Below are 47826 nucleotides of genomic sequence, written 5' to 3' on the forward strand. Positions count from 1 at the left end.
AGCAAGTTGTGCGCCCTTACGTTCGGGCTACGCCCTCTCTACAGGGCGCACAACTCTATCTGCTTGCAAAGGTAATCATTTTCCATCAGTTTTCCACCTTTCTGTGTCTACTTTTTGAGGGGCAGCAGATCAGCTGAAATCTTGTTACTTGAAATGATGTGTCAAGTTTTTTTGTGTGGGAGAACTTGCGCAAATTCAGGAGTAAATGCTCCAGGTACCCATGCGCCCTGTTTTAGGGCGTCATGTGGGTTAACTAACGGATAATCAACGTGTTGGTTGTTTTTTTGGAAAGAATAAATTCTTCGGTACCCATGTACCGTGTTTTACGGTTTTATGTGGGTTAACTATCAGATAATCAGGTGGTTGGTTGCTTTCTGGGAAGGGTAAATGCTTCGGGGTACCCATACATCGTGTTTCGCGATGTATGGGTAGTCATCTGATAATCAAAATATTGATGTTTGTGTATCCCTGTTTCTGCGAACTTGATGATGGATGATAGGCGATAGAAATCGCATAATAGTTTGACGTTGTGTTTTACAACGTCAAGTGGGTTAACTATCCGATAATCAGTATGTTAGTTGTTTGTAGAAGATGAGTGAATGCTTCGGGTACCCATACGCTGTGTTTTACAGCGTCAAGTGGATTAATCTTCTGATAATCAAGATATTGATATTTTTGAATATCCCGGTTTTTACTAGTTTGTCAATGGATGAGAAGTGAGGGGAAAAACAATAAAAGTTTGTTACGGCGTTTCACCGTAACAAACTTTTATGTGTGTATATATTATTTTTTCCGTCTGTTCAATTTCTCATCATCGGATCATTCTTTTTAAAAGAGCTCGAAGGCTTTCTTGAGCTTCAGGTTATCGGCTGCATTACCAACAAGAGCCTCAAACTTTCCGGCTTCAGCCTTCCAGGATGAAGATGCCTCATCGTAGAAACTGAGGGCCTCTTTGCTGATGGTGATGCTGATATCCTTGCTCTCGCCTGGCTGGAGATAAACCTTCTGGAATCCCTTCAGCTCCTTCTGAGGGCGGTCTACTGATGACTTGACGTCGTGGATATAGAGCTGAACCGTCTCTGATCCGGCACGCTTTCCGGTATTCTTTACGTTTACGGTAAAGGTGATTGTACCATCCTGCTTCATCTGCGCCTTGTCGCTGCGGAGATTAGAGATGACAAACTGGGTGTAGCTCAAGCCGTGACCGAATGCGAAGGTTGGCTTGATGCGCTCCTTATCGGTCCAGCGGTAACCTACATAGATGCCTTCCTTATATTCCTCATCAATGATGTTGCCCTTCGTGCTGGCTCCACCTTCCTGACGCCAGGTTCCCGGATAGGTATTGAGAGCATGAGCACCAACTTCCTTCAGCGAATTGACCCATGTAAACGGCAACTTGCCGCTAGGGTTGGCATCGCCTGTAAGAATGCTTGCCAGGGCTTCGCCGCTCTCCGAACCGATGAACCAGCCCTGTACGATGCCGGCAACCTTAGCCTTCCAAGGCATCGCTACCGCATTGCCCGAGATGTTGACATAAACGAAGTTTCTGTTTGCCTTAGCCAAAGCCTCGATCAGCTTATCCTGATTGTATGGCAATTCATATTGCTTGCGGTCGTGACCCTCGCAGTCCTGGAAATCGCTCTTGTTCAAGCCGCCAAACATGATGACATAGTCGGCTGTCTTGGCTTTCTCTACGGCTTCGGCTATCAGTTCAGCCTCGCTGCGCTTATCTTCCAGGTTCTGACCGGTTGTAACACCATTATAGTTGCCCGTTACATCGCCCACATAGCCGCGGGCATAATCTACCTCGATGCCGTCCTTGCCCAGGCGCGTCTTCAAACCTTCGAGAGGCGAAATCTCGCGCTGTACCTTGAGCGAAGAAGAGCCTCCGCCTACGGTCATCATCTTGATGGCATTCTCGCCTACTACCAGCACGCGCTTAGCCTTCTGGGTGTTGATAGGGAGCACATTGTTCCTGTTCTGGAGCAATACGATGCCTTCCTCAGCAATCTGTCTGGCAGCTGCATAATGGCTCTCTGAGCAGAGGAAACCATGAGGGCGGTTCGGATTCATCGTGGTGCGATAGAAGAGGCGCAATACGCGGCGCACCTTATCGTCCAGCTCCTTCTGGGTGAACTTGCCTTCCTGTATGGTCTTCATGTAAGGCATGGAGAGATAATAGTTGTCGTAGGCGTTGGTAGCGCCCATCGTAAGACCGTCTGTCCAGGTGCCGAACTCCATGTCGAGTCCGTTCTTTACAGACTGCTCCAGGTCGTGAGCACCGCCCCAGTCGCTTACCACGACACCATCATACTTCCAGTCGCCCTTCAGAATCTTGTTCAGGGTCCACTGGTTGTGGCAGTTGTGCTCATTCTTATATAGGTTGTAGGCTCCCATGATGCCCCATGTCTTACCCTTCTCAACAGCCGCCTTGAAGGCAGGGAGATAGATTTCGTGGAGGGCACGGTCGCTTACGATTACGTTGACCTGATGGCGGTATTCCTCGTCGTTGTTCAGGCAATAATGCTTTACGCAGGCTGATACGCCCTTAGACTGCAATCCCTGGATATACGGCACTACCATGATGCTCGCCAGGAACGGATCTTCGCCCATATACTCGAAGTTACGGCCGTTGAGAGGCGTGCGGTAGATGTTGACGCCAGGACCCAGAATCATGTCCTTGCCGCGATACAGGGCTTCTTCGCCCAATGCTTCGCCATAGATGCGGCTCATCTGCGGATTCCATGATGCGGCAAGACAGGTGAGGGCAGGGAAGGCTACGCAGGAGTCGTTGGTCTGACCTGCCTGTTCCCATTCATCCCACAATACGTCAGGACGCACTCCGTGAGGTCCGTCATCCGTCCAGAAGTCAGGAAATCCCAAGCGTGGTACACCGGCTGATGAAAACTTGCTCTGAGCATGGATAATGCGTATCTTCTCTGCCAGCGTCATACGGGAGATGGCATCATCGATGCGCTGCTCTACCGGCTTGGTCTGGTCGAGATAGACTGGCAATTGTCTGGTAGTCTGCTGTGCCTGCGATGGAGCGATGGCTGCCACAGACAAGACACATGATAAAATGAACTGTTTCATAAGTTATGAATATTTATTATGGTTTGTTTATTCTTGCAGTTGTTGTTGTTGTTGTTATGCACAACGCCTCTCACGTTTTTTTGTGCGTTTAGGCGTATATGCTCATTCATCTGCAAAATTACTAAATAAATAATGAAAAAATGATGGGTGATAAGTGAAAAGTGGATGGGTGTAGAAATGGGACTTTCGTAAGGTGATGATAATTAGCAAGATAAACGATATATGGAGAAATTGAAAAGTGGCAGAGTGTGAACACTGAAAAATACTGAAATGGCGTATTGAAGGGTAATTGATGGTAAGAGTGGGATTCCAATTTCGCTTTTTTTATTGTCTTTTTCTGCATTTCTTGCTTACAATTTGCTCATTTCGAATAAAAGTTATAATTTTGCAGTTGAATTTCAAAAAACAGAAAAATTGAATGAGACAGAATAATAATTTATTATATCATCTTGTGGCTTTTATCACCGTAGCCATCTGGGGAACCACCTTTGTTTCTACCAAGGTGCTGATGCTGAACGGACTTTCGCCAGCACAGATCTTTACGCTCCGCTTCAGTATCGCATATATCATGATGCTGCTGGTAAATCATAAGAGGATGTTTGCTGATAGCTGGAAGGATGAGTTTAAAATGGCGATGCTGGGCATTACGGGCGGTTCGCTCTATTTCCTGAGCGAGAACGAGGCGATGAATTATACCACGACAACCAATACTTCGCTCATCGTATGTTCCTGTCCGCTTTTTGCTACCTTGCTGGTTCGTCTGGTTTATCGCCATTCTTCGCGCATCAACATGGTACAGCTGTTGGGCTCTCTGCTTGCTTTTGTAGGTATGATTATCGTGGTGCTGAATGGCAGATTCGTGCTGCATCTGTCGCCTGTAGGTGATGCTTTGGCTTTTACGGCATGTATGTGTTGGGCAGTCTATTCGCTCCTGATGAAATCGGTATCGGGCGATTATGGCGCAGCTTTTATTACGCGCAAGGTCTTCTTCTATGGTGTGCTTACCATCTTGCCTTATTATCTTATCATCCCTGGCTGGCCGGCATGGGATGTGTTTACGAAGCCTCAGGTGGTGGGTAATCTCTTGTTTCTGGGCTGTTTGGCATCCATGATATGTTTCCTTACCTGGAACTGGTGTATCTCTAAGCTGGGTGCCGTGAAAGCTACCAACTGGGTTTATTTCAATCCTATCACCACTATGATTTTCGCCTCTCTGGTATTGGATGAAAAGATAACTCCTTACTTTCTGGCAGGTGCCTGCTGCATCCTGGCAGGTATGTATATTGCGGATAGAATGACGAAGTCGGAATAAAAAATGACGAAGTCGGAATAAAAAAAGTTTCCTCTATTTCGAGGAAACTTTAAGTGGGTTTCTTAGTGCACCGAGGTAGTCTTTGATGCGAATCTGCCATTCTGCATAGCTTCTCACGTCATATTTACTCCAGGCTGCACCAAAATAGTAGCTGTATTTTTCGCCGTTTTTCAAGCCTCTCTTCAAACCGAGCGCATGACCGGTAGCACCATCGTGCTTCTCATCGAAGAGCTGGTAGTAGGTATTGTCAACACCATAAGGGAAGAGAACGCCTACGTAAACCTGCGAATTGTTTACTTCGATATTGTCTGTTGGGTCAGCATAACTTACATAATCCTTGGCGAAAGTCTTGGTTTCGGTATCCTCTTCATGGATAGGGAAACCGGTAGCAAAATCGGTAGGGGTAGTCAGTCCGTCATACCATACAGTCATCTTGTTGAAATTGCTGCCCTTGTCGAGCGAGATGATACGGTGTTCTACCACATTCTTCATATCGCCTACGGTAGATGGATTGTAAGTCAATTCTACGGTAAAGCGGAGAGGACCATTGTTCAGAATCTTATAATCCTTAAAGCAGTAAGGCAATACCTGATTCTTGCCAACCATCAGACTAGGAGCGCCCAAACCGAGTGTGGCACCTACACGATACGGATCCAGTCCGTTTCCATGATCCAGATGGAAGGAGGTGGTGATATCCAGTTCACGAGATTCTGCCCACAGAGCCTTAGCCTGTTCTGCAAGTTTGGCAGCTTTCGCCTTATTCTTTTCGTTTTTAGCCAGTTTCTCAAGTGCTCTTGCCTTTGCGTCTATCTTGTCGCCCTTGGCATTTCCGTCTACCACATCCTTGATGTATCGGTCGTAAACCACGGTATCCGGTGTATTCTTAACCCAGATATCGGTACCGAAAGAACGTTCTCCACTGCGCTGGAGAGCCGGGCCGTAAACGCGATATGCACAACGGTCATTTTCCCAGGCAAGATCGTCTTTGCGTATCTTGTAGAGCGCACCTGTAGCCCAAACTTTCTGTGGATAAGGCTTGCCGATGCTTACATAATAGGTGGCAGAGCCATGCGGACGTACGCTGGCATCAATCAGGAGATTACCGTCATAAGTAATCTGTGAACCAATTTGCTGCCCTTTCTTGTTCTTTACGATGTAAGCTTCGCCTTTTTTAGGTGTAGCATTACCCAATTTTGCCTTTATCTCACTCATGCTGAGGGAGATGAGCTCAGTGCGCTGTGCTGCTGTAGGATTGCTTACTGTGATGGTAGCTTGTTGTGCATAGCTGTAGTTAGAACTTGCCAATGCTAAGAGCATTATGAGGCTCTTTACCATTTTGCTTTTCATTTTTTCCATATTGATTTGTCTTTTTGTGTAATACGAATGAATAGTTGTTATTACTTATATAATTTTTATTTAGGTTTTTATTAGGCGTTCCGCCGGCTTTATTGTCCGGCGGAGCGTTATATGAATTTCTTATTCTTCGATGACTGAAATCTGCATAGAAACATCCTCTTTTGGGCGATCGCCACGCAATGTTTCGCAGTTCTGAATCTTTTCTACGATGTCAAGTCCTTCCTCCACTTCACCGAAAACGGTGTATTGGTTATCGAGGAAAGGTGTTCCGCCTACTTCGGTGTAAGCCTTCTGCTGCTCTTCTGTAAACTTAGGATAGCCCTGCTCCTTGCAGCGCTTCTTGGTTTCATCCACCAGTTCGTCCTGGAGTTTCATCAGGCCTTCACGGTCGCGGTTGCGACGGAAGTTCATGATTTCTTCATGATGTTCTTTGGCAAGCTGGTTGAAGATGTTCTGCTCCATCTGCATGCCCATCTGCTTCTCCATCTGCTTCAGTTCATTCTGCTTGTAGGTCTTTCCCCATACAATATAGAACTGGCTACCGCTGCTCTCGCGTTCTGGGTTTACCTCATCTCCCAGACGGGCTGCGCTCAAGGCACCACGCTTGTGGAAGAGTTGTGGATAAACGAACTCGGCAGGGATGGTATAGTCAGGACCACCTGTGCCCAGCATCTTTCCTTTAGGAGCGCCCTTGCTGTCAGGATCGCCGCCTTGAATCATAAAATCCTTGATGACACGATGGAAGAGAGTGCCGTCAAAATATCCCTCCTTCGCCAACTTGATGAAGTTGTCGCGATGTTGAGGTGTCTCGTCGTAGAGGCGCACCTTGATATCGCCCTCTGATGTCTTAATCAATACTTTAGCCATAATAATTTAATTAAATGTTAAGTGTTAAATGTTGAGTGTTGAGTGTTGAATGTTGAATTAGGCTAGCGCCATTGAGTCCGTTAGGCAATTCAACATTCAACATTCAACACTTATATTCAGCATTCAACATTATTTATAATACTCATTCCACTCCTTCATAGCCTCCTGCCAGTCGGTCTGTTCACCGCTGGCTACGGCTTCTTTCTGTCTCTCTGCCTCGTCGCGAGCCTTGTCTCGGGCACGTTTTGCCTTCATTGCTTCGATGGTGGCATCGTCGAGAATCTGGATGGCGCCACGCTTGATGGCAGCCTGCAGTTCTTCTTCGCCGAAAGCCTTGCCAGGCTCATTGAAGTCTGAGATATTAAATTCATAATCCACACGAAGGTCGTGGCGTATCATTTTCTGTTGTAAACGGTTGCCTGCGTTCTTGAGGCGCAGCAACTTGCCGATTTCCTTGATTTCTCCTGCTGAGTATTTGTTTCTTCCCATTAATATGATTTGATATTATTATTTCTGCGTGCAAAATTAAGCATAATCCTCGACAAAACCAAGAAAAGTTTCAAGGAATTCACAAAAGAATCCTTTTACCCCTTTCCTTTTTTGCTCTTTTTGTCCTTTTTTCTTTTTACCCTTTTGCTCTTTTTACTTTTTTACCCTTTTACCTTTTTTACCTTTAAATCACTTCCATGCCTTCTTCTGGTTCAGCTCTATCAGACGGTCGAATTCAAAGTCGGCTTTGATTTTATCCAATATTCTCTTTACAATGATATTCATCACGCTTCCTTTGCTGTAGTTGGCAGAGCACATGAAGTTTACCCGTCCCTCCTTGACAAGCTGGCAGGCTGTTTTCTGTTTATCTTCGTTATCATATACCGCAATCGAGTGGCCGCCATGTTCCTTAACCATCTTCATGCAAGGCACATCGGTTTCTCCATCTCCGAAGTATATCATTCGGGGAAAAGGGATAGGGCGCTTTTCGTCGGGGATATACTGGTTCACTCTTCTGTTGTCGCTCACCTGTTTGATGCCCTTGTTGATTTTGAAGAGGAATTGCGTCTTGGTGGTATAGTCTACGGCTACGGCAGGCCAATAGGCGATTCCCTCCTTGTCGTAGAGAAAGGAGCAGGCATAGATGTTCTCAAATTCGTGGGCGATAGGTGTGCCCTCTATCATCTCCTTCAATCCCGAGGAGTTGATGTAGTGCTTTACGTCCAGTCCGATGCTGTTGCCATATTCATTCACGAGCGAAAACCATTGTCTTACGCCGCGGAACAGTTCTACATCCTTTCCGAATTTCTGAAAAGATTCCCGGGTGAGCGAGATATTGTTCTTCTTGGCTTCGTCGAGCATCAGATACATATAGGTTAAAATGCCATTGGCATCCTTACCTTCTGCAAACTTTCTGTTTTTCTCCCAGAACTCGTCTTTTGTCTTACCGGTTGCCTGTATGAATCCAAACTCCTGCATATTGCCCGGCGACAGTGTGCCGTCGAAATCATAAACCAGCGCTACCTGTGGTCTCTTCTTTGCCATATCTCGTTCTCCTTTCTTTTATATTTACCCTAAACTATCTATCTCTTTTCGGGCGATGTTCTTTCTCCCTTAATTTGCAAATATACATAATTTTCAGCGAATTAGCAAACTATTGGGATATAAAAAATCATAATGAAACAAAAAAGGCGTACAAAACTCATTTCTGAGCATTGTACGCCTTTATTATTATGTTAGTTAAAATTATTTAACTTCCTCGAAATCAGCGTCTTGTACGTCCTGAGTGCCATCATTGCCGCCCTGTGCCTGCTGACCGCCCTGTGCACCCTGAGGACCTGCCTGCTGGCCGCCCTGATACATCTGCTGAGAAGCAGCCTGCATTACGGTGTTCAAGTTGTTCATAGCTGAATCGATAGCTGCAGCATCACCTGCCTTGTGAGCATCCTTCAACTGCTGCAAAGCCTGCTCGATACCTGGCTTCTTGTCAGCTGGAATCTTGTCACCGTTATCCTTCAGGAAGTTCTCGGTGGTGAAGATCATGCTGTCAGCCTGGTTCATCTTGTCAATCTTCTCGCGCTCAGCCTTATCAGCAGCAGCGTTCTGCTCTGCCTCAGCCTTCATGCGGTTGATCTCATCCTCGCTCAAGCCAGATGAAGCCTCGATGCGGATGCTCTGCTCCTTACCGGTAGCCTTATCCTTAGCTGATACGTTCAAGATACCGTTGGCATCGATATCGAAGGTAACCTCAATCTGAGGAACACCACGGCGAGCTGGAGCGATACCTGTCAGGTTGAACTGACCGATACTCTTGTTCTGAGCTGCCATTGGACGCTCACCCTGCAATACGTGGATGGTAACCTCTGTCTGGTTATCAGCTGCTGTAGAGAATACCTCGCTCTTCTTGCAAGGGATAGTTGTATTGGCATCGATGAGCTTAGTCATCACACCACCCATTGTCTCGATACCGAGAGTCAATGGAGTAACGTCGAGCAATACGATGTCACCAACACCCTCTTCCTTGTTCAGAATGGCACCCTGGATAGCTGCACCTACTGCAACAACCTCATCAGGGTTAACGCCCTTAGAAGGCTCCTTGCCGAAGTAGTTCTTAACGAGTGTCTGAACGGCTGGGATACGGCTTGAACCACCAACCAGGATAACCTCGTCGATATCTGATGTGGAGAGCTTAGCGTCACGAACGGCATTCTGGCAAGGTACCAAGCAAGCCTGAATCAGGTTGTGAGCCAACTGCTCGAACTGTGCACGAGTCAAAGTCTTAACCAAGTGCTTTGGCATACCGTCAACGGCTGTGATGTAAGGCAAGTTGATTTCTGTAGATGTAGAGCTAGACAACTCAATCTTAGCCTTCTCAGCTGCCTCCTTCAAACGCTGCATAGCCATAGGATCCTTGCGGAGATCTACGCCTTCCTCAGCCTTGAAACCATCAGCCAACCAGTTGATGATTACCTGGTCGAAGTCATCACCACCGAGGTGAGTATCACCATTGGTAGAAAGAACCTCGAATACACCGCCACCGAACTCAAGGATAGAGATATCGAATGTACCACCACCAAGGTCGAATACGGCAATCTTCATATCCTTGTTAGCCTTGTCAACACCGTAAGCCAAAGCTGCGGCTGTAGGCTCATTTACGATACGCTGAACGTTCAAACCTGCAATCTGACCAGCCTCCTTAGTAGCCTGACGCTGTGAGTCAGAGAAGTAAGCAGGAACTGTGATGACAGCATCTGTAACCTCCTGTCCGAGATAATCCTCTGCAGTCTTCTTCATCTTCTGGAGAACCATTGCAGAAATCTCCTGTGGAGTATATTTACGACCCTCGATTTCAACACGTGGATAACCACCCTCGTTTACTACTGTGTAAGGCATTGCCTCAGCCTCTTTCTGGCTCTGAGCGTATGTCTCACCCATGAAACGCTTGATAGAATATACGGTGTTCTTAGGGTTTGTGATGGCCTGACGCTTAGCAGGATCACCTACCTTGCGGTCACCATCCTTAACGAAACCTACTACTGATGGAGTAGTACGCTTACCTTCACTATTAGCGATTACAACTGGTTCGCTACCTTCGAAAACGGCAACACAACTGTTTGTGGTACCCAAGTCAATTCCAATTACTTTTCCCATAATTATATCTTTTTTTATTTTTATCGTTATTAATATGTTATTTATCTCATGAACTGCTGACTGTTGGAAGTCTGCCGAAGATATGCATCTGTCGGGAACCTCTGTATTCAGCGTTCACGCTTTCCACCATAACAAAGCATGTGCCAAGGGATTGTAAGACTGAAAGTGGCTGACAAGGTGTCAGATAATGCTGACAAAATAAAAGGAATCAAGATAGAGGAGGCGATAAAATGTCGCATTCTCCCTATCTTGATTCCTTTAGTTTATTGAGAATTTATTCTTCCTGATAAAGTCCCTATATATAATAAGGTGTAAAACCTTATCTTACTTTATTTCTGCTCTTTGGCAGCGAGTGCTTCGCGAACCTTAGCCTCCAATTCATCGAGAAGTTCAGGGTTATCCTTGAGCAATGCCTTGCAGGCATCGGCACCCTGTCCGAGTTTAGAACCGCCATAGCTATACCAGCTGCCGCTCTTTTCGATGATATCGTTGGCTACAGCCAGACCGAATACTTCGCCGGCACGGCTGATGCCTTCGCCAAACATGATATCGAATTCAGCCTTGCGGAAAGGAGGAGCTACCTTGTTCTTTACTACCTTTACGCGAACCAGGTTACCTACCACCTCATCGCCATCCTTGATGGCTGTTGCCTTGCGGATATCCAAACGCACTGATGCATAGAACTTCAAGGCATTACCGCCGGTGGTTGTCTCTGGGTTACCGAACATAACACCTATCTTCTCGCGCAACTGGTTGATGAAGATGCAGGTAGTGTTGGTCTTGCTGATGGTAGAAGTGAGCTTGCGGAGAGCCTGACTCATCAATCGGGCCTGAAGACCAACCACATTGTCACCCATATCGCCTTCGATTTCCTTCTTAGGAGTCAAGGCGGCAACAGAGTCAACAACTACGATGTCTACAGCAGCAGAACTGATCAGCTGGTCTGCAATCTGCAACGCCTGCTCACCATTATCTGGTTGTGAAATCCACAAGTTATCAACATCAACGCCCAATTTAGCCGCATAGAAACGGTCGAAAGCGTGCTCAGCATCAATGAAAGCAGCGATACCGCCAGCCTTCTGAGCCTCTGCGATGGCATGGATAGCCAATGTTGTCTTACCGGAAGATTCCGGACCGTAAATCTCGATGATACGTCCCTTAGGATAACCGCCTACGCCCAGTGCATTGTCGAGAGCGATACTACCTGTAGGGATAACTTCGATATTCTCAACGTGCTCATCGCCGAGTTTCATGATAGAGCCCTTACCGAAGTCCTTTTCTATCTTTGCCATGGCTGCCTGAAGGGCTTTCAGTTTGCCTTCATTGGGATTCAATTTTCCCTCTTGCATTTCTTTTGCCATATCTTATTTAGTTTAAAATTAATCAATTTCCAAATCGCCATCAAACATCTCGTGCCATGGCAGTCCCTGCTTGTTCAACTGCTCCATGAATGGATCTGGGTCGAACTCCTCAACGTTCCATACGCCTGGTTTCTTCCAGATGCCTTTGAGGAACATCATGGCACCAATCATGGCTGGCACACCAGTGGTGTAGCTAACGCCCTGCATACCGGTTTCGTTGTAAGCCTCCTGGTGCTTGCAGTTGTTGTATACGTAGTAGGTACGCTCCTTGCCATCTTTCTTGCCACGGATGCGGCAACCGATAGATGTCTCGCCATCGTAGTTCTCGCCGAGATCCTGTGGGTTCGGCAATACGGCCTTGAGGAACTGCAATGGAACAATCTTCACCTTGGCTGTCTTGCCGGAGCCGTCTGCCAATGGAGCCTCGTATTCGATTTCGTCGATGCGGCTCATGCCGAGGTTCTGGATGCAGTCGAGGTAGGTGAGATACTGCTGACCGAAGGTCATCCAGAAGCGTGCCTCCTTGATGGTAGGGTAGTTCTTTACCAGACTCTCCAACTCCTCGTGGTGCATCAGATAGCTCTCGCGAGGACCGATGTTAGGGTAGGTGAGTGGCTTGTGGATAGAGAGAGGGTCGGTTTCAATCCATTCGCCATCCTTGTACCAGAGTCCTTTCTGGGTAATCTCGCGGATATTGATTTCTGGGTTGAAGTTGGTTGCGAAAGCCTTGTGGTGGTTACCGGCGTTGCAATCCACGATGTCGAGCACCTCAATCTCATCGAAGTGATGCTTGGCTGCATAGGCGGTGAAGATACCGGATACACCTGGGTCGAAACCGCAACCGAGGATAGCGCAGAGACCAGCCTGCTCGAACTTATCCTTGTATGCCCACTGACATGAATATTCGAAGTGAGCCTCGTCCTTAGGCTCATAATTAGCTGTATCCATGTAGTTGCAACCACAAGCCAGACAGGCATCCATGATGGTGAGGTCCTGGTAAGGCAAAGCGAGGTTGATGACGAGCTCAGGCTTATAGCTATTGAAGAGAGCCTTCAACTGCTCAACGTCGTCGGCATCCACCTCAGCTGTCTGAATATCCATCTTGTAGCCCTTGGCGTGGATATCCTTAACCAGCTTGTCGCATTTTTCCTTGCGACGGCTAGCAATCATAAACTCGGTGAAAACGTCCTGGTTCTGGACGATCTTGAAGGCAGCCACGGTAGCCACGCCACCTGCGCCAATCATAAGTACTCTACTCATTTTTTATCTTTAATGTTAAGTGTTTAATGTTTACTTTATCTCATTTGCCGAAATCCCCAGGGCATTCATGAGCGAATAACCGAGAATCTCCTGTCGGAAGTTTCCGCCTGGCATAGGTTGCATGGCAAAGAGGGTGATGCGCTTGTCATCGTCATCTACCTTGCGAAGTATCTCGCGGAGCCGGTCGTAAGCATCTCCTGCCTCAGAATTTGGGATGATCATCACTCGTTTCACTTCCTTGGCGTTGCATACGGTGCGTGCCACATCTACAAGGAAATCATCCTTGCCAACCATCTTTTCCTCTGTAGGATATGAAGAGATGATGAATTCTCCGAGCTTATCATCCTTGAAAGCCTGAGCGTTCAGATCCTTCTCATAGTTGGCTGGGCGGAAGTTTTTCATCGCCATCGACTGTTTGTCGTGGATAAGCACAACCTGTGTTTCGTGCGCGCCCTCTCTCAGACCTCCGTCAAGGGCAATGCAGACTGCCCATTGTGCCATATCGGCTGGTTGAATGCGACGGTTAATCATTCGTTCGAAGTTGACTATCAGGTCGAAAGCCACTCGGTCGATATAATCGGCGTCAGCGATGATTACATTCTCGCTCCATTTTATATTGTTTGTATCTAATGAATTCATTGGTGCAAAAATTAGGCAAACGAGCATGATGAAAGTTTGCTTTCAAATTGTCGAATGCAGATTATTTCTGCAAATTTACGAATAAATTTCGTAATTAAGGCATTTTGAAAATATAAAATAATAAAAAAGATAGTATTTTCATCATTTCTTCATCTGATGGAATACTATCTTCTGTATTTTATGCGATAATCCTGGGCTTCTTCCTTCTATCCTCCGAAGTTTCTCATGCAATCATTTTCGCCAGATAGTGTCCGGCGAGAACGGCGATAAGTCCCAGTGCCAGACTTCCGAAGAGATAGAGCATCATATAGAGATAATTCTCTTCCTTCATCAGTCCTGCCCCCTCGTTCATAAAGGTAGAGAAGGTTGTGAATCCTCCGCAGAACCCCGTGGTGAGCAGCAGTTTGGCAGATGGTGACATCCATCCCCCTTCCCGCCAGTTCAATCCCGATAGGAACCCGATGATGAGGCATCCCAACACATTCACCGCCATTGTTCCGAAAGGAAAGGCTATCACCGCGCAGGATTGCACCATCTTTGAAATCCAATATCTCATGCCGCCTCCGAAGAAACTGCCGATGCTTACTATTAATATTTCTTTCATCTCCTTATATAATATATGTATAATAATTTGTTGCAAAAGTACGGGTTTTATTTCTACTGGCAAAAATATTTTTGGAAAAAAGATAATCCTCTGCTTAATTTTCTACTCTATTCTTTCTTTTAAGGGATAAATAGAAGCAGGGAATAGTTCTTCTTGCTTATAAAATTATGTTGAACAATTAAAATAAATAGGAGAAACAAGTTATGAAACGAGTATTCAATCTTTTGGTAGTAGATGAGAGTGGCAGCATGAGTATTATCGAGCGCCAGGCACTAGTGGGTATCAACGAGACCCTGACCACGATTCAGAAAATGCAGAAGACGCATAAGGACATGGAACAGCGGGTTACGCTCATCATCTTCGACAGCACCCACAAGAATCTGTTCTATGATAATGTGTCTGCTCATCATGCTAAACCTTTGAAGTCAAGGGATTACACCCCATGTGGCGGCACCCCTCTTTATGATGCCATCGGTATGGGCATCGCCAAGATTAACGCTCTGACCACCGAGGATGACAGCGTATTGGTAACCATCATTACGGATGGTGAGGAGAATTGCAGCGAGGAGTATAATCTGAAGATGATCAAGAATCTCATCGAGAAGTTGAAGAAGCAGAACTGGACCTTTACCTTCATCGGCACCGATGATCTTAATGTGGAGAATATAGCTCTGGATATGGGCATCGACAATCACCTCCAGTTCTCAGAAGATGAGGCTGGCACCAAGGCGATGTTTGCAAGAGAAAACAGAGCCCGAGAGCGCTATAACAAGTGCCGTGCGATGGATTGCGTGATGGAAGCCGGTAGCTATTTTGAGGAGAAATAAGAGAAACCTCAGTATGAGCAGAGAATTACCTGCAAGCGAGTAAACTAAATTATAATATGAAGGGGTGTCATAAGGCTATGGCGCACTCTTTTTTTTGCAACAGATGGAATATTGAAAAGGATTAGTGCTTTCCTATCTGCTGTATTATAATTGTTTTTCTTTCACAGAATTGCCATATTGCCATACTGCTCTGTAACTATCTGATTATAAGAATATATTGGCATGGTAATAGCTTTTTGAATTGCCATAATCTGCCATATATTGCCATGAAATCAGCGAAATATAGGTGTTTTAGAGGAATTTTGGGGCTAAAAATAAGAAAGCATTGAACAAAAAGACCTTTTCCCCGGTTCAATGCTGGGCGTTTTCAATCGCTTTTTTGCAATTTTGACTGACGACGTAGAAGAAATTATGTCCCGACGTAGCATCTGATACGTCCCGACGTAATAATGGATACGTCCCGACGTACAGTCTGCTACATCCCGACGCAGTTTCCAAGACGTTCTGCCTATTCTCAAGTAAGGCTTTTACGTAAGGTTCAAGTGAAGTCTCATTTAAACGTTGTGTAAGTTCTAATCAGACATAACGTGATTTAAGTTGTATATGTATGTTTTGTGATGATGATTTTGGGTTTGTTAGCGGATAGATAGGGTTAATTTAGCAGAATGAGTTGGTTCTACTGGATGACGGAGTCGGCTCAATGGAGTGAAGGAGTCAACTCTATAGGTTGATGCAAGCGTCTTTGCGAGTTGAAAGACATTACTCCTCGGGTTCCAGGAGATACCTTCTCAGAAGTTGCCACTAGGCTCAGCAGGTCTGCCGAGCCTAGTCGGCAGGTCTGCTGACTGCAGTCAGCAGCTTTGCTGAGCCTAGTGGCAACACTTTTTTTCTTATCGATATCAATCCTCTTTTCTTGAATTCTTCAATCATTGCCTATATAGCTGTTCTACCCATGTCTTTATTCTTTTATAAATTCAACTTCTGTTGTTAAAGTTCGTGTGCCACCAGCCTTTAGTTCTGGTGTGTTTATTCGGATGTCGCAATCTATGACATAAACCACTCCATCAATGCCACGAAAAACATTCTCGTTGTGCATATCACTTAGGTATATAGCAGGTGTGGAGTATGTCCAATTTCTAGGATTCACCAGTTTAAATCCAATACGTTCCGTATACTCTTCAATATCTTCTTCGGTCATTTGGCTACCTTGAAAGAAAGTTTGGGTAACAATAATCATAAAGTCGCCCATAGAGTTTCTACCGAATCCCAATACAAACATCTTGGTTTGTTCAAAGTAAGCATTGTGTAACGAAATTCTGTCTAAAGCAAAAATTGGCTGTATGAAATAATCAAGGCCGATTACTTTTAGTACAGAATTACCGTTATCATATACAATAGCTTCACCGCCTTGCGCTAATTTATCGCCCAAGGTTTGGTTGTAGACGCTAGTGTCATCTACCCAGCATCCTGCTTTTTTAGCCCAACTTTCTATGCGTTTTTCTTGGATCTTTCCAAGTTGCTGCTCTCTTTTGAAACTGTGTTCTGGCGCAGTGAGTTGATCTGTGCCAACTTCTGCTCCCGCGAGTAAGGATGCAATAACATGTATTGTTCCCCCTTTAACGCAGCCAAGCTGCTCTGACGGTGAAAATCGTTTATATAAGATTTTTCCAGTACTGAATTGCTCTGCATAATCATCTAATTTTGCTAGACCTTCAGATGTAAATCCTTCATTGATTATGTCGCTGATGGACATCCAAAAATCATGATTCGTCATAAATTATATTGTTTGATAAATTCTATTGGTGGCAAAGTTATAGTTTTTCTTCGATAACACCAAATTATTTGGGCTTTATTTCGTATTTACCAGCAAATTGTTTCAATACATCTTGCATCTCATCCGGCAGATAAGTGATAACCTTGTCTTTCATTTCTTGCGGAATACCGAATCGGGCCTCGGCGATGGAGCCGACGATGGCTCCGATAGTATCGCTATCGCCGCCATGAGATATGGCTAGGCGGATGGCATCCTCGAAGGATGAGGCCTGCGAGAGGAGATAGAAAGATAATGGCACGGCATCCATGCAGGTTTCATTGAACTTGCCTTTCGGATAATCCCGTGTATCGAAATCATCGTAATAGCTGCGAGCGATATCCTTGAAGGCTTTCATTGCCTCATCATTAGATTCTTTAGATTTCATTGCCTCATCATCAGATTCTTTAGATTTCTCATCCTTGCGCTCCGTAGATTCCTCTGGGAATCTGCTCTTGCGGAAATGCCAGATGGCATGAGCCACGGCTTTGGCTCCCTTGATTCCTTCGGGATGGTTATGAGTAGGAAGAGCCGTTTTCTCTGCCTCTTCCAAAACCTGTGACAGGTCATCGAATAGCCAAGCCACTGGTGATACTCGTATCGCCGAACCATTGCCAAAGCTATTATATGGCTGCGGATTAAGAGAACGAATCCACCCCGCGAATCTGCCGCCATACGCTCCTTTTGGAGAAGGATAGCGGCGGCACCAGTCCAGTAGGCTTTCCTGATAGCTTCGCCCATTCAGTATTGCATCGACTATCGCCACCGTGCAAATCGTGTCGTCGGTGAAGTCGCTGCCTTCACCGAACATCTCGAAATCATAATCAAACGTATTGTTGAACTCGTATTTCGAGCCAGCAATATCTCCTATAATTGCTCCTAACATAAGCTACTAATTCTCTATAACATTTACTCTATCACCTCCCAGAAGCTCTCCGGCAGGCTGATGTTCTTCAGCTCCTTTGCACTCTCAAACAATGGGGCAATGTCTTCGGCCTCGAAACCGGCGATGCCGCAACCTATTGGAGTTACCAGAAAATGAAGTTCTTGATGATGCTTGGCGTAGGCGATGAAATCATCCACGTATGGACGGATGGTTTCCACGCCGCCCTGCATCGTAGGGATGGCGTAACTCTGGCCTTGCAAGCCTACACCCTTCCCCATGATGGCACCGAAATGGAGGCGGGCAATACGGGCAGCTCCACCACCATGCATGCCAGCCAGATTGCTGCCAAACACAAAAATCTCGTTCTCCTTTAATGAATCAATCCAGCGCGGAGTGATTCTTCCCTTCTTCTTATCTTCCATATTGCTATTATTAAATATGTTATTATCTGCAGCCGCTTTCTCGCAGTACATTCTCGAAGACATCATTCTCGGCATCGGCATCCTTGAACCCCTGCAGAATCTCATCATCCGATAAGCTTTCCAATGCCTTCTTTGAAAAATCAGTTTCTGAAAAATCTTTTTCTTTCTTCATATCGATATATCTTTTTGATAACCGCAATTCGTTTGCAAATATATACTTTTTCTTTGAGAAACAGGAGATTTTGCTCCTTTTTTCTCCTCTCTATATATTAAAAGAAGAAAGAAGGGGAGAAATTAAGCTGGCATCGAAAAAAATATGCGAAAACTTTTAAAAAGGCTGGCGTGCGAGGGCATACTAGCCTTTTTTTTCTTCCCAAGCCAGAATCAGACCGATGACGCCGGCATAGCTCTTTCTGCCGCCTTCTACATGGTTGCCTCTCAGATAGAGTTCGAAGAAGAAATCCTGGGCGGCATCCAGTGCCTTGCATCTTTTGCCCTGCCAGTATTGGCGGTCGCTTTTCAGCAGTCTGATTATCTCAGGACGGATATGTTTCAGAAATTTCTCACCTTCCTTTTCGCCGAGAATATCGAATACATTATATAATACATGGGGCAGAATATGGTAATATCCGCTGAATCTTACCTGCTTATCTGCCGATGCCGTACAAACGAGATAACTGTAGAAATTAGCCTCTCCTTCGTTGGCAACACCCAGGAAATGAGCGAATTCATGGGCGTAGGTAGCCGGATAATCATGAGCCAGGATATCGCCGTTCAGCGTAAATTCACAGAAGAACGGACCCATGCTGCCGGTTACACCCGACATCGAACTGAGGGGCGTAAACACCATCGTCTTGGCATGAGGATGCTGGTTGAAAGGTGGATTAATGCCCTCATGATATCCTATCTTGTTATATTCTTTCAGAACCGCATCCCGCACCCGATTCTTCAATTTATCATCCACGATACTGTCAGTTTTTTCACTCTTCCCTCTTCGTTCTTCACTTAAATAGTTGAGGCTGTCGGCATACTGGTAGGCAAATTTCCTGAACTTCTCTTTCGAAACCTCAGCTGGCTGCATACTTACTCTGTAATAGATAACGGGCTGCGAATAGTTCAGTCCCCAAGCTGCATAAAACCATACGTATACCCACAGCAGATATTCTATCACCCTTCCGAAAACCGCCTTTTTCTTCGGATAGCCGCCGCTCTTAGCAGCAAGAAAGATGAACCGTCTGGCGAGTTTCTTCCGTAATCCAATCTCGTAGATAGGATAGAGGATGACCCAGGCGATGCTGAGAGCGATGAAAATATCGCCCACGGCAAAAGGGAAGATGCCCGAGATTGGCGAGAGAAGGCTGCCGATAACCGGATAAACACGGTAGGTGTAGATGACTCCCCAGAGAGGTATCATCTTGGTAAGGGTGACGAGGATGAGCAACAGCAGCAGTATCCCATGGCGCCACTTCATTCTGTCGAGTCGTAAAGTATCTAATATCTTCATCTTGTTTCTTGTTTTTTATCTTGTATTGTCTCTTGAACAGCGCTATTTTTGCACTTTTTGCCCCTGATGTGCAGAGATGGTGCAAAAATACAAAAGTTTTCTGAATTATTGACAGGCTATGTTTGTTTTTTTAGTAATTTTGCCATATTAAAAGTTGAACTTAATAAATAGAGGAGGAATTATCATGAAACAGACCCTGGAATCATTCGAGGCTATGAACCTTGAATATGAGAACCTCTATAATGAGGACGATGAACGTAGAGAATATAATTCTGTTTGGTACAGCTAATAACAATGTATTTTAAAAAGGCTGTAGCAGGATTGTTAAATTTGTATTACATATAAAAAAAAGATCATTCGGATAATGAAAGACTATGCCATAGTTACTAAAGAAATGATGTAACATAGGCATAGTCTTTTTTCATGTCCTTTCCTTGCAGGCTGTCCGTTCCTTGCAGGCTGTCCTTTCCTTCAAACAGTCTTTTCCTGCAGAACTATTTTTCGAAGTGCTGGTAATCTTTGCTGTGTTTCCAGTCGCCTCCCCATCTGAATCCCTTCGCCTTGAAAAGCCGGTAGCAGAGGTCGCCTTTCTTAATCATATAAACATGGTTCTTGTTGCGGTCCAGATAAGGGCGGGCGGTGGCTGGCTCTACCACTTCCTTGCCGTTCTTCAGCCGTTTGTGGTAAGGATTGTAGAGGGTGTTGATGTCTACGGCAAGTCCCCTTCCGTGCTTCGATACCGTATGGGTATGCGAGATGAAGCGGAAGTTGAAGCTGGAGGAGTTGTTGGCTCTCATCGCCCTTTCGTCGTCGGCATCCCAATAGTCGATGAGTCTCATCCGCTCTATCGGATATTTTGCCTCGTAGAGCTTCTTCAGAATGTCGAGCACATCTACCGCTATCGCCCTGTTCACCACCATTTCTCCTACGATGTTCCTGCCGTCCTTGTCTACGTGCAGGCATCTCAGATATCGCAGCTCACTTCTTGCCACGGTACAGTTCTTCTTGTATGTCTTGCCCTGCATCAGACGGAAGATGTCATCAGGAATAGTGGAGATGGAGAAGAAATGCTTCTCTCCCAGTTTTCTGATGGTTTGTTCGCTGACGGTTTCTCCCGGCTTCTGTGCCTTGGATGGAAGGCAGAAAAGCATGGAGATAAACAGGCATATTATTAAAATCCTTTTTGCTGTCATCATGCACCTCCTTATTTTGCTACGGGAATATAATGCGAATCCTTGATTTCACCTATCACGATGATGCTGTGCAGACTTCCTATGCAGTCGATGTTTCCCAGCGTGTTGAGCATGAAGTCCTGATAGGCTTTCATATCGCGGGCATATACCTTAATCTGGAAATCGTAATCGCCGGTGGTGTTGTAGCACTCCGTTATCTGGTCGATGGTCTGCACGGTATCCATGAATTGCTGAATCAGGTCGTGGGTATGCTGTTTCAGACGGATATTGCAGAGTACGATGACGTTGTGGCCCATCTTGTGATGGTCTACGATGGCTCCGTATCGCTGGATGTATCCCTCACGCTCCAGCCGTTTCTGCCGTTCGAAGGTGGGAGAAGGGGAGAGGTTGACTCTTGCGGCAAGTTCCTTCACGGTGAGTCGGGAGTTCTGCTGCAGTAACCTGAGTATCTTGATGTCTGTTTCATCGAGTTTTTCTTCTGTTGCCATAGTTTCTTTGTTTCTGTTTTTACTGATTCTTACAGAATAATATTCTGCTGATTTACTTAATTCGCTGCAAAGATAGCATATTTTTCTGAATTACGGAGAATATTTGGCAAATAAAATTCTTCTTCTTACCTTTGCACTCGCAATTCCGGATGCAGAGAGCCGTTTATCATCAGATAATGGAACAATAAGAGTCATTCATCATTTAAAAATATAGGAGATAAAAATAATGAGCAACGTAAGAAATATACATTTTGAGGCAGTGGGCAGCTATTTGCGCCCTGCAGAGTTGAAGGAAGCTAGAGCGAAGTTTGCTGATGGCAAGATTTCTGCCACCGACCTCCGTGCCGTAGAAGACCGTCTGATTACTGAGGTCGTCAGTCAGCAGAAGGCGCATCGCCTGCCTTATATCACCGATGGCGAGTTCCGCCGCAGCTATTGGCATCTCGACTTTATGTGGGGATTCAATGGCGTGGAGCATATCGAACTGGAGCATGGCTACCAGTTTCATGGCGAGGAGACAACCAAGGGCTCTATCCAACTTACCGGCAAGATTACCGGCGAGAATCATCCTTTTATCAAGGATTTCCTGTTCGTAAAGCAGTTTGAGGAGCAGGATGCCAAGGGCGAGTATATCTTCGAGGCAAAGCAGACGGTTCCGGCTCCTGCACAGTTTCTTGCCGAACTGTTCCGTGGCAAGAATGCCGAGAATACCCGTAAGTTCTATCCTAACACCACCCAACTGATAGAGGATATTGCCCAGGCCTACTGCACTTTCTTCCAGGAGATTTATGCAGCCGGTTGCCGCACCATCCAGTTGGATGACTGCACCTGGGGAATGATTGTAGATAGTGATTATTGGAAGGCTAAGGTGGGCACCGGGTTTACCCTTGAGCAGGAAGCCCTGCAATATCTGAAGGTGAACAATCTTGCCATCGAGGGCAAACCGGAGGGATTGACCATCAATACCCACGTATGCCGTGGCAATTATCATTCCTGTTATGCCACCAAGGGTGCTTATGATGCCGTGGCTCCTTATCTCTTTGCCCATGAGGATGTGGATACCTTCTATCTGGAGTATGACGATGAGCGTTCGGGTGGTTTCGAACCATTGAAGTATGTGGCTGATGGCAAGAAGGTGGTGCTGGGTCTGGTAACCTCCAAATCTCCGGTGCTGGAGGATAAGGCTACGGTTATCGCCCGCATTCACGAGGCTGCCAAGTATATCCCTCTCGATCGCTTGAGCCTCAGTCCTCAATGCGGCTTCGCCTCTTGCGAGATTGGTAATAAGCTGACCGATGCAGAGCAATGGGCAAAAATAGATTTGGTGAGAGAGATTTCTGAGGAAGTTTGGGGATAATGATATAAAAGAGAAGATGTAGCGTCTGTCATGGCAGCACATCTTCTCTTTTTTTATTTACTTTTTTATCAAAAATGTTTGGTGTTTTCATGAATTACTAGTAACTTTGCACCCCGAAAATTAAAAACATCATTCATTAAGATTATCAGAGAAAATGGAATATATGTCTCAGGAAGGCTACGATGAGCTCGTGGCCGAACTTCAACACATGGTTAACGTAGAGTTGCCAGCCGTTCGCGATGCGATAGCTGAAGCCCGCGATAAGGGCGACCTCAGTGAGAACTTTGAGTATCATGCTGCCAAGCGTGAGCAGGGCAAGCTGTTGAGCCGCATCAGCTTCAAGCAGAAGGTTTTGGAGAATGCCCGTGTCATCGACAAGTCTCGATTGAAGAGCGATACCGTTGGCTTGTTGAGTAAGATTAAGATTACCAATCTCGCCAACAAGTGCAGCATGAGCTATGTTATCGTAAATCCTCACGAGGCTGATTTGCATAGTGGCAAGATTTCTATCAAGTCGCCTATCGCCAAGGCCCTTCTGGGTAAGAAGGCTGGTGATGAGGTAATGGTAAAGGTACCAGCCGGCTTGCTCAAATTCCGCCTGGATAGCGTTGAGTTATAATGTATTCTTTTAAAGGAAAACTCCCGATAATTTGAAACTGATCAAATTATCGGGAGTTCCCTTTTTATTCTAATATTTCTCCAGAATCTTATTCAGTAAGAAGGTGGCATTCTGGTTTCTTGCCACACCCTTCTGAATCTTATAAGTATAGGTAACATCCGTGCCCAAATCTATCTCGAAACAATAGTTATGGAATTTTCCTGATGCATCATTCTCCATCTTGGAGAGTTCCAGATCGTGGGTAGCGATGATGCCGCTCACCGGCTGCTTGGAGATGGCTTCGAGGAACTTTCTCGAACCATTCAGCTTATCCAATGAATTCGTTCCCTTCAGAATCTCATCCAGGATAATCAGCGTTCGGAGTGGCTCCTTATTGCCCTCTATACATCCTTTGCAGAACTCTCCCTCTGCACTTTCCCTGCAGAACTTCAGAAGCTCCTCCAATCTTATCAATTCTGCATTGAAATAAGAGATGCCATGCGTCAGGTCATCGGTGGTTCTCATACTAGAGAATAATCTGAAACGGGAAATCTTCAGCTGATCTGCAAACACCGGCATACCTGCCATCGCCAGGATATAGTTCACGCCCAGCGAACGCAGGAAGGTACTCTTTCCCGCCATGTTGGCTCCGGTAATGATATAATAGTTGTCATCCTTGATGTTGAAATCATTCTTCACCGCCTTGGCACCCAGGAAAGGATGATAGAGATTCTTTCCCTCGAATACGATTTCCGGACTTTCCGAAACAAATTCCGCCTCTTCCGCCTCCGGATGATTATATCTGAAATCCGCCATCGAAACCATCGCATCCATCTCGCTGATGATATGCATCCATTCCTCCATCTTCACCATATAGGTATTCTTCCATTTCAGAAAACTGCGAACCAGGAAGAAATCGCTCAGCATGAAGGCATCTGTGAAGAAAAGACCGAGGAAGTTGCCTCTTCTGTCATACCCCTTCAATATCTTTTCCAGTTGGGCAAAGGAAGGCAGGGCATCTGCCAGGGAATTCTGCATCTCCTTGCCCAATTCGCTATGAAAATTGCGCCTGTTGATAAGCTGGAGAATCTGGGCATAGGCGATGAGCTGATAGCGAAGCTTGCCGCCATTGCTGTCTATCTTATCAAGTGTCTGCTTGCAGACGAAGAATACCACCATGTATTGAACCAACACCCACCACAAGGCGAAATCCACCGAAACCATATTGCATATCGACAAAATCACGGAACCGATGACTCCGATAATCAGCAGCCATCCGATAACGAGCGATACCGGCGAACCAAACCATCCCGGCACCTCCATCTTCGAAACCTTCTGCATCGCATCCACCACCGCAGCAGAATCAATCTTCTTCATCTTGCCATCAGCAGTTAGGCTTCTGTTCTTTTCGCCAAGTGCCAGGAATTCCATTCGCCAGTTTTCACCTTCTCCAGCGAGTTCTTCTCCAGCAGGTTCCTTTTCTGCAATTTCTTCTCCAGCGAGTTCCTTCTGCAAATCCCTTCTTCTTTTGATATCCTCCAAGCTCAAAGGCGTTTCCCGGGTAAGATTCCTGGCGAGCACCTCCGAACCGCCCGATGTGATGGTTCGGCAGATGCGGTTGAACAGCGAACTCTTGCCGAAGACATCGAGGTCGAAGGAATAAGAATGCTGCGGATTCTGATAGGAATCGCCCGTTTCGAAAGGCGAGAAATCGCCCTCCAAAGCCTTGATTTCGTCCTGATAAACCTTGAGCAAAGCCGAAAGATGCTCTATCTTCTCCTTGTTCTTATCGTCAAGTCGTCTGATTCCCAGATAGGCAATCAGACACAGCGCCGCCCCCATCAGATAGTTCTGTGTATCCCCATCCAATGCGAAATAGCAGACCAGGAAGGCGAGGATGCCGCCAAAAGCCAGCAGCTCGCCCGTTATAAATCCCGTATTCTTATGCTTCAGGGCAGCTACCTCAGAAGCATATCGGCCTACATGTTGTTGATAATTCTCCTTGATATTCATACTTTTTCTTTATTTATGCCTGTAAAACTTCTCACCGATGTACGGCTCATGATATTTTCAAAAATCTGATTCTTTTCCTTCATTTTGTAGCATTTCTGATTTTTTCTCTTGCGGCATTATTTATCAAAAAACGCCGCATATTTTGCGGCAAAGATACGAAAAAAACGCCGCATCACCAAATTATTTCGTTTTTATCGCCCGATACATCATGTAGTAGGCGTATATATAAGCTGATGTCGTTGTTATCATACTGATGATGTTCACGCAGGTGAAGGCTGCCTGTTGGGTGTTGCCTGCCAGATAAAACACTGCCGCAGGGAGGAGATTCGAGCATAGCAGCCATGCGATGAAAACCAGGACAAGGGCTATGCCCAGTTTGCGCATGTTGCCCCTGTGCTTGCTGCACAGATGGCAGCCGGCTACCAGGGAGGCGATGACGGAAATCAGGCCCATCGTGCTTTCTGTCCAGGTGAGTATGCTCGCCATCAGGGTAATCTGTCCGTTTTGCATCATCGTTACGAGATGAAGATTGAAGCATTGACCCAGGATGAATGAGAGCGCATAGTAAAGCACCATCACCTCGCTGCAGCGTCGTAGCAATTTTACGCCTGCCGGTAGCGTGTAGCGGAATATTCCCCATAAAGCTATAGGGGCGAGCTGCAAGACCAGTTGCTTGATGGTAACCAGAATGGGACTTATTGGAATCAGGATGGGACTTATTCTGAAGGATAAGCCCGCTTGTCCGCAAACAGAAAATGCCAGCGAAAACAAAGCGAAAATGCAATATGCATACATGGCATATTGTGCAATGCGATTTATATTTATAGAATAACTTTTTCTTTCCATAATTCTACGTTTGATGATTTTATAAACAGCTTATCTTGCATAAAGCCATTGCAAAGATACGAAGTTTTTGGGAAATTCTAGCAAAATAGGTGGAAAATGTTTGGTTACGATATATACTTGTTAAAAGAATGGCGGTCTAGAACAATAAAAACTCTTAAAACTTTAATCGTATCTTCTTGAATATCAGTATTTGTTGCTATCTTTGCACGGTATATACTAATAACGCTACGTGGATAAATACTAATAGCGTTACATGGGTATATACTAATAGGAATATAAGTTTAATCATGAATTATATGAAGAAGATTTTCTTAGGATTGGCAGCTGCTTTGATGTTGACTGCCTGCAACGAGAACAGACAGCCGGAGGCAACGGCCAGCGTTGACTCTGCAAGTGTGGTAACCGATTTGATGATGAGTCGCAGAAGCATCCGTGCTTACAAGGACTCCGCTATCAGTCGCGATACCCTGAACGAGATTCTGAAATGCGGCATCAACGCGCCAAACGGACAGAACCTGCAGTCGTATGAAATCAGAGTGATAGATTCTCCTGCCCTCATCGATTCGATCACCCAAGCCGTGGTAAAGGATAATCCGAAGATAGCAGAGCGCAAGGGCTTCAAGAACATCTTCGTGAATGCCCCATGTGTGGTTTGCATCGCCTATGATACTACTTATGATATGGCGCAGATTGATTGCGGTTTGCTGGGCGAGAACATCATTCTTGCAGCATGGTCAAAGGGCATCGGTTCCTGCTGTCTGGGCAGTTCTGCCCGTTTGATACTCGATTCGCCATCAGCCAAGCCTTACCTCGACCGCATGGCATTCTCCAAGAATTACAAGCTGCTCTACTGCATCGCCCTGGGCTATCCTGCTGAATCGCCAGAGGCAAAGCCAAGACGCCAGGACATGATTAAGTTCATGGATTAAGGAGAAATTTTTAAAAGTAAAAAAGGTAAAAGGGTATAAAAGTAAAAAAGTAAAAAGAGCCTTAGCCCCCTTTCCGCCCCCGTTCCCAGCGATTCCATCGCTGGTCCCCCGCAAATAAAAAAGTCCCCAGTGCACCAGGCACCGGGGGGTTAAAATAAGCTATGGCTTTTTATCTTTAAAAAGAGCAGCCTTGCTGGCTTAACATCCCGCTAGGCTTTTTTACCTTTTTACCTTTAAAAAGAGCAGCTGGTAACTCCGAGCGTAGTAGCGATGGCTGTGAGGAAGGAAATTGCAATCTGCAAATCGTTTTCCAAGTATTTGCTTTCATCATGTTTTTAGTGATTATTGATTACTTTGTGGGGGTACGCAAGCCTTTCTTCGAACGACAGTGCAAAGATACGCCAATTTCCCGATACCACCAAATTTCAGCGTGTGATAAGGGACGATTTTCAGCACGCTTTCAATCTGAAACCTGTTAAACAATCTAACTCGCCGTTTTGCGCCCCGCAACTCATACTTTTTCAGAAGAGAAAACATAGAGTTAAAGATAAGAAAACACAGCAGCTTATTCAGTATTCAGTTATTCAGTTTTATTTTGAAGGGGGTACATTTATCCCCTAAAAAGTAAAGTTTATATACTATCTATATATATAAATATATAATATATATAATATAATATAATAATAAAAAATACATTACAAAATAATAAATCCTTTTCTTCCGGGTTTTCAACCCCTTTATCCATGTAAGGGTTTAAAATAAAACTGAATAACTGAATACTGAATACGGATGGTCTTACCTATGCCCCTTAAAACAGGGGGCATGGGTTGTTGCTGGTATATAAAAATAACATCCTTCCAGGAATGGTCGTTGGCAGGCAATAATGTGGGTGATGCTCTTGCAAGAGTTTAATGCCAGGTTGGGCCATGGTTATTTCATGTCAATCAAGAATCAGCGTGATGCCATCCGGCAACATGTTGATGACCCATGTACGGCGAAACACCGTACATGGGTAGTGACTGGTATCAAGAAAGATGGAACAGCAGCAAAGCGCTGGTATAAGTTGACCTTTGTCAACGAGAACGGATTTTCTGTCCTGGTGCTTGGCTCCAAACTTCCTACTGCCGTGAAGTTCAAGAACTGGGTTACTTCTGATGTGCTGCTACAGATTCGAAAAACGGGTGGTTATATTCCGGTTCAGCAGGGCGAGAGCGATGAGGAGACAATTCGCCATGCTGAAGAAATTCTTCGTGCTACGCTCAAGGAGAAGGAGAATCTGCTGAAGAAGTAGTGTCTGCAGATTGAGTAGCAGAAGAAGCTTATCGGCGAACAGGATACGGAAATCCGACGCCTCAATGATGTTGTAGATGAACAGGTGGTTCGCATCACCAAGAACGGTGATAACATCATCCAGTTGGAGAATCAGGTGGGAGATGACTAACTTCCATTATTTTCGTTTCCTTTCCTTCTGAAACTCATATTGCTTCATCAGCTTGTCGAATTCTGCAGTGACTTTCGCCATTCGGTCTTCAAAAAGCTGCGTTACCTCCTTATAGGCTCGCAACTTATCTTGTTGTGCCTCTTCCGTTTCCCCAGCCTTCTGGTTCAAGAATTTAAAAACAGTCATGAATGCTTTCAAATCAGCTTGTTGCTGAAGTTTTTTTTCTTGTATAAACTCTTCCTTTATCATAAATCACTTACCATTAAAATTAATAACTCTACGACTCATGGATTGTGCGCTGTATCATGCGAAGTGTTTCCAGCTGATGCTTATTACTCTGTTTCAAGACATAATTCAGCATCTTGGAATAAGCCAAAGCTAATCTTCCAGCCTCAATATGGGCATCTTTTTCTTCCTCCGTCGGTTCACTTGAACTATACGAAGCATCAAACTGAGCCTTATAATGCTGATATTTCTCTTCCAGAATCGAGGAGACCTCTTCCCATACTTTATCTACCTGATTTCGATACTCTATTGTTTCTTTTGTTAACATTGTTTTCTCTTTATGTAATATTGTATGTTGCAAAGATAACAAGAAAAACTTAAATATAATACAACCTACCGTGTTATTTAACAAACATTTTACGTGGGCGATGCTCTTGCAAGAGTTTAATGCCAGATGGATCCATAGTTATTTCAAGTCTATCAAGAAGCAGCTTTTTAAAAAAAACTTAGCGAAAATTCAAAAATCAGACAAGATAGATATAGAAACTTTGGTCTCTCGTTACTTGACGGAGGAACTTTGCTAGTAATAAAAAAGTCTCTTGCTCATATAATTTGAGTAAGAGACTTTTTGGTTATAACGTTGCTAAATCAAAATATAGAAATTTATTATGATACTTTTATGATTCCAGGGATAGCCTTGCCTTCTTTTCGCATTTGCTCGCCACGATGTAAGGCTGCTAGCATTGCATGATAATGCTCTAGTCTTATCTTTCTTTGTTCAGGAGTTTCCTTCTGAACTTTGTTCATTCTTTCCTCAAATCTTTTAGCATCTTCGCCATAAAGAATTGGGGTTTCTTTAATTGGTCTTGCCATATTTTGAAAGTTTAAATGTTCTTTGCTGCAAATGTACGACTAATATTTCAAGATACCAAACTTTTGGGCGATTATTTTTGTTTTTGTCCTGTTTTTAAAGGTATTAGTTATTCTAGGCGATTGATTTTTCCCTCCATAACACAACAAAAAAAGCATGGCGCAAATCACTGCGCCATGCCCCAATAAAAGAAAACCTTATAGTCAAAATAGAAATTAGCTATTCTTCTTTAGTACTTTGCATTCTGAGGGTCGAAGTTGGTCCAACCGCTCATCCAGTTGTTGCTGCCGTCGAAGGCACCGATGTAGGTTACGGTGTCGAAACCGGTCCAGCCGGTGAAACTTGCGGCTCCGAGCAATGGGCTTCCGGCGATAGGAGTATAGCCATCAGCACCTACCAAAGAGGTCCAACTGTCAAAATATTTATTACTCTGCTCTGAGAAGAAGAAGGTGTTGCTGTATGACTTCTGGTTCTTGTCGATATCCTTCTTCGCTGCTGCATCGTAGAGATAATCCTCATACTTCTTGTTGGCATCTGTACCAACGGCATCCATGCCTGCGAAATACACATTCTGAAGCTTGAACTTGCCATCCTTGGCATCCTTCACGGTTTTACCCTTCTCACCATCTACAATCAAACCGATAGGCCAGCCTAAGGCTACAGAGTTGATGCAGTTGAGGTTAGAAGAACGGCGAATCTGCATGGCTGCCTGGAACTTGCCGAGGGCTGAACCGTTGTTCGGATTGTAGGCTCCGGCTGTGATATAATCGGTGGTGTTCTGGAACTTAGAATCCAACACCTTAGGACCTACGAAGGTGATGTTAGAGAAAGTTGCCTTGGTGCGAGGATCCACGGTTGCACCATCGGCGCAGTTGTCGCTCTCGAAACCGTTGCTCTGAGAGGTGTCGGCTATCTTGCTGTCGCGCAGCGAAAGACCATACTGCACCTTTCCAGAGAAACCGTTATCGGTATCGAAATCATCATCCCAGCCCTTGTAGGCTACGAGATATTTGCAGTTCACGGTACCACCAAACCACTCGAAGGAATCATCGTTAGAATAAGATACCTGAACGTGGTCTATCTGTGTGCCTGAACCTACAGAACCGAAGGTCAGACCGTTGATTTCCTTATCCTTCTGGAATGGATAACCTGCAAACTCGATGCGTACATAGCTCAATGCGCCTGAGTTATCAGCATCGTCTGCGCCACCATGCTTGGTACGAGGACCTCCCTCTATCTGCTGCTCTGTCTGGTTGTTCTTAGCCTTACCGCAGAGGATGATGCCACCCCAGTCGCCAGGCTTTCTGCTGCCTGCAGCCTCTTCTGATGTGAAGACGATAGGTTCTGAAGCTGTACCCTTGGCGATGAGCTTACCGCCACGCTCTGCGATGAGTGCCGCCTTGGTCTGCTTGTCGCCCTTGATGATAGTTCCCGGTTCGATGGTGAGCTCAGCTCCATCTGCAATATATACCCATCCCTTAAGGAGATAAGTGCCTTTCTTCAAAGTCTGCTTGCCTGTAAAGACGAACTCCTGGTCGCCGTTACCGATCTGTGTTCCGTTGGCGTTCTCCTTGTCGTCTGTGCCGAAGAGGATGTGGTCGCAAGCATTCAGACCGCCATCTTTTGTCCACTTGTAAACTACTTCTGATCCTGGATTTGGAGAAGGAGTTGGATCGTCATTGTCACTGCTGCAGCTGCTCAACATGGCAGATGCTGCGAGGATGCCCATGCATCCATAAAAATACATCTTGTTCATCATTGTTTCCTGTTTTGTTAAACAAACATCTAATATATTCTATCTTTAAAATTTATATATCGCCTGCAAACCGATGTTTCTGCCCGGCTTGTAGCATCTTGCTATCTCTTCCACCTGCTTCTTGCTTCCGTCGCTATACGTTACATCAGCAAACTGCTTGTAATATATCTTTTCTGCAAGAAGATCTCTTACGTTGAGCTTCAGTTCCAGATGGTCGCCGAATTTCTTAGCCAGCGAGAAGTCGATGGTGTTGCGAGGCATCTCGTAGCTGTGAGGCACTCGGGAGTTGGAGTCATCGCCCGTGCTTCCTTCGCTTCTGCCCACACCGATGATTCGCTTGCCGATGCGGTTGTATAGCAGGGCGATATCCATCTTCAAAGGCTCATTCTTATAGAAGATGCCGGTGTTGATAAGGTATGGCGACTGACCCTGCATCGGTCTGTCTTCTTCCTTCGCTCCCTTCTCAAACTGCACCTTGCTCTTAATCAGGGCACCGTTAAACGACCAGCTGAAGTCCTTCAATCCTATGAATCCGAGATTCTTTCTGATGTCCAGTTCCACACCGTAATTGTTGGCACTCTTTGCGTTTTTGTAAGAATAAATCAAGTCTGTGCCGCCTGCCACTGTGTAGGTCCACTCGATAGGAGAATCGAAGTGTTTGTAGAAGACTGCCAGCGAAATGAGCTCTCCACGGGATGGATACCACTCATATCGCAGGTCGAGATTATCGACATAACAGTTCTTCAACTCAGTGTTTCCCTGCACATTGCTGGCAAGGTCGAAGTCGTAATACACCGACGACGACACTTCACGGAATTCTGGGCGGTTAATACTGCGGCCATACGACAGGCGCACCTGGTGCTGGTCGCTGATCTTATATGTTGTATTGAGAGATGGAAAAACATCATCGGTCTTGTAATGACGGCTCGATTCGCTCTTCTCGTAGTCACGGGAATTGGAGATGAGTTCCATATCGTTGTGCTCAAAGCGGACACCGGCGTGGATGCCGAGTTTGCCAAAGGGGAGAGACATCGCCAGGTATCCGGCGCCTAAGGTGTTGTGTCCGCGGTAGTTATTGCGCATCTGCTTTTCCTCCAGAAGATACAGCTTGTCGTAACCCATGTTCGCCTCATTGGAGAGCAGGGTTGGGATGTCGCTGTGGCGGAAATCGGATGGCATGTTGTTAGCTGAAACATTCCAATTGTAAATAAAATTACGAGTCTGATATTCTCGGCTGCGATACTCCCCGTAAGCTCCCACTTGCAAGTCTGGCTCAAAGTTGCCAAACTTGAAGTGATGCTTATCATTAATACCAAGAGAGAGAATGTGTTCGTCGAGTTGGGTCCACTCGCGCGATATGTCGTTGCCGGTGCTCAGGGCATAAACGCCCGATTCGAGAGCATCGTCGATGAGGTATCTACGACGGTCAGGCAAATGACGGTTGGCATACGCATACCCGATGCTCCAGTCAAGGGCATCGCTAGTGAAGGTGTGCTTGCCGGTAAGCTGACCGTTATATGTAGTTCGACTGCGGTAGTAATACTCTGCGCTCCGCTCCAGGTTCGACTGAGCACTCACGCCTTCACGCCAGGTATATCGGCTGGTAGCCAACTGGTTGAAGATGTTCTTGAGCTGATACTTGTGGTTGCCGTCCTTGGAAAGGAAGGTGAAGTTGAGCATCGCTCCGAGTCTGACATTATTATTATACTGGTCGTCAACAGAGTGACGAAGATAGTTCGGCTTGTCGTTGGCCGCATCATAGATGCCATAGAGGTTGTTCTCCATGTTCTCGTAGGTGCGGTATTCGTTGGTATAGTTCAGGGCGGCGAGCATGCCGAGTGTTCTTCCGCCGAGCATCCAGCGCTGGTTTAGGCTGGCTGCCAGTTTCAAGTCGCCCAAAGGCTTCTTGTTCTTTACGAACCAATCGTTGTTAAGCCCGTTTCCAAGGAGCGAAGTAGCATAATCGCCCACCGGTTTTCCGTTGGCATCTAGCTGCTGATTCAGGTCAGCATGGATGCCTCCGTTCAGGTTTCTCAAGCCATTGTCGAAACCGAGGAAATCGGTTCCCGAACCTTTTGAGTAAGAGAAGTCCTTGAAGGCAGAAGATGTATTCCAGTTTCCGCCCACGGCGATATTGAAACTGTTTTCTGCCGGAATCTCCTTGGTGTTGACGATGATGAAACCGCCTGAGTAGTCGGCAGGATATTCAGCCGATGGCGACTTCACGATGGTAAGGTTGTCAATCTGTGAACTAGGGATGATATCGAAGGAGAATGCCCTAGAATCAGCCTCAGAACTAGGCACCGCTCCTCCGTTCACCCACACATTGTTATAACGCTGTGACAATCCACGAACCATCACGAATTTATCGTCGATGAGGCTCACGCCTGGCACTCGGCGTATCACCTCACCCGCATTCGTATCCTGAGTACGAGATATTTCCTGTGCCGAAACATTGCTCACGATGACGGGACTGTTTTTGGTCACCTGTATCATTGCCGCATTCGTATTACGCCTTTCCACTGCGGTAACGGTCACCTCCTTCAGTTGCTGTTCATCAGGTTGCAGCGCAATCACCTGGTCTGCGTCCTTCGCCTGAACCCCGTCAATTTTTTGAGTCTTATATCCTACATAATTAATATATAGTGTATATGTCTTTTCTTTATCCAATCCATCGATCTGGAAGTTTCCGTCGATGTTGGTGATAGCCTTCACGTTGGTTCCATCCACTGTGATGACTGCACCGATGAGTGTCTCCTTCGATTTCTGGTCGATTACGACACCCTTAATCTGTTGCGCCCACATTGGCGAGCTAGCCGCCGAGAGCAATCCTAATACAATAATTCCCCTTTTAGCATTCATAACCTATATCGTTTGATTACGGTTGCAAAGGTACGGTGGTTATATTACACCAGGGTTGCAATGAGGTTGAAAGGCATTGACGAAGCTGCGACAAAGATGTTACGGCAGAAAATGGCGTTTCCAATTTTTTAGAGGAATTGATGTTTTTAGTAGCATTTAGATATTGATTTGTGGTAACAAAATATCTTTTTGCTATCTGAAAATGCAGATTTTTGAACTTTTGTTTGGTGATTAGTGGATTTTATTATACCTTTGCAACCGAATACATTTTTTATATAAAACTTGTAAAGGATAACTGGCATTATATAAATAGGTGTATTTAAGATAAAGAGAGATAATAATTATAAGAAGAGACAGATATTATGAGAATGAAGGTTTTATTTGCTTCCCTGTTGCTGGCCGCTTCGGGGCAAGTGCTGGCACAGTCTTCCGGACAGGTTGGGGGACAGGTCTTCGATGAGAATGGAGACCCCGTAGTGGGTGCCCAGATTATGGTGAAAGGTTCCAAGACCGGAACCGTGACCGACATTGACGGTAAGTTCAGCTTGCCGAGTGCTAAACGTGGAGAGGCGATAGTCATCACCTATCTCGGTATGGATTCCCAGACCTTGAAGGCGGCTCCAGGCATGAAGGTAAGCATGCACTCTCAAGACCGCCAGCTCGACGAAGTGATTGTTGTGGCATACGGCGAGCAGAAGAAATCATCCTTCACGGGTTCTGCAGGCGTAGTGGATGCAGATAAAATAGCCGTGCGCCAGGTAACCAATGTGGTAGATGCCCTCAATGGTCAGGTAGCGGGTGTGCAGATGATAAATACATCTGGCAATCCGTCTTCTACCCCTACCATCCGTGTACGCGGTATCAGCTCCATCAATGCAGGTCAGGATCCGTTGATTGTGGTAGACGGTGCGCCTTATTATGGCTCCTGGAGTGATATCAATCCTGCGGATGTGGCATCTGTTACCGTATTGAAAGATGCGGCAAGTAATGCGCTTTATGGTGCCCGTGGTGCCAATGGTGTCATCCTGATTACTACCAAGAATCCACAGGCGGGCAAGACTGTCATCACAGTTGATGCTAAATGGGGCAGCAATAGCCGTGGCTCTCAGACTTATGATATGATTTCTGATCCAGGTCAATATTATGAGACACACTATAAGTCATTATATAATTACTATACCAATGGCAAGGGTATGTCAGCTTATGCAGCTCATGTGGCTGCCAATAACGCAATTGGTGGTTCTTCAGAAAAGGGCGGATTGGGCTATATCTGCTACAATGTGCCTGAGGGACAGTATCTCATTGGCGATAATGGAAAGCTGAATCCTAATGCCACATTGGGCAACAAGATCTCTTATAACGGAAAGGATTATACGATCAGTCCGGACGACTGGCTCAAGGCGGCTTATCGCAACACCCTCCGACAGGAGTATAATATGAATGTGAATGGTGGAAACGACAGCTCCCAGTTCTATGCTTCGTTGGGCTATCTGGATAATCCTGGTATTGCATACGGATCTCAGTTTAAGCGATATACTGCACGCCTGAAGGCTACCTATAAGGCAAATGAATGGCTGAAGGTGGGTGGTAACGTAAACTATGCCCATACCGTTACAGATTATGCCACAGAGGTAGATTCTAATGGAAAAAACAGTACTACCAATACCTTCTACATGGTCAATACCATCGCTCCTATCTATCCGCTGTATCTCAGAGATGGCAATGGCAATATCATGACCGATGATAATGGTAAGATATATGATTATGGTAACGGAATGAATGCAGGCTTGAATCGCCCTGTACTCTCTCAGGTCAACCAGTTGAAGGATGACCAGCTTCAGGCATCCCATTCTGTAGGCAATACTTTCGGTATCAATGGTTTCGCAGACATAACCCCAACATTTGTCAAGGGACTGAAGATTACCTTGAACGGTACGGTAGATGACTATGAATATCGCTATCAGAGTACCCAGCAGCCTTATTATGGATTTGGTGCAACGACTTATCCTAATGGTGAGGTAACCGTAGGACATTACCGTTATTATACAGTCAACTTCCAGCAGTTGGTAAACTATGCCCGTTCTTTTGGTCTGCACAACATGACATTGCTTTTGGGACATGAGAATTACAAGCAGACCTATGAATATGTATATGGCGGCCGTTCTAACATGTTCTCTTTCAAGGAAAACCATGAGTTGGCAGGTGCAATCACCAATGAGCCTACTTATTCCAACCAGACCAATTATAATACCGAAGGTTTCTTCTTCCGTGGCATGTATGATTATGATGGCAAGTATTTCGGTCAGGTTTCTTATCGCCGTGACGGTTCATCCCGCTTCTCTCCAGCCCATCGCTGGGGTGATTTCTATTCCTTTGGTGGTGCCTGGATACTGACTAAGGAAGATTGGATGGCAGGTACCAAGTCTTGGCTCAACATGCTGAAGGTGAAATTCTCTTTCGGTCAGCAGGGTAACGATGCCATCGGTAACAACCGTTATCTGGATACATACGGCATCGGTAGCATGAATGGTGACATGGCGCTGACCTTTGCTTCAAAGGGTAATGATAAGATTACCTGGGAGACCAATACCAATATCAACGCAGGTCTTGAATTCGAACTCTTCAAGGGGCGTCTGACCGGTGATGTGGAGTATTTCTACCGCAAGACCACAGACATGCTCTGTTTCATCAGCGTGCCTATGTCAATGGGTTATGCAGGCTATTACTCTAATGTGGGTAACATGGTGAACCGTGGTGTAGAACTGAATCTTGCAGGAGATGTAATCCGCACCAAGGATTTTGCGTGGAACATCAATCTCAATGCCACCCATTATACCAATGAGATAACGAAACTTTTTGATGAGAACAAGAATGAGATGCTGAGCGGATATGCCGGTTATCATAACGGCTCTTATTATTATGGTGAAGGATTACCTATCTACACCTGGAGACTGAAGAAATATGCGGGCGTAAATGAGAAAGGAGAATCCACATGGTATGTTGAGAACGAAGATGGTTCGTTGGGTAAGTCAGCAAAATGGTCGGAAGGCTCTTATTTTGCCTGTGGCGACCCTACTCCTGATCTTTATGGTGGATTTGGTACATCGTTCTCGTTTAAGGGTATCGATGTCAGTGTGAACTTCACTTATTCCATCGGCGGCAAATCTTACGATTCAGGTTATAAGAGTCTGATGGGTGTTCCTTATGACAGCTGGACAGGTTTCAATTTCCATAAGGATATGCTGGATGCCTGGTCTCCAAGTAACAGAGGGTCCAACATCCCTCGCCTCCAGTATAATGATACGGATGCAAACTCATCTTCTGACCGTTTCCTGATCAATGCAAGTTACCTCAACCTGCAGAGCATCAATATCGGTTATACCTTGCCAAAGAGCCTGACACGTCGTTTGGGCTTGACTAAGGTTCGTGTCTATGGTGCGGCAGACAATGTCTATCTGTGGAGCAAGCGAAAGGGATTCGACCCTCGTACAAGTTTCACCGGCTCACCTAGCAACGAGCAGTATGCGTTTGTACGTGCCATCTCTGGTGGTATTACACTTCAATTTTAAACTATTAGATAAGGAGATTTTTATATGATGAACAATATATTTCGCAAGGTTTCTCTGTTCACAGTAGTGCTCTCTTCATGCTTGATGATGCAGAGCTGTCTGGAGGAGGAACTGCCAAAGGATTATGCAACAGGCAGTCAGGTGCAGGGGTCTGAGACGGCTCAGCAGGGCTTGCTGACCGGCTTGAGTGCCTATATGGTAAAGAGTGGTGTGTATGGCGGCGGTTCGGCTTACGACAACGGTTATCCCAGCCAGATGATTATCCGTGATGTGATGACGGCAGATATGCCTGTTTATAATGCAGATTACGACTATTTCTCATCTATAGAGAATGGTAAGGGGCTCCGTAGCCCATTCAATTACACCTATTTCTACTATTATGGTTTGGTGAACAATGCCAACAGTATCATCTCGTCGCTCGATGTGGAAGGAGCATCTGAATCAGCAAAGGCGTCTGCCGGTGTGGCTTATGCTTACCGTGCTTTGGCATACCTGGATATGGCAAGAATGTTTGAATTCAAGAAGACTGGATTCTCTGACTTTGATGCCAAGGCAGCCAAGGTTATGGGACTTACCGTGCCTATCGTGACCGAGAAGACTACTGCCGTTGAGGGTAAGAACAATCCTCGTGTACCTTATTATACAATGTATCGCTTCATCCTGCACGACCTGAATAAGGCTGAGGCATACTTGAAGGGCTATAAGCGTACGGGCAAGGAGCAGCCGGATGAGAGCGTGGTAGATGGTTTGAAGGCACGCTTCTGGCTGGAACTGGGTTCTCGCTTTTATGATTCGGCAGATGACCTGACAGCCCAGTTGTCTCATGAGAATGATGCTGACGGCTATGATGCCTTGGGCATCACGACGGCTAATGACTGTTTTGCCAAGGCTGCCTCATACGCACAGGCCGCCATCGACAATTCCGGTTGCCAGCCAATGTCTCAGAGCGAATGGTATAATAAGAAGACTGGTTTCAATACAGCTAATTCTTCCTGGATGTGGAAGGCTTCGCTGGGAACAAAGGAGCAATTGGGCAGCTGGTACCATTCCTGGATGGGTACGGTATCTTCTGAATCTACCGCATTCTCCATGGCTGGTTATGGCAAGGCTTACCGTATGATAGGTGCCTCGCTCTATAATTTGATACCTGATGCAGACTGGCGAAAGAAGACTTGGGTTGCCCCTGAGGACGCTGGCAAGACCGAGGTTCCGGCAGGCTATTCTACCTTGCTGGATGGAGCAGGATGGGCTAAACTGCCTGCTTACACCAACCTGAAATATCATCCGGGTTCAGGTAACTTGTCTGATCTCTATGTGGGCTGTTTGTGTGATATTCCATTGATGCGTGTAGAAGAGATGTATCTCATCTATATTGAGGCCATTGCCCATACAGAAGGGGTGGATGCTGCCAAGACCGTATTGAATGATTTCATGAATGCTTATCGCTATACTGATGGCTCTTATGAGTGTCAGGCTACAGACATCGAATCACTTGAAGATGCCGTGCTGCTTCAGAAACGTATCGAACTCTGGGGAGAGGGATTGCTGTATTTTGACTATAAGCGTCTTAAGATAGCTGTTGTCCGTACCTATACGGGTACCAACTTCCTGGAGAGTCACCGCTTGAATTCCAAGTATGGTTTCGTGGCTCCGTGGATGGATTGTTATGTCCCAGAATATGAGAAGAGTTCTAATCCGGCTGTGGTACTGAATCCAGACCCTACAAGTGTGGTAGAGGCAAAGAGTGAGTAAATGAGGAGATTTTTCAATCTTTAAAATGGAATTGACAATGAAGAATATAAAGTTTTTTAGATATTTGGGGCTTGCCATCTCGGCTGGTCTCCTGTTGGGGTTCTCTTCCTGCAGCGATGACGATGATTATGCGCCAGGCAATCCTGCACCAGACAATTGCATGGGAGTGTATTTTGATGCGGGCAATGCGGCAGAGTTTATTCTTACTCCAGACCAGGAAACCGTTGATGTGAAGGTTTGCCGTAAGGTAGCCGCTGAGGCTGCGAGTGTTCCTATCAAGGTAGAGTATACTGATACAGCTGCCATTCAGGTGCCTGCAACGGTGGAGTTTGCCCAGGGCGAGAAGGAGGCTACGCTGACCATTTCTGTAAAGGGTTTGACACCTAAAAAGAAATTTGGTTTCAAGATAGATGTCGATGAAGCCTATGCCAATCCTTATACCAAGCAGGATGGCAGTACGGTGCTGCAGTCAGCGGTGCTGGTTTCTCAGTGGACGAAAGTACTGGAGAATGTGCGGTTCTATTACGAAGGTTACACAGAGCTGCCTGTAACCTATTCCGATATCTACCAGCTGGAAGGTGTCAATCAGTTTTATATCACCAATATGTTGGGTTCGGGTGCTGATCTTTATTTCAAGATTAATGGCACTTTCAATGCCGATAATCTGGCTGATTGCTCCGGTGAACTGGTTCCTGAGGAAGGAAAGGGTGCTACCATATATGACTATCAGACCTATAAGAAAAACTATATCGTAGCTGGTGTTGATTCTTCTACAGGTAACTATTTGTGGAACTGGACGGTAGGAGATGTAAATATCAACTCTTTCATGTGGTATGGTGGATATGGCTATAATACCTATTCTTATATAGACTTCACAAAGAAATACATCTATCTGAATGGATACATAGATTCCAGTGTTGCGCAGCAGTCTGTAAATGTGTATGGCGTTTGGTAGAAATATCGAATGATTTCCTAAAGATTTTGGACTAATGAAGAAGATTTTTATATTTTCTATGATGTTGGCTTCTTTCCTTTGCTCTGAGGCAAAGGAAAGGAGCCTTCAGCAGAAATTGGAGATAGCCAGTGAGGTGCTGGGGGAGCGTTTGCCTTCTGTTGGCGGGAAAACTTCTCGTGGAGGAGTAGATGAGAGCCTTCGGGTTATGCGCCAGTCGAATGCTTATACGGTTGTAGGACGCAACCGGAACGGATTTGTTGTTCTCGCCAATGATGATGCGTTCAAGGCTGTAATAGGTTATTCTGACGAGGGTACTTTTGGTGATAATCCTGCTTTGGAGTGGTTCTTGGCTAGAATTAATGACGCTTCACTTCGTGCTGCTTCTACGGGGTATCAGGTTATCCCTGCAGGTTGCAAGTCGAGCGTTGAGCATCTGGTTACGACAAAATGGGGCCAGGATGCTCCTTTCAATAGTCAGTGCCCACAAGTGAATGGTAAAAACTGCTGGGTAGGTTGCGTGGCTACGGCTATGGCACAGATTATGTCTGTATACCAGTATCCATCCCGTGGCAAGGGCGTCGCTTCTTATAGCGTCGGCGATGAGAAACGTACTGCTATGCTGTGAGTATGGGAGAGTATAAGTGGACAGAGATGTTGCCTGCTTATTCGGGTGATAACTACAGTTCGGAACAGGCTGCCGCAGTAGCCAAGTTGATGTTTCATTGCGGTTGTGTGGCTGGTATGAATTATTCTCTTGATGGCAGTGGCGCGTCTTTGCAAGATGCGGCGGCTGGTATGAAGAAGCATTTCGGCTATCTTACCCAGTACTACGGCTATAAGGATTATCCCAAGACCAATAACTATGATGATGCAGCCTGGAGAAAGGTTATTTATCGGGAATTGAGCGCCGGGCATCCTATTCTGTATGCCGGTACATCCAATAAGCAGGGAAACGACAAGACATCTTCCCATGCCTTTGTGCTGGATGGTTATGATGCTGATGGAAACGTAGGAGTAAATTGGGGCTATTGTGGCTTAGGTGATGGCTATTTCGACCTGAGTCTCCTTCCTCTGGAGTATACGGATAATGGTGTCTCCGTTGATGAGGAGTATCAGTGGTATCAGGAAATGGTGGTTATTCATCGTCCTGATGATGGTAAAATAGATTATGATTTGACTTCCGGCTTAACTCATGTTGTCGGTATTTCTCGGCCTTGCAGTTCCGATGTTTATGATATCAATGGCCGAAAGGTATCGCTCCCAGCGAAACATGATGGTATCTATATCTGGGGTGGCAAGAAATATATAGTAAAGTAGAATTCTCACGAATTGCAGATAATTAAATAAATCCCGACAGGTATGTTGTAGCCTGTCGGGATTTATTATAAATATAGGTGTCTTTTTATTTCTTTCATCAGTCAGCAATCACCATACAGAGTCTGAGCACATTTTCTTCGAAGTGCTCCTTGTCTATGGCATTGTTCTTGAGCATGGAACGGTAGTTATATACGGTTTGGGGCGAATAAGACAGGATGCCGGCTATCTTGGAACTTTCGGTGATGCCTAATCTTAACAGGGCACATACACGGAGGATAGGGGGCATTTCGCCGTTCTCTTTCAGCTGGATGTGAGCCGATTCGGTGAGTTGTTGGTTCAGCTCGGTTACAAAAGTCGGGTACAGAGACAGGAATGCCTTGTCGAATTCCGTCAGAAACTCCTTGTTCTCTTTTTCTGTACTTGATGAGGACGAAAGGAGGCTCAGCAGTTCCTTGCTCTGGTTGGCTTTTATCTTTCTTACTGCCAAAGTACGCAGTTTGCTGTTTCTCTCTATGTTCTTATAGCACAGGTCTATATACACCTTCACCAGTCTCTCGCGTTTCTGGTTGGTGTCCTTCAGCTCTTCGTTGATGAGATGCAGCTGGCTGTTGAGAACTTCCATTCTAGCCGATGTAGCCGTGATTTCGTCTTTCTTCTGTTTCAAAAGCCTGTTCTTCTTGCGGATGAACAGACTGCTAAGTCCCACTCCGAGCGAGAGCAGGAAAATGACTGAGAGAGCGATGTAGAGCATGCTGTTGGTGGCTCTGATGTCATCTGTATAGGCATTGGTAATCATCTGCAATTTGGATGAAATCTCAATGCGGCGCAACCGGTTGTTGTAGGCATAAGCATCTTCCAGGGATATGTAGATGTATTCCTGGGCTTTTTTCAGATTTCTGGTCTTATGTTTGTAGATGAAGAGTGCGATGTCTTGCAGGGCGACATTCTCTTTTGTGGCAGAAGTGATGTCTGAGATGGCTGCAACCAGAAGGTAATGCTCCATCAGTTCCGGGTTGTTGGCTTTCTTGTATACTTCGGATAGGGCAAAGGCGGTCATGGCATGCAGGCGGCTGTCTGGCTTTTCCATGCTCAGTGCTTTTTTGTAGTATTGGATGGTCTTGTTATTGTTGGAATGATTGCTGTAATAGTATAATTCTCCCAGCAGGTAGTAATAGAACGCATCTTTCTCTGGCGACAGTTCTATTGCTTTCTTCAGGTATTTCACTTTCAGCTGGTCGTAATCCTTGCTGAAGTTATTGTTTTCACAATAGGTTGACCAGTTGTTGTATAGTCCGTAAAGTGTATAATAGTATTGAAACTGATAGTCACGCGGATCATCTTCCTTTGTTTCTATTTTTTGCAGCATTTCCTTTGCTTCAGCATAGAATCCACGTGTGATAAGCAGGCTGGTTTGGCTAAGTTGGAATCTTTTATGATATAAGGTGTTGTTGCTCTTTTGGGCAAGAACAAGTCCTTTTTTTACGTAAGTCATCGCCGAATCATACTCGTAGGCTTTGTATCCATTGGCGAGTTGCTCGTAAAGCTTGAGCTTGTCCTCGTTGCTGGTTACATACTTGGCACCCTGCTTGATGTCGTTCAGACTTTTCTCTTTTACTTCTACATAATGCGCACGTTTTTCCAGGGCAGCATCCAGTTTCTGGTAGAGCTGGCTGTTGTCTGCTTTTACGTATATCGGCTGTAGCATCAGCAGTGTGATGATTATAACGAAAAGATGTCTCATTTTTCCTATGTTTTTAGATTCTGCTGCAAAAATAATAAAAAACATTGAAAATCTCGCATCTACTAGCCGTTTTTTTTGAGAATTTGCAAAATGTTGATATTCAGAGAGGTGAGGAGGTTGGTAGATACCGGTAATCTACCAAGAATCTACTATTCGCACCAACTTATCGATTTTTGCCGTACTTTTGCAGCAACAAACAATTTTAAACAAAAAAATATGAAAAAACTCTTTTTGCTTGCAAGCTTTCTGATGGCTATTGGCATCTCGGCGGATGCCGGAGACATCACTTCTCCTAATGGACAGATCAAGGTGAACTTCACTTTGGATGGCACGGTGCCAACCTATAGTGTGACCTATCAGGGTAAGACCATTATCAAGCCTAGCCGTCTGGGTTATCAGCTCGCTAAGGGCGGTAAGGATGGCAAGGACCTGCTTGCTGATTTTAGCGTCATCGATGAGAAAACTTCTACTTTCGACGAGACTTGGACTCCAGTTTGGGGAGAGAACAAGTCAATCCGCAATCATTATAATGATATGCTGGTAGAGTTGAAGCAGAATTCCACCGACAGTTATATGAACGTCCGCTTCCGTGTCTATGACGATGGAGTGGGATTGCGCTATGAGTTCCCTCAGAAAGGCAGTCTCAACTACTTCACCATCAAGGAAGAGCGTACAGAATTTGCCATGATGGGCGATCATACCGCCTGGTGGATTCCGGGTGATTACGATACCCAGGAGTATGAATATACCAAGACCCGTCTGTCTGGCATCCGTCCAGCCCTGCATGCTGCTGTCAGCAGCAATCTCTCACAGACTGTCTTTTCTGATACCGGTGTACAGACCTCACTCCAGTTGAAGACAGATGACGGTATCTACATCAATCTGCATGAGGCTGCTCTGGTGGATTATCCAGCCATGCACCTGAACTTGGATGACAAGACCATGACCTTTACCTCTTGGCTCACCCCTGATGCCCAGGGAATGAAGGGTTATATGCAGACTCCGTTCAAGAGCCCTTGGCGTACGATGGTCATCACAAATGATGCCCGCAAGGTGCTGTCTTCCAATCTGATTCTCAATCTCAATGAGCCTTGCAAGATCAAGGATACCTCATGGATTCATCCTGTGAAGTATGTTGGCGTATGGTGGGAGATGATTTCCGGTAAGGGAGAGTGGGCTTATACCCATGATTATCCTACCGTGAAGTTGGATGGAACCGACTATGTACATGCCAAGCCATCAGGCAAGCATTCTGCCAACAATGCCAATGTCCGCCGTTACATCGACTTTGCTGCAGCCCATGGTTTCGATGCTGTCCTGGTAGAAGGATGGAATATCGGTTGGGAAGACTGGAGTGGCTACATGAAGGAAAAGGTATTCGATTTCCTGACTCCATATCCTGATTTCGACATCAAGGCACTCAATGAGTATGCTCATTCCAAGGGTGTGAAGCTCATCATGCATCATGAGACCTCTTCTTCTGTGATGAACTACGAGAAGTATATGGACAGAGCTTACCAGTTGATGAAGGATTATGGCTACGATGCCGTGAAGAGCGGTTATGTAGGCAACATCATCCCTCGTGGCGAGCATCACTACAGTCAGTTGGAAATCAATCACTACCAGCATGCCGTAACCCGTGCTGCCGATTATCACATCATGGTAAATGCCCATGAGGCTGTGCGGCCTACCGGTCTCTGCCGCACTTATCCTAACCTGATTGGCAACGAGAGTGCTCGCGGAACAGAATATCAGGCTTTCGGAGGTACCAAACCTGGACATACTGCCATCTTGCCTTTCACCCGTCTGCAGGGTGGTCCGATGGACTATACACCTGGTATCTTTGAGATGGATTGCGCCAATGGTTCACATTGCAACTCTACCATCTGCGGTCAGTTGGCACTCTATGTAACCATGTACAGTCCGTTGCAGATGGCTGCCGATTTCCCTGAAAATTACGAGAAGCACATGGATGCCTTCCAGTTTATCAAGGATGTGGCTGTAGATTGGGACAAGTCTATCTATCTAGAGGCTGAACCAATGGAGTATATCACCGCAGCCCGCAAGGCAAAGGGCTCTGATAACTGGTTTGTCGGTGGTGTTACGGGTATGAAGGCTCATCAGTCTACCGTTAAGCTCGATTTCCTCGACAAGAATAAGAAGTATGTAGCTACCATCTATCAGGATGCAAAGAATGCCAACTACAAGTCCAATCCTCAGGCTTACGTCATCACCAAGAAGATTGTAACCAGCAAGTCTGTCTTGAAGTTGAATTCCGTTGCAGGTGGTGGATTCGCAATTAGCATTCTTGCACAATAAAATGCAGAATTTTGAGTTATTATGAAAGAAATTTTTCTTGAATTAATAATGATGCTCATGAAAAGAATGAATAAAATGCTGTTGGTTGCTGCCTTGGCGGCAACCACACTTTCTGCTCAGGCAGAACAGAAGAAGGGACCGGCTTGGTTGAGTGATGCACTTTTCTATCAGATTTATCCATCTTCCTATATGGATACTGATGGCAATGGTATTGGCGATCTGCCGGGTATCACTTCCAAGTTGGATTACATCAAGACTTTGGGTGTGAATGCCCTCTGGCTCAATCCAATCTTTGAGTCGGGATGGTTTGATGGCGGCTATGATGTCATCGACTTTTACAAGGTGGATCCTAGATTCGGTACCAATACCGACTTGGTTACATTGGTCAATGAGGCCCATAAGCGTGGCATGAAGGTTTGTCTCGACCTGGTGGCAGGACATTCCAGCACCAAGTGTGCCTGGTTTAAGGAGTCTTCCGAGAAAGATCCTAACCAGCGTTACAGCGACTATTATATCTGGATGAATGATATCCCTGAGAGCGAGAAGAAAGAAATCGAAGCCCGTCATCAGGAGGCAAGTCCGGAGTCTAGTACCCGAGGCAGATATGTGGAGGCGAATGCTCCTCGTGCCAAGTATTATGAGAAGAATTTCTTCGAGTGCCAGCCTGCCTTGAACTATGGCTTTGCTCATCCAGATCCAAATCATCCTTGGGAGCAGGGTGTAGATGCTCCTGGACCACAGGCTGTTCGCAGGGAAATACGTAACATCATGGCTTTCTGGTTTGATAAGGGTGTGGATGGATTCCGAGTAGATATGGCGTCATCGCTCATCAAGAACGACCCCGACAAGAAGGAGGTTTCCAAACTCTGGAATGAGATGCGTGCCTGGAAGGACAAGAACTATCCTGAGACCGTCCTGATTTCTGAATGGGCTAATCCGCAGCAAGCCATTCCTGCCGGTTTCAACATCGATTTCTACATCCATTTTGGTCTCAAGGGCTATGCCTCTCTGTTCTTCGACCGCAAGACTCCTTGGGGCAAGTGGGAGCAGAGCTACCAGAACTGCTATTTCGACAAGCAGGGCAAGGGCTCGCTCAAGGAGTTTAGCGAGAACTATACCAAGGCATACAATGCCACCAAGAATCTCGGCTACATCGCTGTTCCATCTGCCAACCACGATTACCAGCGTCCTAACATCGGTACCCGCAATACGCCAGACCAGCTGAAGGTGGCGATGACCTTCTTCCTCACCATGCCAGGTGTTCCATTTATCTATTATGGTGATGAGATTGGTATGAAGTATCAGATGAATCTCCCTAACAAGGAGGGTAGCAATGAGCGCTCTGGTACCCGAACTCCGATGCAGTGGACCAAGGGCAAGAATGCCGGATTCTCTACGAGTGCACCCGATAAACTCTATTTTCCTGTAGATACGGAAAACGGAAAGTTGACCGTTGAAGCTCAGCAGGGAGATCAGAATTCTCTGTTGTCATATACCCGTAAGCTGACCGCTTTGCGTCATTCAGCCAAGGCTCTTGACAATGAGGGTGATTGGAAGCTCTTGAACCAGAAAGGTCAGGAATATCCAATGGTATATGAGCGTACTTTGGGTGAAGAGAAGTATGTTGTTGTCGTGAATCCTGGCGCCAAGGCTGCATCTCTCAACATCAGTTCTGTCGGCGGCAAGCCTGTTTCCGTTCTTTCTACAGGAAAGGTAGTATATAAATCAGGCAAGAAGACCGATGCCATCAAGGCTTCAGGCATTAGTGCTGCCATATTCAAGGTGGCAAAATAACTTGAGAACATTATTATTGCTAGCTACATTATATATCAGAATCCGCATGGCTCCTAGAGTCGTGCGGATTTTTTATACCGATTTTTCTTCAGCAATAACTAAAGATATTTAAATATTTATCCCGATATTTGGAGATAAATAAAGAAATAACTATATTTGCAGCATGATTACGGAATATGGTATAGAGGCAAAGTCTAATTCTGAGATTATATCAGAATTG

39 protein-coding genes are annotated in these 47826 nt (G+C 45.6%); 13 read left to right on the top strand and 26 right to left on the bottom strand.

What is annotated here, in order from left to right; all coding sequences use genetic code 11:
• Positions 1–828: 828 nt before the first annotated feature.
• Positions 829–3093: a glycoside hydrolase family 3 C-terminal domain-containing protein gene (locus ACWJAO_RS07080; protein WP_449139744.1), complete on the bottom strand. Its 2265-nt coding sequence runs from the start codon at positions 3091–3093 to the stop codon at positions 829–831.
• 418 nt (positions 3094–3511) lie between these two features.
• Here ACWJAO_RS07080 and ACWJAO_RS07085 point away from each other — a divergent pair, with 418 nt between their 5' ends.
• Positions 3512–4405 carry a DMT family transporter gene (locus ACWJAO_RS07085; protein WP_449139745.1) on the top strand — a complete coding sequence of 298 codons (894 nt, stop codon included), beginning with the start codon at positions 3512–3514 and terminating at the stop codon, positions 4403–4405.
• Positions 4406–4438: 33 nt separating this feature from the next.
• Here the strand turns inward: ACWJAO_RS07085 and ACWJAO_RS07090 are convergent, their stop codons facing one another.
• The 9 genes from ACWJAO_RS07090 to crcB form a co-directional block, all read right to left on the bottom strand.
• Entirely contained in the window at positions 4439–5761 is a 1323-nt protein-coding gene (locus tag ACWJAO_RS07090; RefSeq protein WP_449139746.1) for a DUF4861 domain-containing protein, read from the bottom strand.
• 120 nt (positions 5762–5881) lie between these two features.
• Positions 5882–6628, bottom strand: coding sequence for a peptidylprolyl isomerase (locus ACWJAO_RS07095; RefSeq protein WP_449139747.1), 747 nt, complete (start codon positions 6626–6628; stop codon positions 5882–5884).
• A 129-nt stretch (positions 6629–6757) separates the two neighbouring features.
• A complete protein-coding gene (locus tag ACWJAO_RS07100; RefSeq protein ID WP_118190275.1) occupies positions 6758–7117 on the bottom strand; it encodes a hypothetical protein in 360 nt (119 codons plus the stop codon).
• Between the two features lie 189 nt (positions 7118–7306).
• Entirely contained in the window at positions 7307–8161 is an 855-nt protein-coding gene (locus ACWJAO_RS07105) for an HAD family hydrolase (RefSeq protein WP_337503137.1), read from the bottom strand.
• Between the two features lie 201 nt (positions 8162–8362).
• Positions 8363–10267 carry a molecular chaperone DnaK gene (dnaK, locus tag ACWJAO_RS07110; protein ID WP_449139748.1) on the bottom strand — a complete coding sequence of 635 codons (1905 nt, stop codon included), beginning with the start codon at positions 10265–10267 and terminating at the stop codon, positions 8363–8365.
• A gap of 329 nt (positions 10268–10596) precedes the next feature.
• Positions 10597–11628 carry a recombinase RecA gene (gene recA / locus ACWJAO_RS07115; RefSeq protein ID WP_022120294.1) on the bottom strand — a complete coding sequence of 344 codons (1032 nt, stop codon included), beginning with the start codon at positions 11626–11628 and terminating at the stop codon, positions 10597–10599.
• A gap of 18 nt (positions 11629–11646) precedes the next feature.
• Positions 11647–12888, bottom strand: a complete 1242-nt coding sequence (locus tag ACWJAO_RS07120; protein ID WP_449139749.1) for a saccharopine dehydrogenase family protein — start codon at positions 12886–12888, stop codon at positions 11647–11649.
• Positions 12889–12918: 30 nt separating this feature from the next.
• A complete protein-coding gene (locus ACWJAO_RS07125; RefSeq protein WP_449139750.1) occupies positions 12919–13527 on the bottom strand; it encodes a DUF6621 family protein in 609 nt (202 codons plus the stop codon).
• Positions 13528–13750: 223 nt separating this feature from the next.
• The gene (gene crcB, locus ACWJAO_RS07130; RefSeq protein WP_449139751.1) at positions 13751–14131 is read right to left on the bottom strand and encodes a fluoride efflux transporter CrcB; all 381 of its coding nucleotides are present in this window, start codon (positions 14129–14131) and stop codon (positions 13751–13753) included.
• Between the two features lie 203 nt (positions 14132–14334).
• Here crcB and ACWJAO_RS07135 point away from each other — a divergent pair, with 203 nt between their 5' ends.
• Entirely contained in the window at positions 14335–14958 is a 624-nt protein-coding gene (locus ACWJAO_RS07135) for a vWA domain-containing protein (protein ID WP_449139752.1), read from the top strand.
• Between the two features lie 958 nt (positions 14959–15916).
• Here the strand turns inward: ACWJAO_RS07135 and ACWJAO_RS07140 are convergent.
• The 7 genes from ACWJAO_RS07140 to ACWJAO_RS07170 all read right to left on the bottom strand — a co-directional run bounded on the left by ACWJAO_RS07140 (position 15917) and on the right by ACWJAO_RS07170 (position 21261).
• Positions 15917–16732: a putative polyvalent protein kinase domain-containing protein gene (locus ACWJAO_RS07140; RefSeq protein WP_449139753.1), complete on the bottom strand. Its 816-nt coding sequence runs from the start codon at positions 16730–16732 to the stop codon at positions 15917–15919.
• A gap of 64 nt (positions 16733–16796) precedes the next feature.
• Positions 16797–17654, bottom strand: coding sequence for an ADP-ribosylglycohydrolase family protein (locus ACWJAO_RS07145; RefSeq protein ID WP_449139754.1), 858 nt, complete (start codon positions 17652–17654; stop codon positions 16797–16799).
• A gap of 23 nt (positions 17655–17677) precedes the next feature.
• Positions 17678–18076 (bottom strand): A1S_2505 family phage non-structural protein, encoded by a 399-nt coding sequence (locus ACWJAO_RS07150; protein ID WP_449139755.1) that lies wholly within the window; start codon positions 18074–18076, stop codon positions 17678–17680.
• 22 nt (positions 18077–18098) lie between these two features.
• Complete coding sequence (locus ACWJAO_RS07155; protein WP_449139756.1) at positions 18099–18248, bottom strand: hypothetical protein; 150 nt, start codon at positions 18246–18248, stop codon at positions 18099–18101.
• Between the two features lie 183 nt (positions 18249–18431).
• Positions 18432–19580: a DUF3810 domain-containing protein gene (locus ACWJAO_RS07160; RefSeq protein ID WP_449139757.1), complete on the bottom strand. Its 1149-nt coding sequence runs from the start codon at positions 19578–19580 to the stop codon at positions 18432–18434.
• Between the two features lie 494 nt (positions 19581–20074).
• The gene (locus ACWJAO_RS07165) at positions 20075–20776 is read right to left on the bottom strand and encodes a M15 family metallopeptidase (protein WP_449139758.1); all 702 of its coding nucleotides are present in this window, start codon (positions 20774–20776) and stop codon (positions 20075–20077) included.
• A gap of 8 nt (positions 20777–20784) precedes the next feature.
• Positions 20785–21261, bottom strand: coding sequence for an Lrp/AsnC family transcriptional regulator (locus tag ACWJAO_RS07170; protein ID WP_317604285.1), 477 nt, complete (start codon positions 21259–21261; stop codon positions 20785–20787).
• Between the two features lie 226 nt (positions 21262–21487).
• Between ACWJAO_RS07170 and ACWJAO_RS07175 the strand changes: the two genes are divergently transcribed.
• Positions 21488–22618, top strand: coding sequence for a 5-methyltetrahydropteroyltriglutamate--homocysteine S-methyltransferase (locus ACWJAO_RS07175; protein WP_449139759.1), 1131 nt, complete (start codon positions 21488–21490; stop codon positions 22616–22618).
• 154 nt (positions 22619–22772) lie between these two features.
• Entirely contained in the window at positions 22773–23237 is a 465-nt protein-coding gene (greA, locus tag ACWJAO_RS07180) for a transcription elongation factor GreA (RefSeq protein ID WP_089544955.1), read from the top strand.
• Between the two features lie 69 nt (positions 23238–23306).
• Here the strand turns inward: greA and ACWJAO_RS07185 are convergent, their stop codons facing one another.
• The gene (locus tag ACWJAO_RS07185; protein WP_449139760.1) at positions 23307–25229 is read right to left on the bottom strand and encodes a MutS-related protein; all 1923 of its coding nucleotides are present in this window, start codon (positions 25227–25229) and stop codon (positions 23307–23309) included.
• A 180-nt stretch (positions 25230–25409) separates the two neighbouring features.
• On the bottom strand, positions 25410–26075 hold the full coding sequence (locus ACWJAO_RS07190; RefSeq protein WP_449139761.1) for a hypothetical protein: 666 nt from the start codon (positions 26073–26075) through the stop codon (positions 25410–25412).
• Positions 26076–26371: 296 nt separating this feature from the next.
• On the opposite strand from ACWJAO_RS07190, the gene ACWJAO_RS07195 reads away from it, so the two are divergent.
• Positions 26372–27004 carry a nitroreductase family protein gene (locus ACWJAO_RS07195; protein WP_449139762.1) on the top strand — a complete coding sequence of 211 codons (633 nt, stop codon included), beginning with the start codon at positions 26372–26374 and terminating at the stop codon, positions 27002–27004.
• A gap of 233 nt (positions 27005–27237) precedes the next feature.
• Here ACWJAO_RS07195 and ACWJAO_RS07200 read toward each other — a convergent pair whose 3' ends face one another.
• Complete coding sequence (locus ACWJAO_RS07200) at positions 27238–27318, bottom strand: smalltalk protein (RefSeq protein ID WP_449139776.1); 81 nt, start codon at positions 27316–27318, stop codon at positions 27238–27240.
• Positions 27319–27941: 623 nt separating this feature from the next.
• On the opposite strand from ACWJAO_RS07200, the gene ACWJAO_RS07205 reads away from it, so the two are divergent.
• Positions 27942–28295 (top strand): BRO-N domain-containing protein, encoded by a 354-nt coding sequence (locus ACWJAO_RS07205; RefSeq protein ID WP_449139763.1) that lies wholly within the window; start codon positions 27942–27944, stop codon positions 28293–28295.
• A 156-nt stretch (positions 28296–28451) separates the two neighbouring features.
• Here the strand turns inward: ACWJAO_RS07205 and ACWJAO_RS07210 are convergent, their stop codons facing one another.
• The 5 genes from ACWJAO_RS07210 to ACWJAO_RS07230 all read right to left on the bottom strand — a co-directional run bounded on the left by ACWJAO_RS07210 (position 28452) and on the right by ACWJAO_RS07230 (position 34159).
• Positions 28452–28694, bottom strand: coding sequence for a hypothetical protein (locus ACWJAO_RS07210; RefSeq protein ID WP_449139764.1), 243 nt, complete (start codon positions 28692–28694; stop codon positions 28452–28454).
• Between the two features lie 28 nt (positions 28695–28722).
• A complete protein-coding gene (locus ACWJAO_RS07215) occupies positions 28723–28998 on the bottom strand; it encodes a hypothetical protein (protein WP_449139765.1) in 276 nt (91 codons plus the stop codon).
• Positions 28999–29336: 338 nt separating this feature from the next.
• Positions 29337–29543 (bottom strand): hypothetical protein, encoded by a 207-nt coding sequence (locus ACWJAO_RS07220; protein ID WP_449139766.1) that lies wholly within the window; start codon positions 29541–29543, stop codon positions 29337–29339.
• 227 nt (positions 29544–29770) lie between these two features.
• On the bottom strand, positions 29771–31300 hold the full coding sequence (locus ACWJAO_RS07225; protein ID WP_449139767.1) for a hypothetical protein: 1530 nt from the start codon (positions 31298–31300) through the stop codon (positions 29771–29773).
• A 42-nt stretch (positions 31301–31342) separates the two neighbouring features.
• A complete protein-coding gene (locus ACWJAO_RS07230) occupies positions 31343–34159 on the bottom strand; it encodes a TonB-dependent receptor domain-containing protein (protein ID WP_449139768.1) in 2817 nt (938 codons plus the stop codon).
• Positions 34160–34521: 362 nt separating this feature from the next.
• Between ACWJAO_RS07230 and ACWJAO_RS07235 the strand changes: the two genes are divergently transcribed.
• From ACWJAO_RS07235 to ACWJAO_RS07255, 5 genes are read left to right on the top strand one after another with little or no spacing between them, the layout of a single operon-like run.
• Entirely contained in the window at positions 34522–37728 is a 3207-nt protein-coding gene (locus tag ACWJAO_RS07235) for a SusC/RagA family TonB-linked outer membrane protein (RefSeq protein ID WP_449139769.1), read from the top strand.
• Between the two features lie 24 nt (positions 37729–37752).
• Positions 37753–39480, top strand: coding sequence for a RagB/SusD family nutrient uptake outer membrane protein (locus ACWJAO_RS07240; RefSeq protein WP_449139770.1), 1728 nt, complete (start codon positions 37753–37755; stop codon positions 39478–39480).
• A 37-nt stretch (positions 39481–39517) separates the two neighbouring features.
• Positions 39518–40435, top strand: coding sequence for a hypothetical protein (locus tag ACWJAO_RS07245; protein ID WP_449139771.1), 918 nt, complete (start codon positions 39518–39520; stop codon positions 40433–40435).
• Positions 40436–40469: 34 nt separating this feature from the next.
• The gene (locus tag ACWJAO_RS07250) at positions 40470–41060 is read left to right on the top strand and encodes a C10 family peptidase (RefSeq protein ID WP_449139772.1); all 591 of its coding nucleotides are present in this window, start codon (positions 40470–40472) and stop codon (positions 41058–41060) included.
• A 2-nt stretch (positions 41061–41062) separates the two neighbouring features.
• Positions 41063–41752, top strand: coding sequence for a C10 family peptidase (locus tag ACWJAO_RS07255; protein WP_449139773.1), 690 nt, complete (start codon positions 41063–41065; stop codon positions 41750–41752).
• Between the two features lie 97 nt (positions 41753–41849).
• Here the strand turns inward: ACWJAO_RS07255 and ACWJAO_RS07260 are convergent, their stop codons facing one another.
• Entirely contained in the window at positions 41850–43493 is a 1644-nt protein-coding gene (locus ACWJAO_RS07260) for a DUF6377 domain-containing protein (RefSeq protein ID WP_449139774.1), read from the bottom strand.
• A 216-nt stretch (positions 43494–43709) separates the two neighbouring features.
• Between ACWJAO_RS07260 and ACWJAO_RS07265 the strand changes: the two genes are divergently transcribed.
• Positions 43710–45812 carry a glycoside hydrolase family 97 protein gene (locus ACWJAO_RS07265; RefSeq protein WP_449139775.1) on the top strand — a complete coding sequence of 701 codons (2103 nt, stop codon included), beginning with the start codon at positions 43710–43712 and terminating at the stop codon, positions 45810–45812.
• 66 nt (positions 45813–45878) lie between these two features.
• On the top strand, positions 45879–47606 hold the full coding sequence (locus ACWJAO_RS07270) for an alpha-amylase family glycosyl hydrolase (protein ID WP_449139777.1): 1728 nt from the start codon (positions 45879–45881) through the stop codon (positions 47604–47606).
• The last annotated feature ends 220 nt before the right edge of the window (positions 47607–47826 follow it).

It is taken from the genome of Segatella sp., from assembly GCF_977051555.1.

Coding starts and splice junctions, on each gene's coding strand:
- ACWJAO_RS07080 (WP_449139744.1), bottom strand. CDS start 3,093: ATGAAACAGTTCATTTTATCATGTGTCTTGTCTGTGGCAGCCATCGCT.
- ACWJAO_RS07085 (WP_449139745.1), top strand. CDS start 3,512: ATGAGACAGAATAATAATTTATTATATCATCTTGTGGCTTTTATCACC.
- ACWJAO_RS07090 (WP_449139746.1), bottom strand. CDS start 5,761: ATGGAAAAAATGAAAAGCAAAATGGTAAAGAGCCTCATAATGCTCTTA.
- ACWJAO_RS07095 (WP_449139747.1), bottom strand. CDS start 6,628: ATGGCTAAAGTATTGATTAAGACATCAGAGGGCGATATCAAGGTGCGC.
- ACWJAO_RS07100 (WP_118190275.1), bottom strand. CDS start 7,117: ATGGGAAGAAACAAATACTCAGCAGGAGAAATCAAGGAAATCGGCAAG.
- ACWJAO_RS07105 (WP_337503137.1), bottom strand. CDS start 8,161: ATGGCAAAGAAGAGACCACAGGTAGCGCTGGTTTATGATTTCGACGGC.
- dnaK (WP_449139748.1), bottom strand. CDS start 10,267: ATGGGAAAAGTAATTGGAATTGACTTGGGTACCACAAACAGTTGTGTT.
- recA (WP_022120294.1), bottom strand. CDS start 11,628: ATGGCAAAAGAAATGCAAGAGGGAAAATTGAATCCCAATGAAGGCAAA.
- ACWJAO_RS07120 (WP_449139749.1), bottom strand. CDS start 12,888: ATGAGTAGAGTACTTATGATTGGCGCAGGTGGCGTGGCTACCGTGGCT.
- ACWJAO_RS07125 (WP_449139750.1), bottom strand. CDS start 13,527: ATGAATTCATTAGATACAAACAATATAAAATGGAGCGAGAATGTAATC.
- crcB (WP_449139751.1), bottom strand. CDS start 14,131: ATGAAAGAAATATTAATAGTAAGCATCGGCAGTTTCTTCGGAGGCGGC.
- ACWJAO_RS07135 (WP_449139752.1), top strand. CDS start 14,335: ATGAAACGAGTATTCAATCTTTTGGTAGTAGATGAGAGTGGCAGCATG.
- ACWJAO_RS07140 (WP_449139753.1), bottom strand. CDS start 16,732: ATGACGAATCATGATTTTTGGATGTCCATCAGCGACATAATCAATGAA.
- ACWJAO_RS07145 (WP_449139754.1), bottom strand. CDS start 17,654: ATGTTAGGAGCAATTATAGGAGATATTGCTGGCTCGAAATACGAGTTC.
- ACWJAO_RS07150 (WP_449139755.1), bottom strand. CDS start 18,076: ATGGAAGATAAGAAGAAGGGAAGAATCACTCCGCGCTGGATTGATTCA.
- ACWJAO_RS07155 (WP_449139756.1), bottom strand. CDS start 18,248: ATGAAGAAAGAAAAAGATTTTTCAGAAACTGATTTTTCAAAGAAGGCA.
- ACWJAO_RS07160 (WP_449139757.1), bottom strand. CDS start 19,580: ATGAAGATATTAGATACTTTACGACTCGACAGAATGAAGTGGCGCCAT.
- ACWJAO_RS07165 (WP_449139758.1), bottom strand. CDS start 20,776: ATGATGACAGCAAAAAGGATTTTAATAATATGCCTGTTTATCTCCATG.
- ACWJAO_RS07170 (WP_317604285.1), bottom strand. CDS start 21,261: ATGGCAACAGAAGAAAAACTCGATGAAACAGACATCAAGATACTCAGG.
- ACWJAO_RS07175 (WP_449139759.1), top strand. CDS start 21,488: ATGAGCAACGTAAGAAATATACATTTTGAGGCAGTGGGCAGCTATTTG.
- greA (WP_089544955.1), top strand. CDS start 22,773: ATGGAATATATGTCTCAGGAAGGCTACGATGAGCTCGTGGCCGAACTT.
- ACWJAO_RS07185 (WP_449139760.1), bottom strand. CDS start 25,229: ATGAATATCAAGGAGAATTATCAACAACATGTAGGCCGATATGCTTCT.
- ACWJAO_RS07190 (WP_449139761.1), bottom strand. CDS start 26,075: ATGGAAAGAAAAAGTTATTCTATAAATATAAATCGCATTGCACAATAT.
- ACWJAO_RS07195 (WP_449139762.1), top strand. CDS start 26,372: ATGAAGAAGATTTTCTTAGGATTGGCAGCTGCTTTGATGTTGACTGCC.
- ACWJAO_RS07205 (WP_449139763.1), top strand. CDS start 27,942: ATGTCAATCAAGAATCAGCGTGATGCCATCCGGCAACATGTTGATGAC.
- ACWJAO_RS07210 (WP_449139764.1), bottom strand. CDS start 28,694: ATGATAAAGGAAGAGTTTATACAAGAAAAAAAACTTCAGCAACAAGCT.
- ACWJAO_RS07215 (WP_449139765.1), bottom strand. CDS start 28,998: ATGTTAACAAAAGAAACAATAGAGTATCGAAATCAGGTAGATAAAGTA.
- ACWJAO_RS07220 (WP_449139766.1), bottom strand. CDS start 29,543: ATGGCAAGACCAATTAAAGAAACCCCAATTCTTTATGGCGAAGATGCT.
- ACWJAO_RS07225 (WP_449139767.1), bottom strand. CDS start 31,300: ATGATGAACAAGATGTATTTTTATGGATGCATGGGCATCCTCGCAGCA.
- ACWJAO_RS07230 (WP_449139768.1), bottom strand. CDS start 34,159: ATGAATGCTAAAAGGGGAATTATTGTATTAGGATTGCTCTCGGCGGCT.
- ACWJAO_RS07235 (WP_449139769.1), top strand. CDS start 34,522: ATGAGAATGAAGGTTTTATTTGCTTCCCTGTTGCTGGCCGCTTCGGGG.
- ACWJAO_RS07240 (WP_449139770.1), top strand. CDS start 37,753: ATGATGAACAATATATTTCGCAAGGTTTCTCTGTTCACAGTAGTGCTC.
- ACWJAO_RS07245 (WP_449139771.1), top strand. CDS start 39,518: ATGAAGAATATAAAGTTTTTTAGATATTTGGGGCTTGCCATCTCGGCT.
- ACWJAO_RS07250 (WP_449139772.1), top strand. CDS start 40,470: ATGAAGAAGATTTTTATATTTTCTATGATGTTGGCTTCTTTCCTTTGC.
- ACWJAO_RS07255 (WP_449139773.1), top strand. CDS start 41,063: ATGGGAGAGTATAAGTGGACAGAGATGTTGCCTGCTTATTCGGGTGAT.
- ACWJAO_RS07260 (WP_449139774.1), bottom strand. CDS start 43,493: ATGAGACATCTTTTCGTTATAATCATCACACTGCTGATGCTACAGCCG.
- ACWJAO_RS07265 (WP_449139775.1), top strand. CDS start 43,710: ATGAAAAAACTCTTTTTGCTTGCAAGCTTTCTGATGGCTATTGGCATC.
- ACWJAO_RS07270 (WP_449139777.1), top strand. CDS start 45,879: ATGAATAAAATGCTGTTGGTTGCTGCCTTGGCGGCAACCACACTTTCT.